The sequence below is a fragment of the Paenibacillus glycanilyticus genome, assembly GCF_051200795.1.
GTDB classification, from domain to species: domain Bacteria; phylum Bacillota; class Bacilli; order Paenibacillales; family Paenibacillaceae; genus Pristimantibacillus; species Pristimantibacillus glycanilyticus.
The window spans coordinates 3926323-3983993 of sequence record NZ_CP195155.1; the positions used below are offsets into that span (position 1 = coordinate 3926323).

The following is a 57671-nucleotide window of genomic DNA, read 5'->3' on the forward strand; positions in this document are numbered from 1 at the left end:
TCGAACAGCACCTGCGTCTTTAGGCCATTCCGTGCAAATTGAACGCCGGAGTCCGATGCGCCGGTTAAATCATCTGCAATAATCGATATCTGTTTCACGTTGCATCCTCCGTCGTTTTATTTGCTTCTAGCTTCCAGACGCTTAGCCCACCATGCGGTCACAATCGGCGTAAGGATGGCCGTCACAATAACGCTCGAAGCAACAAGCGCGGTTGCCGAAGGAACGAGCGGTACATAAATCGAGTTTGCGGCGGCAACGGCCGCCGGTACGCCTGCGGCATTGCCCGCGGTAGTAGCTGCGGCCAAGCCGGCTACGCCATTACCGCCCGTAAGCCGGTCGGTCCCCATCAGCGCCAAGCCTGTAATGATAACAACCGCAACGCCTAGCAGCACGCCAAGCGCGCCTGCTTTCCACACATTGCCCAGATTCAGCCCGGCACCAAGCGCAAAGGCAAAGAACGGAACGAGGACAGGCACCCCTTTAGAGAGGAACTCGCGGAGCTCTTTATCCAAATTGCCGAGAATCATGCCGACTACCAGCGGAAGGATTGCGCCTACAAGCGTTTGCCACGGGAACGCGGCGAGGCCGGCTGCGCCAAGCGTAATCATGGTCAGGAACGGGCCGGACTCGAGGCTCATGATCGAATATGCGCCTACATCTTCCTTGCGTCCGAACTGCCCCATCAGCGCCATGTACAGACCGCCGTTTGTATCATTCATGGCCGCGACGATAGCCAGAACGGAAAGCCCGGCGAAGAAACCGTTATCAATCATGCCATTGCCAAGAAATTTACCGGCGATAAAACCAACCAGCATCGCAATGCCGATTTTGGTGATCAATAAGGTACCGCCTTTTTTCACGATATAAGGCGTTGCTTTAAAGTCGATGGTCGATCCCATACAGACGTAAAAGACAGCCAGCATGGGAAGCGAGCCGGTCATCAATGCGCCGGTAAAGGAACCAAAGTAAGTCGAAATCGTTGGAAAAGCCGTATTTATGATAGCTCCAATCAATAATGGGACGATCATCATACCGCCTGGGATTTTTTCAATGCTCGCTTTAATCTTCACAAGTAGTCCCCCTAAGATGCATTTTTGTTTCATATTGAAACATTAAGATCAATTTGTAAGCGCTACATTGCTAATTATAAAGCGAGCTATTGGGATGGACAACCTTAATTACGTTTCATTATTAAACGTTTTGTTCATTTTTCTCCAAAAGGTTGTCCGGTTCATTCCGAGTCTCTTGCAGGTTCTGGATTGATTCATTCCTTCCTCTTGAAGGACGTAAGTAATGATCCGGCGCTCGATTTCCTCCAGCGTTCCCCGCAGGTCTATCGTGGTAGACACCGTATCCGCATCGGCAATCAAGGACTCTTTATATTGTTCAATAACAGTCACCGCATCCTTCTTCTCTACATGATTGCCCTGGGTCAGGACAAGCATTTCGTGAATGGCGCGCTCCAGCTCGCGTAAATTTCCCGGCCAATCGTATTGCAACAGCTCATCGAGAGCGGCTTCGCGGAAACCGACGATCTGCTTGCCGGATTGAAAATTATAATTCGCAATCATGACCCTGATGATCTCATCAATGTCCTCCATCCGTTCCTTTAACGGAGGAACTGCTAATTGAAGCTCGCCTAAAGCGGCGATTAGCTCATGATTGTAGTCCGCCTTCCCTTTCAGGCGGGTTAGGCTTGTTGAGGAAGAGGCAATAAACCGGATTTGCGGGTACCGGCGTATGGCCTGCAGCCATTGATCCTGCGCTTCGCGGTCCAGCCTGTCCACATTGTTCAGATAGATCGTTCCGCCGAAACCGGTCTCGGGCAAGCCAAGCTCCTCCGCCGTTCCTTTCAGCAGAAGATCGGTTTCCTGCCCCGTCATCCCTTCGCACGGAATCATATAGAAGCCTTGCGCATGGCGCCTGCTCGCCGAATGGATCGCTTGGGCGAACAGCGATTTGCCGGTTCCCCTCTCCCCGGAAATCCAAAGATTTCGGTCGCTTAGTGCATACTTTTGCGCCTTGGCAATCGTTTTATTCAACATTACGCTGGAGCCTACCATTTGATTAAACGTAGTGAGCCTTGGCGGAATATAAGCGGCGAATCTCCGCTCGTTGCGCCAATTCTCGATCGAGTCCAGGGAAACCAGATAACGGAAGCTCCCTTCCTTGCGGCCCTCGCTTACGCCGACCTTATATTGCTGCTCGTTCAAATAGAGAAACTGCTTTGTCCATTTGGCAATACTGTCCGCCTCCTCCACTCCGCTTATCAGCTTATAAAGCGCGGGTAACGAGTATTGGATGCTGCTTCCTGACAAAGCGTCCGCATCCCCGCTGCCGCTGCTGGCGAGCAGTTCTCCCGCCGTCTGGTTCATGAACAGAATCCGATGACGATCGTCAAGCGCGATAATCGCTCTTGTATCCTGGTCCAGGATATCCCGGTAGAACATCGTCTGCTCCCGGCCTTGCCGGTACACATCGTATACGCGCCTAACCTCCCGGAACATATCGCCGACCGATTCTTTGCCGGAGGTAATAAGAATGCCGTGATAGCCCATCTCCTGCGCGGCCCGGACCGTAACGGCATCCCCCAGCACGATCTGAACCTTGTCGCCAAATGCCTGCCGCAGAGCGCCGCGCACTTCGGTCTGGTCGCTGATCTGGATAATCGGAATTTCAAAATCCAGCAGGCTGGACACCTCCGCAACCGCCTTGCATATATTCGGGAAGCCGATTATGGCTACCTTGGAATTCGTTCGGCGGATAAGCGTCAGCACCCGCAAAATATCGTAGCCGGATACCGGAATGTCCACGACAGGCAGCGAGGAATGCTTGCGGATCAGGTTTGCCGTACCGCCGCGGCTGATAATAATGTCATAGCCCTTTTCCTCGGCTTGCTGAATAAGCGGGAGAGCTTCTTCCAAATCCGCTACTTCCACATCCATCCGAATCATTGTTTCTTCCTGCACCATTTCCAACAGCAAATCCCGCAAACCTACATACGGAGCTATAGCCAGCACTTTTATTTTCATGATGACACCTCGTTTTTCGTTTCAGTTTGAAACACCATGACAGCATTATAATATACGAGCGGCCAAAACGGAAAAACGGAGCCCGCTTGCCGCGCGGCTCCGTTTCTGTCGGTTATTTTTCCTAAATAGGATCCTCGAATTCCGCCCCGCCCGATGCTTTGCGAAGAGTCTTGATATCCTGAAGGGGAGGCTGGCCGAACAGTCTTCGGTATTCCCGGTTGAACTGTGACGGGCTTTCGTAGCCTACCGTCAGCGCGGCTGTAGTTGCCCCTACCGGACCGCTAAGCATCAGGCGCCTCGCTTCCTGCAGGCGCAGCTGCTTCTGATATTGCAAAGGCCCCATTGTAGTGATGGCTTTAAATTTATGATGAAGCCCGGACGTGCTCATATTGCATGATTTCGCCAGCTCCTCCACCGTAAAGGAGTGGGTGTAGTTCTCCTGGATCCAGTGAATCGCCTTCGCTACCCCATCCGCCCGTTGGTCGAACAGTACCTTCTGCATAAACAAATGTCCAAAATCGCCCGACAGCAGGTTGAATATCATTTCCTTCTTCAACAGCTCGGACAGAAACCGGACTTCCTTCGGCTTGTCGATTAACTTCAGCAGCCGGTAAAAGATGTCCAGCAGATTGGCATCCGATTTGCCGATAAAGGCCGCGGAAGTTAAATCTTTTTCTTTTGGCTCCGCAAGGATCTCAGCCTCCACGACGACGGAAGCAATCTCCTGCGTCGTGAAATCAATGCGCAGTCCGATATAAGGCTGCTCTTCGGTTGCTCCGACAACCTGGCCAAATGCAGGGATATCCAGCAGCGACGCAACGTAATCCCCCGCGCTGTAATGAAAGATATCCTGGCCGAGATACAGCTTCTTCTCCCCTTGGAGAATCAGACAAAAAGAAGGTGTCAGCACGCCTGGACACCTCACCGTATCATGACTGCGTTTGACGATGGACAGGAAAGGTACGATCGTTGTATTCCGCCCTTCTTCGAGCGTCATCCTCTCCGTCATTCCAATAAGCTGATCCAGCGTTTTCTTATAAATCGAAATGCTTTTCCCTCCCGCTGACCGGGAATCCATGGTTTGCTCCGGCATATCCGCTATCCCTCCCGCCTTGATCCTGATTATATAAGCATTCTTGACGATTGGAAAGCAAAAGAACGATCGAATTGCAGCTTTAGGCAACTTTTAAGCAGGAACGATCTACTTCGAATCGCCGATTCCATTCATAATAGCTTTCAGGAACACTAACACGGGAACAAGAAAGGAACGTGAACATGCATCAATCCAAATGGATTATTCTCACGATTATTATCGCGTGCCAGCTAATCGTTGTGCTTGACGCGTCCGTCATGGTAACGGCCATTCCGCAAATCGGAAGGACGCTTCACATGTCGACAACCAGCTTGACTTGGGTTCATAACAGCTACATTCTCGCCTTCGGCGGTTTCTTGCTGCTTGGTGCCCGGGCAGGAGATCTCCTGGGGCGAAGACGAATGCTAGGCATCGGAATCGGGTTGTTCTCCTTGACCTCATTCTTTGCAGGCATAGCGCCAACGGCTGAATTTCTGCTTATCTCGCGGGCTCTGCAAGGCTTTGCCGCCGCACTAGCCACGCCTGCCGCGCTTGCCTTGCTGTCGGCTACCTTTGTGGAAGCGAAGGAACGCTCCCGGGCGATTTCCATGTACAGCGCCGTATCTGCCGCAGGGGGAAGCATCGGCCTCATTCTTGGCGGATTCTTCACCGATTTTGTCTCCTGGCGCTTTGGTATGTTTATTAATGTACCCATCGGAATTGTTTTGCTGTACCTGGTTTACAAGTTTATTCAGCCAACAAGCATCAGATCCGGCCGCTTTGATATAGGCGGCGCCCTTACTTCCGTTATCGGCATGACCTCGTTGGTCTACGGTTTGGTTCAAGCGGCGGATTACGGCTGGAGTAACCCCGCAACTTGGATTCCGCTTGCGGCCGGAGCTGTCCTGCTTGCGGTATTTGTTCTTATTGAAACCCGGGCGGCTGAGCCGATTATCCCGCTGCGGTTATTTGCGAACCGCCAGCGTTCCGGGGCATACTTGGGAAGATTTCTGATGGTTGGCGGGAACTTCTCCCTCTTTTTCTTTATCCCGCAATATTTGCAAAATGCCCTGGGATTCAGCTCCTTTGAAGCAGGTCTGGCCTTCCTGCCGTTTACCGTTGCTCAGTTCGGAATGATGTACATTATCCCGGGACTGGTTCGGCGATATGGCAATATCAAAGTACTGTCTGCCGGGTTAATCATTGCGATTATCGGTACGCTTCTGTTAAGCCGGATGGTCTCCGCTCAGACGCCGTTCTTTCCGGATCTATTTATTCTTCTCGCTATCATGGGCATCGGTGCCGGAATGGTTTTTCAGCCGCTTACGGCAATGGGACTGACCGGTGTGCAGCCGCAAGACAGCGGCGCGGCTTCGGGTCTGGTCAATGTCGCCCATCAAAGCGGTGCTTCCTTGGGCCTTGCGGTTCTCATTACGGTGTTTAATACCTCGATCCGCGCGGAACACCCTTCCGTATCGGAGTTTGCGCATGCGGTCTCGAACTCCATATTGGGATCCGTCTTCTTTATCGTATCGGCCTTGCTGGTGACGTTTATCTGCTTTGCATCCGTTCGGCAGATGACCCGCAAACGGGCTCTGCAAGCCAATAAATAAGAACAGCAAAAAGGCTGCCTATCAAGTAGGCAGCCTTTTTGGCTTCGTATTTACTAACGACGGAAGTTAGTGGATGCACCGCCGAGGCTTTGCTCAGCGATTTCAACCAAACGGCGAGTAATCGATCCACCGATTTTTCCGGCATTATAAGTAGTAATATCACCGTTGTAACCATCACGCGATAAGGAAATACCGAGCTCTGAAGCCACTTCGAATTTGATTTGATCCAAAGCTTGCGCTGCTTGTGGTACCACTAAAGTATTGCTGTTGCTTCTAGACATTGAAAAGCCCTCCTAATGTGTTGGTTTGTGATGTAATTTTTGGTGCTGAAATTAATTTCTCCAGCTACCACCACATTATGCAAGGTAACGAAAAACTTTTTAATAACGGAGCCATACGTTCATTTCGCCAGGCTCACGGTTGCCCCACAGATAGTAAGGAATCGCTTTGAAACGGACGGATTCCCTATGCTTGGTTAGCGGCTGATAAGGCTGACCTTCCACCCAGCCGGAATTGTCAATAACAACTCCGTTGCCTTCCACTACGACGCAGCCTCCAAGCAGTTCCGAAGCTTTGCTTGCCGATAGTTCCGGCACTTCCGCAAGCGATAGAGATGCCAGCGGCTTGCCGTTGTCCGCTTCCTCTACGCAGTAGACAAGCGGCCCGCGTTGAATGGCGGCTTTACCGGCATCCGCGCGGATTAACGGATTCGCGGCAATCAGCAACGTCTCGATTGGCAGCAGCCATTCCACCTGATCACCGTCCTGCCATACGCGGTATACGGTGGCGTAACCTTTATCCACATGGTAACGGACTGATTCTCCGTTTATTTTCAATACCGGCTCTTTCGAAGAGAACCAGTTCGGAATACGAAGCGCAAGCATAAACGGAACATCGTCTTTATCTTCTTGCAGCGATATCTTAAATTCAACCTGGCCGTTCCAAGGGAGCTCCGATTTCTGGTTCATTACGATTTTCCGGCCTCCCGTCTCGAATGCTACTTCGCTTCCGATAAACAGATGGACACGCACGGTTGAGCCGTCTTCTGACATATCGTAAATGTACTCGTCGAGCGAACCTAGCAGACGGGCTACGTTAGGCGGGCAGCAGGAGCACCCGAACCATTTTTGCCTAACCGGCTTCACATGGAATTTATCCGGGCTCTTGGCGCTTGCTTCCGGCCATACCTCAAGCGGATTCACATAGAAGAAATGCTTGCCATCCTTCGCCATGCTTCCGAGCACGTTATTGTACAAGGCCCGCTCCATCACGTCCGCGTACTCGCTCTTGGCCTCCAGCTGAAGCATCCGCCGTGCCCAGAAGATAAGGCCGATCGACGCGCATGTCTCCGCGTAGACAATATCGTTCGGAAGATCGTGGTCGAAGGTAAAAGCTTCTCCTAGATGCGTCGCGCCAATCCCCCCGGTGATGTACATTTGCTTGCCGGTCGTATTCGCCCACAGCCGCTCGCATGCTTCGCGGAGCTTGACGTCACCGGTTAAGCGGGCAAGATCCGCCATGGCTGTATACAGGTATACCGCCCGAACGGCATGTCCGACGGCAACCGGCTGCTCCCGAACCGGAATATGGCTTTGGTACACCTCGAGATTAGGCTCCCCTTGCGCCCAGATCGTTGTCCGGCCGCGTCGTTCCCATTCCTCCAGGAAATAATTCGGCTTGCTGCCGCGTTCGTCGATAAAGTACAAGCTCAGGTTCAGATACCGTTCTTCTCCCGTAGCCTGATACAGCTTCACTAAGGCCAGTTCAACCTCCGGATGGCCGCAATAAGCCTGCATTTGTCCCGGTTCCTTACCAAACAAGCTTGAGATAAGGTCGGCAAAGCGGCAGGAAATGTCGAGCAGCTTGCGCTTGCCCGTTGCCCGATAATAAGCAACAGCCGCTTCGAACAAATGACCCGCGCAGTACAGCTCATGCGCTTCATACAGGTTGGACCACTCTTTGCCGGGCTCTTGAATCGTAAAATACGTATTTAGATATCCGTTCTCATGCTGGGCTTGTCCAATCAGCTCGATCGCTTCATCCGCAATCTTTTCCAGCTCCGGATCGGGTTGACGTTCTAGCGAATAAGCAACGGCCTCCAGCCATTTGTAGAGATCGCTGTCCTGAAAAATCCATCCGCCGAACTCGCCCTTCTCTAGGCCCGCCGCAATCCGGAAATTGCGGATCGAGTAGCTGGGCTCCGCGTCCTGGATGCGGTCGTTCAGAGCCTCCCATTGATAAGGGATGACCGTTGTTCGTACTAGCTCTGTATATTCATTCCAAAAATCATCCTTGATGCTGATCTGCGTATCCTTCATCATAATCCTCCTTCAGATGACTGCCTAGTCGTTAAAAACGATAAAAATTGACTCCATGTAAGTTCGAGTATATGCTTTATTCGTCTGCATCAATAGGAATGGATTGAACTTTTTCTTATACAAAATGACACAGTAAGGAGGTGAATCGCATTTGAGCTTCGTAGAACTGCAAACCCCGCCCCTCCCTTATTACTGGGAGTCCGGCCGCTCCGAGTTCCGTGCCGGAGACCGGCATCCCAATCGAAGAAACTTCGGCCTATTCGACTTGATTGTTGTGGCTGAAGGGGAGTTGTTTATCGGGGAGAACGGTCAGGAATGGTCGCTAGGCAAAGGGGATACCTTGCTTTTGCTGCCTGACGGGGAACACTATTCGGTGAAGCCATGCGAGCAGCATACCGTTTTTTACTGGGTGCATTTCGAGCATCTGATCTGGCAATCGCATGCCAAGGAAGGAGCCTCGGCGCAATCTTTCTTGAATCCCCACCTCATTTGGATTCCGAAGCATATTGCCCTGAATGATCCCGGGAACGCCTTCAAGCTGATGAGTCAGCTGCTGAATCTGAGCGTCGGGGATTCCTTCTGGGAGGAACAAAGCTTGCTGGCCCGGCTGCTCTCGCTGCTCGAGAGCGAAAGCTTAAACAAAACCATTACGCCGGCTACGCGTCTCGCGGAAAAAGCCGCCTTTTATCTGCAGCAGAATTTCCAAAAAGACATTACAAACGAGCTGCTTGCCGAAGAACTGCACTTTCATCCTAATTACATCGTCCGCTGCATGAAGAAGCGATACGGCATGACGCCTAGCCACTACTTGCTTGAATTCCGGCTGGACCGGGCGAAGAAGCTGCTCGTTTCCTCCGAGTGGTCGATTGAACGAATTGCCGAAGAGGTTGGCTTCCGGTATGCCCCTTATTTCACGGCCTGCTTCAAGCGCAGGGAAGGCATCTCTCCGCTTCGCTACCGTAAATCGGTTCAGCAATGAAAAAGCGGAACAAAAAAAGCCGATAAGTTATCGGCTTTCTCTGTGCTTGAGCAAATTGATTATTCGTTCATAGTCATAAATGTTATAGGTTTTAAAAGCTAATTTATGTATTCCGCCGCTCTCCGTAAATGAAAAGATAACATAATCTTCATCCCTCTCGAAATCGGCCGAAAGATTATTCTTGCTGATCTCCTTAATGAGCACGGCTTCAGACTCCGCCTGGAACAACGATTTTTTCATGACTCTAACTTCGGTATCCGTAAAAACAAAGAATCCTTTAAAACGCACATCGTCTATTAGAATCGTCAGATCCTTAATTTTGGTGTCGGATGCTTCAGCGATCTTCTCCTGTATGCTGCTGGAGGAAGTTGGCTGGAACAGCGATAAGATTCCGGATTGAACCGGTTGATTTGCATCAAATTTATTCACTAGCTTTTGCAGCAGATTAACGATTTCCGATAAGCCTATAAAGATAAAGCCTGCCGTAACACCCGACAACCACCAATATAGAGCAATGGTCATATGAAAGCCATCAGGAGCATCACCGAAAACTAAGCCTTCAATAAACCCAATGACAAGCAGCAGTATTCCGATTCCCATCAAGCATGTAGAAATATTGTTTCTCATTTGTCTATGACTCCTTGTTAGGTAAAAATTTTCCTATTGGCATCATAGCAAAATTTAGTAGATTGGACTAGTTATTTCTTCCTCAGCCTTCTAATCGACGATATTTCTTGCCTTTTCAATACACTCTTTTAACTTCTTTATTAAACCAATGAATATAACCGCAACGATCACAAATTAATATATTTGCTGAACGGTTAGCAAAATCGAGATTAAGGAAACTCATAAAAGCCGTGTTTAATTGCGCGTAACTTTTTTCGAATTTATTATAATGGCAATGTACGCAAAGGACTGTGATCCCATTAGCGCTATATTCGCCTGGACCCTTGACTTCCTTCAGATTTTTGGCAAACAACTTAAGAAAACTCTTCGCCCCAGCTATAATCGTTCATCCTCTCATGTGATCTTTAATTCTTCCGAGCTATTAATGCTCCTACAGTTCCAACTACTAACGTCACGACTATAAGGACGATATGGAATAACGTTTCTTCGAATTCATGGACACTATGTATTGTGCTTGAAAAACTAATCATTTCGATAATCAGAACCATAATCCATATCACAAAAACAAGAAAACGAATCACACTATATCACCTCAGCTTTCGTACTAATAGATTGAATTTTAACAGGGATAAGTTGAACCATTTAGCTGTCCTCCTGTTTTTCTATAAATAGAATAGGTCGCCATAAGGTTAAAAGAATTGTACCACATAATGAAATCTCCTCCCCATTTCGAGGTAATTATTTACATCGAATCTTGCTTGCAACAATTTTGAATGTACATGCGTCAAAGCTAATGCAACTTGAACGGGGAACTTATCCCGACATCCCGAGGAGGTAAATCAAATGAAATTTTATAAATCCATGAAAAATATCGCAGTGGCTTCAGTGCTCGCTGGAACGTTAGCATTGTCTGCCACAGGAGCTGTCCCATCGCATGCTGCCGCTGCTCAAAGTACCGCTGCTGTCGACGATCACGCAAAAGCTTATGAGACGCTGATGAGTTTCTATAAGCCGGCACTTAATGGTCAATTCCCTAATTTCCACGGTTTTACGATTGGTTCGACTACGCACCAGTCGGTTATCAAAGCTATTGGTGAAGCTGAATCTCCTGCTAAGGATTCCGACGACTTTGATGTATATCATGCCGAAATGGGCCATCCTGGATATGCGATCAGCTATAAGCTGGGCAAAATCAAAGAAATGCGTTACTTCGGAACAAATGTGGAACGGCAGACTAACCTCGGAGGAATCTCCGTTAAAATGCTGGTACAACACTGGGGCACTCCAAATGAGTCCGTCCTGATTAAGTCGGGCAAAACCGTGCAAAAGAAAATAACCTATGTTCGCGGTAAATACCAGCTCGAATTCATCTTTGACGGCACAAGCGGAACGGGCTTAAACCATATTAATCTTGTGAATAAAACGATTAAGTAAACAGCACTCTATTAAGAAATAAAGGGCAGATGGTCCGCTTAAGACCATCTGCCCTTTTACAACTGCCCTATTTGCGTTTTCCCAAAAAAAGTTGACTCACCCGTTTAGAGAAATCTTCTATCCCGAAACTTGCCGTATCAATCCGGTTATACCAATTCGTTATCGTTTCCAATATCCATAAAGGGATCTGCACTCCGCTAATCATAGGATAAAAATGTTTGTATGACCATACTAAGTGTTCCCACCGGTTATCGTTTCCGTCTTTGCTATATTCCGATACATCGAGAACTTTTCCTCTTCCGCCCTGCAAAAGTACATTTTTAAGATGAATATCTCTGGGGTTCATCCCTTGGCTGCGAATAAACTCCCGGGCATTTTCGACGTCCTGTATCACCTGCTCTGAAACAGGGATCCCCTGTAAAAGACAATCATAGAGAGTAACTCCTTGTTCAAAACTTAAGACCAGATAGTTGGAGCCGGCACCATAACAATGGGGAAAATAGGGGGAGCCTTGCAAGCGTTCATAGATGCCTGCTTCCACGTTTTTTTTCTCTAATGACTGAGCGGTATATACTTTATATGCGTAATTAGGGGTGTCAGAATGATAAAAGACCGCGGCATCCGTTCCTATGCCGATGCAACGCAAATCTTCCGAGAAGCCGATGACGGAAACCGGCTTGTTATTCTCATGTCCTACGACTTCAATGCTCTTTAATGCTTCCTCAACTTGGTTCCAGTCTTCACTCACAACGATCTTCTCCTTCTTGATTTGGCATTACATAAGACTGCTTACAATTCGGAGGAATAAATAATAGTGGGCTTCGATCTGATTAGGTTATCGAATAATAGTTTTACGTTTACCATACGGTAACTGTTTCAACTATTCTTCCACAACAAAAAACCGACTGTGCAACATGCACGGCCGGCTCTCTAAAAAATCTCCTCCATCCATCCACCAACTATAAAAACGTTCACTCCGTTATTAGCTTTCCTCTAAAGATAAACTTGTTCTCGGAAGATATTTCGATACCGGTACTTCCCAGCTTCGTATGACCGTTGTATGCCGTAAGCTTGATTATCGTTTTATATTGCAATTTATTCTCTTCCGTTAAAGGTGACCAGTATATCGTTTCACCAGGCTTAACTTCGGCCTTTTTCCCTTGGGAATTCACTTTTCCGTCTGAAGATTTCCATAATAGCAAATCCCCGTCTGAGGAGCGAACGATAATGCGCGTTGCTTCCTTATTTGCAATGGTTAACGGGAAACCCGGCACATTGCTCATTAACATCGTGTACGCAGCGAGCGGAAACTCAACCTCTGGCGGATGAATCTCTTTACCTTGAGACCCGCTTTGATTGATTAGTGTATTCCCCATAAAAAGGATAAAGCCAAGCACACAAACCGCAATAACCAGAGCTATCTTCCGAATAGATTTGTTACCTCTCGTTGATTGTAAAGCATCCATGTTATTTATATCTTCCATTTCCGTTCATACTCCTAATCGTTCTTGCCTTATTAATTTATAACGCCTATGATGCTAAAACCAATAAACAATAAAAGCATCCCTGCGCTGAAAAACAGCGGGTGGAAGCTCCTTTCGTCCGTAACCCTAAAAGCCCTCTTAATACTGCCACCGCCTAAAGTAACGATTACGGCAGTAAGCAGGACAGCAGCTAAATGGGATAAGTGAATCCTTCCTACTACGATAAATACAACTGCGCTGCTGCATACTCCGGCTAAAAACCAATATATATTCTGCCTGTTTGGTCTCAATTAATCAACGCTCCTTACACGAAAAAATTTCTTAGACTATTAGCTAAAATATATACGCTTCCAGCGATTGGAATGTTACGTTGAACAGCTTTAAAAGAAAAAAAGACAGCTGGTCATCATGACCAACTGTCTCATAATGAGATTATAGATCCGATGATCGTCCGCTTTTCACCGGCTTTGTCTGCTCTTCCAACGAATCAGCCTGCTCCACCTTTAACACGTCCAGCATAAACATAAAGATTGGAATACCAATCAACAGCCCCCAGATGCCCATGTAATGCTCGGACAAAATAAGAATAAAGAACGTGTAAAACATCGGCAGGTTTGTTTTGTGCGAATATAACCTTGGGTTCAAGAAGTACGTTTCAAGAGCATGAATGAGCAGTACCAGAACGATAACCCAAATGACGGTTTTAACTCCGCCAATCTGGTAGCCGATAATCCCGATCGGGACAAAGGAAACAACGACACCCGCAACCGGAATGAGGCTTAGCAAAAATACCATAATGGTCAGCGCGAACAGGTACGGGAAGCCCATGATCCATAGACCGGCAATCGTAAGGGCGGTATTAAATACGGCAATCATCAGCTGGACTTCAAGCACCTTACCGAAGGAAGCAATAAACTTGCCGCCAAAATAACGGAATTCAAGATACAGCCAGCCAATCGAGCTTTTGCTGAATTTTTCGGTAAAATTAACGATCTTACGCCTCTCCAGCAGGAAGAAATAGCTAAGCAGGATAACGAGCAAAATAATCTCGAGCCAGCCGCCAATCATCTTGGCATAAGCAAGCGCACTGTTCAGAAACGTTTTGTATTCGATTTTGTCGAGCGTATCCGCGACGACCTGAGCGATTTGATCGTTTTGCGCTGAACCTAGAAACTTTTGCACGTTGTTGACGATATCCACAATCTCGTTAATCAGCTTCGGCACGTAATTGACCAGACCGTAAACGAGGCCAAACACAAGCGCGACATATAAGACAGAGGTTACTACAACGGGCGACACCGGGATTACCCTGCGAATTTGCTTGGTTATAAAGCTCTGCAGCCGCATCATCACAAACGTGACCATAAACAGCAGCAGCAACAAATTCAGCATATCGCGGAGACTGTAGAGCAGAACTACGACTAGTAAAACAAACACAATTCTTTTGATAATCGGATGAGTGAAAAAGGTTCTGAGTGTTTCCAAAGATTTCCCCCGCAAAATTTGATTGATTTAATAAACGTTTATAATTAATAATACCTGTTTTATATATAAAACGCATCTTTTCTAATCTATATAAGGTGAAACGGTTATCTCCGTCATTGGCGAAACGAGTAAAAAAATAAAGCTGCCGCAGCCGGCAGCTTTATTCATATAAACGAAACAGGTTGCTATTATAAAGCTTTACACAAAGCACAAGCCCGCCGTATACGGAAACGGAACCGGGAATAATTCCCGGTAGGCATCGGCTTCAGCAGGCAGCTGTATAGCATCCGTTCCGACACGATCGAATAGCAATCGAATCAGTTCTTCATCGCTTAACGAGGCGGAAGGCCGGCCTGTAGAGTCGGACAATTGCCAGCTGCCGATGTCCTTCCGGTTCAAATGAAGGCCATTCGCGGTTTCTTGTTTCTCCAGCCATGGCGATAACTGGTCCATTAATGCCTCGCCGCTCAGAATTTGGACGGTACCCGGTTGACCTTCCTCCGCGGAAGGAATCGCCGACAACCGTTCATGAATGGCTTTTTCATGCCACGGAATAGGAATCTCCAAGGATTGCAGGCCAATTCGGTTTACGGCTTCGGCGAATAATCTGACAACCTGCGCCGAATCTCCGGCATAATCGAGAACCGACCCGTTTAATTGCGTATCCGACGTAACGCCAATCACCGCAAAACCGACAACCTTCCCATCCAACTCCTGCACAAATACCCGTTGACTCATCCGCATCACGCTTGCAATGGCTTCCGCCTTGAGCAGCGTGCCGAATTCATTAATGCCCAGCTGATAACGTATCTGCCGAGTTTCAGCAGCCTCCTGCACGGCAAACAAATCTTCCGGCCGCATCTCCCGGATCTCGCCTTTTTCTTCCGATCCACCGAGCAAGGATTCTGCTTGCAGCGCATTCATGCGATATTTGCTAATTCTCCCGAACAGCTTACAGCCCGCCCGCGTGTATAAAGAGCGGTCACCGGATACGAGCAGCAAGGAAGCCCCTGCATCCCGCGTGAATTGCTGAACTTGCTCCAATAGCTGACTCGCGTACCCTTTGCCTCTTGCCGACGGTTCCGTACAGACCGAACCAAGCGAGGCTACGCGCAGCGCTGCCTCGCCAATCCGGATCGTCCACAGGACAACGCCCATAAACGATACCAATTTGCCGTCTTCTTCAAATGCGCCGTAGGATAAGTGCAACGCCGCATCGGAGAAGAGAAACGGGAACAATTGGCCCATGGACGTCTGATTGCCGTCCCGGAATGTCGCATCCGACAAGCGGACAGCTTCTTGCATTTCAGCGCCTGTCAATCTTCGGATCTGCACCATTTCCATTCCTCCGATTTCTTCAACATCCTGTTTGTTTGCCATGCTTCTTTCTTAAATTCACTGTAACATTGGAAAGAACTTCCGCGTCAAACTTCTTCGCCGTTGCATCCAGCAATTCCTTCACTCGCAACTTCACAAATACGAGTAATTTCGATTAATCACCAGCAAATTTATCCGCCAAGGCAGACCTTCGCATGAACGGAAATGCAGCTGTAGGAAGCCATCCTTTTTTTGCGTAACCGGGATGATATCCGTTACGTATTCCCCCGCTTTAAGAGACTTCTCTGGTCTCCAGTGAAGCTGTCCAAGGATTATAAGCTCTGTGCAGGAGGGTGCTGCTTCGTCTCCCGAAACGATTAGGAGGTCATATCGGCCTTTGGGAAGCTCGATCCTAAAAACCGCATCGCCTGCTCCACCAATAAAGTCTCGCCGAAGCAAGTCGGGCGATCCGCGGTCGATAGCTGTTAATTGTTCCGTCCGCTCCCAGCCAATCCCGCTATATGGCGTAAAGATCAGATCCGGGGTTACTTTTCGGAATGCCTGACCAAGCACACCTGCAATGTGAATCTGACGGGGAAGAGCTTCCGCATAATTTTTGCCCTGCAGTTCTTCCTTAACGCCAAAGTCAAGCCGGTATGCCGCAAGCCTCGACACTCTGTTGTTTCCCGCGTAATAATCGAAGGTAAAATGATCGAGCAGCCGGTAATGCTCCGTGTCCCGGTTCTTCCCCAGAAATACGCGCCGACTTGTGTGCGCTTCATGAACATGCGGGCTGCTGATGGCATTGTTATCCCTTATCCCCCTTGCATGAACCGGCGGCCAATCCGACAATATAGTACCTTCCGCAAGATGAACATAGACGAGGTAATCACTGCCTTGAACCGTATCAAAAACCAGACAGCCTTGATCACGCGCATCTTCCTCCAGCGTCAAGGCACATCCGGACAAATTCACAACCTTGACGTTCTCCCCATCGTCAAACGGATTCCTCAACACAACTCTTCCGCCGGCAAGGCTTCGTATATGTACCCATTCCGTAAGTCCTGCCTGACGTCTGGCGCTGACTTCAAAGCCGCCAACCGCAAGCAATCCCCTGAAATCGCATGCTTCCCACTTGCCATAAGCCCGCTCCTCTAACTGATGGTTATACATGCCATTTGTCCGTTTCCGCTCCAAGGTTCCTTCCGGAACGGCAGGAAACACCTCGATTACGCCGTCATAGCTTTGCAGCAGCATCTCGTTAACGGCAGCGACAAGCTCACCGGAAGCTTCCATCATAAACGGATGGTACAAGGGTTCATTGGTTATGTTACAGTAATTCATCCATCTTTCCGTCTCCTCCGCGAACAAACCGTTGCAACGAAGCGACAGGTCGATGCCCTGCTCATACAGCAGCCGCAGCGCATCGTCTCCCCTGCCTAACCGCGAAGCCGCGCAGGACAGCCAGCCGAATTGGAACATGCCGAATTCCGTATTTTCCGCCGCGTAACGAAGCGTATTTTCTGCCTGCTGTCGCAGTGGCAACTCCGCATTCCTATCGATCTCGCCAATCGGATAAATGGGCATTAATAATGACGGATGCCGCAGAGGAAGATCCGGCGGCGCCCATTCGGAATCGAGCCATATTTTCCCGTAACGCGTAGAATCCGCTTCAGGATAAGGAGCCAGCTTCCCCGCAATGTCCTCCCATTTACTCCGCTCTTCCTCCGGCTCGCCGAGCAATCTGCTGGCTTCTATCGCCATGCGGAATAAATAGTTGACGGATGCCAGCGTACAAGTCGAGTTACGCGTAAGCGGTCCTTGCTCCGGCGAAATATCCGGGAAGACGTAATACAAACCGCTGTCGGCATCAAATTGCAATAACTCTTCAAAAAATTGAGCGAGCTTTCGAATTAGCGGATAAGCCTTCTCGCGCAAAAACGTCTCGTCCATGCCGTACCTGTAATAATCCCATAAAAACTGCGCGCACCACGGCCAAATGCTGTAATACAAGGCATGCGGGTAATCCCCGGCAATTCCGTCCAATCCGTAGAACTGTTTCGCCATTCGTTCGGCGGTGCCGGCATAGGAGAGTAAGCCTTCATTAAACAAGCTGGCCAGCTCCAGGTGATTGGACGCATACAGCGGCCAAAAGGCGGCTTGAATATTCACATCCCAGTACCACATGCTGCCCCACTTGGTCGGCTGCTTGATATCCCATAGACCGTTTAGTCCACAAGCCTGTTCAGGCATGGTACCTCCGCGTCCGCTGCTGCAGGACAGAGCATAAAGGTTAATCCGGTATAAATCCTCGAGCAGCTTATCCGGAAGCGTAACGGACGAACGCCTCCAGAAGCCCTGCCAATAGGATTGATGGCGTTCTCTCGCCGCGGTTAGTCCGGGAATATATTGACGCAGACGCTCGAATGCAGTCTGCACCGGGTCCTCCGCCTGCACTTCCGTAACGACCGACGTAAGCAAAGTTAGGCTATTTTCGGCTTCATCTAACCGAATTCGAATAGCTCCGTCGCTATTCACGGCTGTTCCTTTCGCGCCAAGCAGCTTTGTTATGGCAACAAAGGAAAAGGGACGATGGCGTTCCTTGTCTTCCCCGTCCGGGTAGAAGGAGCCTGTATAATAAATGGTTGTATCATCATGCCAATGGTAGGAAGCATGACTATAGGCATATCTTCTTAACGGCAGCGCAAGCTCGATTTCGCTTAGCAGAGTGCCTTCCGTTTGTTTAATATCCATGACAATGAAATCCCCGTCTTCGGCTGCCATCGTTGTAACCTCGAGCTTCTTGCCCTCTTTCTCGATCCGCAGCCGGACTTCCGCCTTGATTACTTCAAGCTGCAGCTCGTAATGATCCGGATCCTTCAGCTCCGCAGACGGATAGAGCTTTATCTCTCCGGTCGGATAATGGGAGCTCCCCCCGGGCGGCTTGCCGTATTGCCGATACATGCTGCTGTCGCTCAGGGCATCTCCGTATAGAAATAACGGTTCTTCTGCAGGGCTGCGGTACATCGCCTGGGCATGCTTCCGAAGCTCGTCATAGGTTCGGCCATACTGGAAACCGAAGTGCTGTCCCTCTCCTTGCCGAAAGGCTGTACTGTAACGGTGCAGCTTGCGATAGTACACCTCGTAGTGGTTAAGCGCCATGGTCATCGTCTCATCTTCGTAATAGACCATTCCGCCGAAATGCCCATTGCCTAGCGGCAAGGCTTCGTTCCAGCTGCTTGGCGCATTGTCGTACGTCACCGTTGTCATGGCCATCCTCCTACCCTTTGATCGCCCCGATCATAACGCCTTTAACGAAATACTTCTGCAGGAACGGATACAAGCAAATAATCGGCAAAGTCGACACGATAATCGTCGAGTATTTGATCGTTTCGCCAATGGCGTATTTATCATCGCTGGCCGCACCGGTCATCATCGAATCCGTGCTGTTGGCGATCAGAATGTCGCGGAGCACGAGCTGAAGCGGATACTTCTCCGTGTCGCGCAAATAGACGAGCGCGCTGAAATACGAGTTCCAATGGCCTACCGCATACCATAGAATCATGACGGCAATAACGGGCATCGACAGCGGAAGCACGATCCGGAATAAAATCGTCCATTCCCCCGCTCCATCCATCCTTGCCGATTCCTCCAGGCTCGCCGGAATGGTCTGGAACGAGGTACGCATAATAATCAGGTTATACGTATTGATAGCGACTGGAATAAGCAGCGCCCACATCGTATTCATCATGCCAAGCTTGTTAACGAGCAGATAGCTTGGAATCAATCCGCCGTGAAAGACCATCGTGAGCACAATGAGGAACATCAGTAAATGCCGGAAATACAAATTCGGCCGGGAAAGCACGTAAGCGCCGATAGCGGTCATGACGAGGTTAATGGCTGTTCCGAGCAGCACATAGAGCAGTGTGTTCTCATACCCTTTCATGATCATCGGGTTTCGGAATACCGCCTTATAAGCGCTTAGATCAAATCCGGCTGGCGCCAGCAGCAGCCCGCGGTTCTGCAGGAAAGCCGTTGCATCGCTAAACGACGCGAATAGTACATACAGGAACGGATAGAGCGTCACCACGCATAGGCCAATCATTAGAATGACGTTTATCCCGCCGAATACCCTCTCTCCCATCGTTCTTTTCATAGCAAGTCTCCTCTATCACCACAATTTGGTCTCGCTGAACCGCTTGCTGATTTTATTGGCTGCCACAATCAGGATAAAGCTGATTATCGAGTTAAATAAACCAACTGCGGCGGTAAAGCTGTAACTGGCCTCCAATACCCCTTTACGGTACACGTAGGTTGAAATAACATCTGCCGTTGAATAGGTAAGCGGGTTGTAGAGCAAGAGTACTTTTTCGCTGCCAACGGACATCATATTGCCCATTTGCAGGATCAGCAAAATGATAATCGTCGGCATAATCCCGGGCAGCGTCACGTTTAGCGTTTGTCTCCACCGCCCCGCTCCGTCTATTCGCGCAGCTTCATACAACGTTGGATCAATCCCTGATATCGCAGCCAGGTAAATAATCGATCCCCAGCCCACGCCTTGCCAGACTCCCGAGGAGACGTACAAGAACCGGAACCAGCCCTCCTCCATCAGAAAATCGATTGGCTGGATGCCGAAGGAGCCAAGAAGCTGGTTCACTAGACCGGTGCGGCTAAGAAAATCGACCATCATCCCCGCCACTACGACAATGGAGATGAAATGAGGCAAATACGAGATGGACTGCACAATGCGTTTGAATGAGCTCTTCCGGATCTCATTCAGCAGAAGCGCCAGAATAATCGCAGCCGGAAAGCCAAACAGCAGCTCGTAAAGATTGAGCAGGACCGTATTCGTAATTAAGCGCCAGAAATAGATACCGTTAAAAAAGCTTTCAAAATGCTTGAAACCCACCCATGTACTTCCCCATATGCCATCGGACGGCTGAAAGTCCTTAAACGCAATCTGCAAGCCGTACATGGGACCGTAATGGAAAATAATATAATAAGCAAGAACGGGAAGCGCCATTAAATAAACGCCCCAATGCCGCTTCATATCCGTTTTTATCGTGTGCCGCAAAGCTGGATTCCCGACGTTTTTGGACATCGATCCTTCCTTCCTCTCTGTTCAAGGTGACGCACTCGCGCCGGTGGAGACGAGCCCGCTCGCCCCCACCAAGCCGATTCCGGGGTTAGCGCTTGGAGAAGCGTTCGAGCGCAGCCTGCTGGATTTGGACAGCATCGTCGATTCCCATGCTCTTAATCTTCTTCACGTAGTTGTCGAATTGGTCGATAGGCTCTACGCCCATAATGAATTTCAACAGCATTTCGTCTTTGTAGGTATTGATATCCGTCATAATCGAAGCGAATTTGCTGCTCTCGTCCTGCGTTGGCGTCACAAGCGGCATCTTGCGCTCAACCGTTGGCTTGGACCAGATTTCGAGAGCTTCCTTCTGCTGCGGGAGAGCGAGATATTGCAATTGGAAGTTGTCACTGAGCACGAACGGCGCGCTCCATGTGGCACGGTTATACTTGGCAATGGCTTGCTGGCTGCTGATTCCGTTGGACGGAGTCAATAATTCCGGCTTCAGGACCGCTTTTCCGTCCTGCATGGTATAGCTTTCGCCCTCAATGCCGTAGTTGAACAGCAGCTCGCCTTGCTCGCCGTACGCGTAATCGAGCCATTTAACGGTTTCGATCGGATTTTTATCGCTTGTCGTAATGGCCGCGCCAATCCCGTTAAAGGCAAAATCCTTTTGCCCCCAAATCGGCGTATCGCCGGCGTTTAACACCGGATAAGGAGCCGCAACAAGCTTGAAGCCAGGATCTTTATCCTTCATAAGACCGGCGTATTTGCCGATTCCGCCGCCGTTATAGGTAGCCGTTGCGCCCAGCAGGTTCGTTGTCATTTTATTGTCCAGCAGCTTGGCATTAGGCGCGGCGAAATCTTTGTCCAGCAGTCCTTCCTTATACCACTTGTTCATCGTCTCCAGGAAAGACTTGAATTCCGGCTGAATCGGGCCATACTTCACGGTACCGTTATCCTGGTAGAAGCTGTTGTTAATTCCCCATGCCCCAAGGAATGGAGCGTCTACATTTAACAGGTCTTTGTCCAAATAAAGAGGAATTTCATCCGCCTGACCATTGCCGTTAGGATCCTTTTCCTTAAACGCTTTCAATACGTTGTACCAGTCATCAATGGTTTCCGGCTTGCTTAAGCCCAGCTTGTCGAGCCAATCCTGGCGGATCGCAGGTCCGAAGAACACCCTTACTTTATCGGCGCCGCGGAGGAACGGGAAGGCATAGATACTGCCGTTGTCCGTCGTGATTTGCTTCTTCCAGTCCGGATGCTCGTCGAGCAGCTTCTTCAGATTAGGCGCGTACTGATCAATGAGATCGTTAAGCTTGATGATTTTGTTATCCTGAATCGCTTTCTCGGGACCGCCCAAGTAATCATTCCAGTTGTATTCAATGACATCCGGAAGCTTGCTGGACACGATCATGAGGTTAAACTGCTCCTTCGCTTGCGCAGGGTCAAGCGGCGGATGCTGGAATTCAACCTTGACGCCCGATTCCTTCTCCCTCTCTTGATACATGCCCATTTCCGCATAGGTTTTCATTTGCGCTGCGGCTGCGGCGTGATTCGCCACCCAATAAGAAAGCTGGCTAAGCTTTGGCGGCTGCGTTTCCTTGCTTCCTGCAGATTCGGTTCCGCTTGTCTGCTGCTCGGCGTTTCCCTTGCTCCCGTTATTCCCGCTGCTGCATGCCGCAAGCGACACAGCAAGAGCCGATACGGTCAAAATACTGCCGGACCATTTTAAAGTTTTGTTCATACGCGTGAACACTCCCCCTGAATTAGTGGCCATCGTCTTACAAGCGCTTACGATTCCAAGTTTACGTTCGGAGGCCGAGGTGCGCCTATGCTCTACTTTTCATCTGCGTTGTCTTTTCATAAGATTTCGGCGCAAGCAAAAAACAAATCAGTTGGATCTTAAAACCGATCAGTACTCGATTTATAAAGGAAAAGACAGTCTCATGGAGACTGTCTTGCTATTCATTCAAGCTGATGGCATCCGGTACAATGGTCTCCCGGTACTTCCCAGGCGTAATTCCCTCAAGCTTCTTGAATCCCCGGATAAAAACAACATCATTGTTATAGCCGACCAGCTGCGCGATTTGCGCGATCGTCAGATCTTTATTGTCCATCAGCTGCTTTGCGGCTTTCATCCGCTTCTGGGTAATGTAGTCGATCAGGTTTTGCCCCTGATTTTTCTTAAAGAATGTAGAAATATACGGCGGGGTCATTCGGAAATGCTCGGCAATCATCGCAAGCCCCAGATTGGAATCGCCCAGCATCTGCTCCACATAGGCTAGTATGTCATGAAGCAGCTGGGTGCGATGATCGGAGCGCTCCACGTTGAAGGATCTCGTAAGCGTATCGTACAGCTCCTTTGTCTTCCGCTGCATCCCCTCTGCCGTTGTATAGGAAAACACGGCTTTTATCGGATCAAAGTCCTCGCCAAGCTCTTCCAGCTGATTCATATTCGTCGAATTCATGATTTTCAGGAAGGTACTGATAATATTGAAGAACAGACATTTCCCCATCTCCGGCGTAAAGTGGCTGGACGAGAAATTCATGTTGTAGATTTTGTCCAGCAGCTTGCCGGCATTGTCGGTATCGCCGCTTCTTACGAAGTTCGTCAGCTGAATCTCGATTTCAAGCGGATAATAGTAATGCTGTTTCGTGCTGGCAAGGTCCTGAAAATAAATAATCGCGTTTTTGCCCAAAATCAGCCTGTATTCCAACGCGGCCAGCGCTTCCGGATACGAGTTCCGGATCGCTTTCGGACCTTCGTGGACGCCTCCTGCCGCGATCGTGATTCCAATTTTGAATTTCTTCGATAGAATCTCGTAGAGGGATTGCACGATATCGTGGATGACGGCTTCCTCGTTCCTCCGCTCCTTATCCAGATTAATCAGGAACGCAAGCCGGTCCCGTTCGAGCTCCACGACATATCCCTTCTGTGGAGGGCCGATCAGATCAATGCCAATGTTGGTCACGACAAACCTGGCTCTTGCCCACTTCTCTTCATCCTCGTCGGAGAAGAGATGCACATCCTCGATTTTCACCAGAAATACGGCAAACCGGTCACTAATAAAGTTCAAATTCATGAAATGCAGCGATTCTTCACTCTCGGAGGACAGATCCACATCCATATAGCCGTGCAGCAGGCGGGATAAATAGTTCGCGCGTATGAACGGTGTCTGCCTGGTCAACGTGTTCCGCAAATGCTTTTCTTCATGAATAGAGCCCTCAAACGTCTGCCTTATGAACTCGTATTCATTGTAGAAGGAGCGCCCGTGAATGGCTTTGCCGCGCATGATCGCATGTATGGTAGCGTGCAGCGGCTTATAGCTGCGGTATACCCCCGCTACAACCGCAAGCAGACCGGCAATTAGGCATAAAAGAAATAATCCGAGCGACCAGCTTTGAATCTGGTTCACCTGCTTCATGAACACGTTATTCGGGGTAATCGATACATAGCGGAAGCCCGCTTTCTGGGAGCTTACGAACGATACCATCTGATCCACTCCGCCCATCTTGTAAGCAAAAGGGGCATTGGTCTGATCCATTCGCTTCAGCAGATCCGCCGGGAACAACGCGGAGCCGGTGCTCATAATCGTCTGTCCGTTGTTATCTAGAATATAAATGTCGCTGTTACTTGCCGATTCGAGCTGGGCGAACATCGCCTTGATCTCATTTACGTCGATCAGAACGATAAAATTCCCCAGATGATCCGACGGTGAGCTGACGGGCAGCGTTTGCTCGTACACGATGACGTCGCCCGGAATAACCTCAAGACTTGCGAGCGGATTTAGTCCTCGGGAGAGGGAAGTAACCGGCAGATACGCCGATTGATGCGTGCTTTCCAGCATACCGGTTTTCCACTGCTCGTAGGACTGATCTTTAAAGGTATAATTTGTTTCGTAAAACGTATGGGAATCGGTCAGCTGATCGGATTTGATAATCGTATCGCTTCGCGAGAAATAGACGAAATAATCAAAAATGAAGCTGCTGGTCATATTCCGGTAACGAGCCAGCTTGTCCCTCATAAATTCGACGAACTGATACCGGTCCGCGCTGCTTGGATGTCCTTGTATCTTCAGCATGTAATCCAGCTTGGGATCAAATACAACCTGACGGGCCAATAGATCGACCTCCGACAGTTTATTGTCGAGCGTCAGCCTAAGCTGCTCCAGCATCGCTTCATTGGACCGGTTCGTGCTTTTCTCGAGGCTGTTCTCAACCTTGGCATACAGAAATACACCCATGGCAAGGGGGATTAGAAGAATAAATAGATTGGAAATAATCATCGTTTGGAGCGCATGGCTTCGGTTGCGGAATAATCTCTTATGAATCGGCAGATGCAAGCTAATCACGTCCCATCCTGAAGTGATCTTACGGATGCTATACTTCCGAAGCTGATATGCGTGAGGAATAATTATTTACATATTCGCCTAATTTCCAAAAAGCTCCTTTAAGCCGGGCAAGAAATTAGCCAGCTCGCACAAAAGAAGCCGGCCCCTAAATAGGGGACCGGCTTCTTTTGGCTTTAATAGACGGATTTTTTGTTACAGCTCGAATGTTGACGTATGGACGTCTGCCGCGTATGCGCTCTTTTGCATCCGTTATGCTGCACGCCATCACCATATCAAAATATGTTACTCCGAACCGGTCTTCATGTTCCACGGTATACTCATGCCTTACATACGGAATAAGGGTCATATCTTCAACTCCGATCAGCAATTTTCAACCATCTACCCGATACTTCTGCTCCAGAAAAGAATATTCGTTATTTAAAGTCAACCTTTTAGGACGGATTCCGATTACCTCAATCTCATCTAATTCATTAGAGGCTTGTTTAATGGCCAGTTGCGTAACGCGATTAACAACCTCATCATCAATCTCGACGGTTTCCATTTCATCTGCCAATACTACCCTTATAGGAATAGAAACAGATTGCATGCAGCGATGTTTTTGCCAATCCATAAATACGATATCAACGGTTATTGCATGATCACCGCAAGCGATTTGGTTCGTCGTATAGATTTCCAACATAAGATCATCCGTTTTTGCAAGTACGATTGTACCTGCCTCATCTTCGTTGTGATGATTTAGGTTTGGCAAACGAAATATACCATCTGGCATACCAACATTTATTTGAATATCTGTGATCACAGACTGATCAACTTCAGCCAATCGAATCCAAAGATGATTCAGTCCCTCCTCATTCTCCATCATCGATTTTGCAAGCCTGTATTCAATATTCAATCGCGATCTCCCCTTAAAAGCATGGAAACGGATTTAATGACTTTTTGTTTTACCTCCTCCGATAAACGCGGACTCAAGGTAATCGCAACATCTTCCGTGATTTGATGCGTTTCGCTTTCCAAAACACGTTCAGGATTAAAAAGATTAATCTGGTCACCGATTTTTTCAATTTCCTCCATGGAGAGATTTCTTAACTTTTCTTGAATGGCCGCTAGTGTTTCACCCGTTCTACTTAAGGTGATGATCGCTCTAAGGTATTGTACATGCTTTTTCGAGTATACTCTTTTATTCCCCACTAACTCAAGAGGCGGGAGTATCCCGATTTGCGTGTAATAACGCACCGTTCTAAGATTCATTTTTGCATCGTCCAGCTGAATGATCTCAGTAACTTGTTTCGCGGTAAAAGTATCCATCGTCCCCTCCTGCACATGAAAGTGTTATATTGTCACCAAAGTGTGTCAGTTACAGTTTACTGTAACTGACAACTTGCTGTCAAAGGTCAACTCGCAGAAAAAAATCCGCTATGATAGAGGATTTAAAAGGACAAATAAAATTCCTAGTTATGAACGCAAGCTGCTATTAAAAGTTGCGAAGCTTATTCATATGCACGATGCTAAGCAGTTCTTATTTGTTGCCCGCAAAAAAACATGACTATAGCCCTATATTATTCGTATATTATACTTACATTTAGAAAGTACTCATGCTATACTACCACTATTAACTATAAAAATTTACCAATATAGGAGGATATTTTTGAATAATAACAGCATCATGTTAAACTACACAAGGTATACGTTACATCTGGATAACGAACTGACCAACACGGCCGCAGGCATTTTATACTCCATTAAAGGTTGCGAGGTTCTGCAAGTCAGCTACGAAGCAATTGAGGTGGGGCAGACCCCTGAGGACAACGCAAAAACGTTTTTTGGTTTAATCGATTTCCGTATCGTAGATAACAAAATAAGTTTAGAAAGGATTCTGAACATTTTAAACCAAGAGCTCTTAACCTCATTTGAATTAAAGGATCAATAAAATAAAAGATGCCGTTCGCCTTCCCTAGGGAAAGCAAACGGCATTTTTAATATTATCCCTCTTATCACGTTCACTCATGTCATTTAATTGTAAGTCATCCACACCGTGCTTCCTACCACTTCAAACTGCTGTTTGTACCAAAAATTCTGTGATTTATCGAGCGAATAGACATACATCTTTTTATCCGGATATTTCGCTTTCAGCCAATTCACGAAATACGCCGCATACCCATTTCCCTCATGTTCCTTCAGCACATCCAACGCTTCTATAAAAATAAAGTTCGTCTCGTTCTTGATATCAATATAGAAATCTTTCTCCAAGTACCTTTCATCCGGGTGAAAATAATCCTTTTCCGCCTTCTGAATGAGCTGGTTGCCTTGCGCGTATTCCCGCACGACTCCGTATCCAACCATTTCGTCATTATGCTCAATCGTATAAATCACTTCCGGCAATTCCGAAGGATCCTTCCGGCTTAATTCCCCGGCATGATAACCCGAGCTTAACTCGCCTAACAGGCTTTGCATTTCTTTGTCGAACGGCTTAGTTATAATCGAAGGCATTTGTATCTCCCTTTTACTGTTTCATCGTTATATCAGAGTATAGCACGAGACGGCTGTAGTCAAATCCTATCTGATTTTCATGACAAAAATCCCGATCAATCATGATCGGGATTTTGTGAGGCTCTTATACGGCTTTTTGCCCTACCGTGTTTAATTTAGGCGCACTCGTGCCTCTTCTTACGAGCAGGAAGTAGGCGAGCATGGCCGCAATACTTGTAATTAAAATAATGATTCCAAGCGGAACAGCCGTATCTTCCCCGGCAATGCCAACGAGCGGAGCCACAACCGCGCCAAGCAGGAACGGAATAACGCCAAGCAGTGCAGCCGCGCTGCCCGCCTGATTAGCCTGGCTTTCCATCGCAAGCGGGAATGCTGCCGTTGAGGTTATGCCAATCGAGGCTACAAAGACAAAGAGCGGAATAACAAGCGTAAATAACGGTCCTTGAACAAGCGTTACCACTACAACGATGATGCTTGCCAATAAGGCAAGGCAAAGTCCAAATAGCAACAAGCTTCGTTCAGAAACGCGATGCGCCAGCCGTCCAACGATCTGGGAGCCGATGATCAGGCTGACTCCGTTCGAACCGAACAGAAGAGCAAATACGGTTGGCGATACTCCGTAAATATTTTGATAAATAAACGGTGTTCCCGATACGTAAGCAAATACCCCGGCGATCATAATGCCTTGTGCCAGCATGTAGCCGACAAACTGGCGATCACGTAACAGCGAACCGTAATTGCGCAGCTGCTGACCGAAGTTCGAAGGGCTGCGGCGGTCGACCGGCAGCGTTTCCTTGAGGCTCCATTTCGTCACGGAGAGCAGGTAGATGCCAAGCACCGCCAGGAAGATAAAGACGCCAATCCAGGAGGTAACCGACAACACCCCGCTGCCGGCAACAGGCGCCACGAGAGGTCCCAAATTACCTACGAGCAGAAGCAGCGAGAAGAATCGGGTAAGCTCGTGACCGCTGTACAAATCGCGTACGATCGCGCGGGAAATAACAATACCGGCCGAAGCGGCAACGCCTTGAATAAAGCGGAACAGGATCAAGAGAACGATATTCGGCGAGAATGCGCATGCCAATGAGGACGCCACATAAAAGGCCATCGAGATAAGCAGCGGAATACGTCGGCCATAGACATCGCTGAGCGAGCCCATCACAAGCTGGCCGATGCCAAGTCCGAGCAAGCAGGCTGTGAGACTGAATTGAACAAGCGAAGCTGACGAGCCAAGCTGTTCCACGATTTCCGGGAACGCCGGCAGATACATATCAATCGTAAACGGGCCTAGCGTCGAAAATAATCCGAGCAGCAAGGCTTGGCGAATAAAATTCGATTTTTTGTTTGCATTCATTGCGAATAAGAATCTCCTATCTCCCTAGTCTGTTTTCTCTATCTGTATCAAATGTGATTATACAACCCGGAGTTCACTCCAAGTCAAGAAAAATAAAAAGTAAAGTAATCAGCTTGCACGCAAAGAAACTCCCCGCCTGAGGAGTTTCTCCACTGAAATGTCCTATGCCTGATAAGTTATGTGGTAAGGCTTACCTGCTTTTACGGCTACTTCATAGGTGTTACTCCCGATGCTTCTAACTTCGGCGTCCGGGCATTTGGGAAGACTACTGCTCACAAAGATCAGCACTCCAGAGCCGCTTGTGCTTTTCACTTGAATGCTGGACAGATCCATCTTGACCGTGATCTGCCCTTCGCCAATTGGAACGGTCCCTTGCATATGCTGCAGCCCGCCCAAGTTTGGCCGAATGATGTAGGTTTCATAACCAGGTGAAGCCGGGGTGATGCCCAGATAATATTTTCCAATCAAGTAGATCGGACCTGCCCCCCAGGCATGGCATAGGCTTTTGCCAAATGGCATGCCATACATGCCGTAATGCTGATCGTCGGCAAGCGAAGGGTCGTACTCCTCCCAAAAAGACGTTGCTCCCAGATCCATCATGCCGCCCCAATAGGACAGCATTTCCTTGCGCACGACATCATGCTCGCCGCTGTCGCATAACACGGCTAGTTCATGGAATCGCATATAAGGAGTCCGAATCTGCGGAACCTCGGGATTCAGCATCACCTGACGAATGACGCTCGAACGTTGTTCTTCCGACAAATAACCGTAGGTCATCGCAAACATATTGGCATGCTTCGTGAGTATCGGCTTGGTCTCCCCATCCACCCGGTGATGCAGCAGTCCGCCTCTTTCGTTATCCCAGAATAAGGCCATCGTCTTTTCTTTAAGCTCCGCCGCCAAGCGACCGTAATTAGAGGATGCCTTTTCATCGCCAATCTGACCGGAGAACGCGCTCATCGCTTCCAGACTCCGGGCTAACAAAATTTGCAGGGTACTTACCGCGCCCGTATTGGTCAAATCCGCCCAATCCACAAATACCCAATCCTGCGGACGCCCTTCAATAAATCCTTCTTCATTACGCTGGTTTAGGCAAAATTCCATCAAGGTTACGGCACGATCGTAGTTTTGGCGGATGAAGGAGAAATCTCCAGTATACAAATAATAGTCGTAAAGAGAAATGAACCAATAGAGCGAGTAATCCACGATGGTATTAAGGTGCATGGCAAGAGGATCTTTCCCTCTCAAAGCCACAAGCGTCCTGCGCGTGACATCCAGATCAAAAAAGCTGTAGTAGTTCATCAGGAATGCTTGATAAGCATCTCCGGACCAAACCCAGCGATCCCGCTTGATTCCGTCCAGGAAAAATTCGCGCGTATTCAAATGCAGCGTATACAGCGACATTTTATAAATGTCGTTCAGTTTAGGTTCCGAGCATTCGAACGAGCTTCTGTACTGAACCGGCACATACTCGTAGAGCATCGATACCCGTTCCCACGTTACACCGGGATCGGCGTGAATCCACGCATACCGGAATGCTTTTGGCTCCTCCAGCGTGAATACGCCATTCACTTCCTTCCCTCTCGCTTCTTCCGCCTCGAAAGCATCCAAGGTCACGCATTCTTCCGGCGAAAGCGCCTCGGCGATTGATTCTCCGAAATAGACGTTTACGGAACCGTTGCCCCTCAAGTTATGAAAACGAAGATAGCCGAAGGTTTCTTTGCCAAAATCAAGAAGCGGATAGCCTTCTTTGTCCATAACCGAGACGGGGTCTTGAGGCGTAACCGCCAGTCGGAAGGCGGACGGTCTATTCTCCGGGGTATCAAACTTCCAGAAGCCCGCCGGCAGCCAGTCATTCTGATAGGAAGTCACTTCCCAGGAGGAATCAGATTGAATGGAGTGTCCCTTAACATAAAGTGCCGGCATTTCCGTATCGTTAAACACGCTTACCAAAATTTCATGGCGCCCTGCAGGAAGCGTTATCGTTGTATGGTTGGAGCGGTAATTATCTTTGCCATCCAAATAGAGAGAAAAGACGCCCTCTGCCGCAATCGTAATTTCTTCTTCATGCTCCAGCTCATAGGTGTAACGGAATTTGATATTGGAATAATGCCGGTCAAGCCGCCAATAAGCGGGATAAGCAACCCCTCGCGCGGTACGCTTTGCTGACATTTTCTCATGCAGCCTTATCTCGAAATCTCCGGGATACCAGATCCAGGTAGCCTTCTTCTTATCTTGTACAACCATCGGTAAGCTTGCCCCTTTCGATTCGTTTACGTAAATTGTATAATAAGCAAAACATCCGCGAAGCAGGAACAAATGACATGATGCATAGGGGAAAATGACATGTATTTAAACGACCCAAAAAAGGCGGGGAAAGCTCCCGCCTACCACTCTTCCATCGAGGAGCATTTCCATAATAAATTCCCTGTTTTTATTAACCGCTGGGAAGAGGGCTTTGAGCTTAGAGAGCATGATCATGCCTATCTTGAAATTGTGTATGTCATTTCTGGTGAGGGCTATCATTATGCGGCTGACGAAGTCAACAAAACAAGCAAAGGCAGCTTGTATATCATTCCGATCGGCACTTCCCATATTTTCCGGCCCACCGGTACGTCGAACCGTCTACTCGTCTATAACCTCTGCATCCGCCCCGATTGGATCGGAGAGCTTAGCGCATGGTTATCTCCATACTGCCGGGATACCGACGTATTGCATGTTCTTGACGGTACTCCGGGGACGTATCTATTTCTCCGGGATACCTCGCTCGAGCTTGCGCCATCGTTCGAGCAGCTGCATCGGGAATTTACGGAGGAATCTTGGGGCTTCGAAACAACTATACTTGCAGGCTTGCTTCAACTGCTGACGCGCATTTCCAGGAAACTGAAGATGCAGGATATCACCGGCAACCAAACAATCCACAGCACGAGACATAGCGAGTTAGCAAGCATACTGGACCATATGAATCAGCATATTGCTAAACCCTTAAAGGTGGAGCAGTTAGTGGTACAAGCCGGCATTAGCCAGCGGCATTTCATCCGATTGTTCCGGCAGCAGACCGGGATGGGGTTCTCCGAATACGTGCAGAACAAGCGAATGGAGCTGGCCTGCCGGCTGTTGACCGCTAACTCTCAATCGGTAGCCGATATCGCCAAGCAGGTTGGTTATCAGGATCCTGCGCATTTCCGCGAGGTATTTCGCAAGGTTATGGGCATGACTCCAAGCCAATACAGGCCTAAGACCTCCCATTAAGCTTCATGTCGAAATAGGAATCGCCACTCCCTCACCTTCACCTTCTATTAGGCGAAATTGTCGTTTATAATAAGTATAGCGTTTACATTGTTTTTAGGAGGGTTCATGGATGGCTGACATCGGAATGCCCGGCTTTATCCTTCTTATTATTGTTGCATTGGTGCTATTCGGCCCCAAAAAGCTTCCCGAGCTTGGTCGTGCGCTTGGCCGCACCGTTCGGGAATTTAAAACCGGCATGCATGGGCTGATGAATGAGGATGAGCCAATTGCGAAAAAGAACACAGCCGAAATCGAAATAGACCGCCCCAATTCAAAACAGCAGCTTCCGGAATAACGGAAGCTGCTGTTTTCTTATCGAATATAAAAAGGCCTTCGGCCTCAAATGATAATCTCGTAAATGCCAATGCAAATTAAAATAATTCCCCCTATAGCATTGGAATACTTTCCAACTACCGTATTAGATATTTGGTGTCCGAGACTTGACCCCAATGCAATGGTAATAATCGAGAACGCTCCTACCGAAATCGTGGTTCCCCAAGCCGATACACCGGTAACACCCGCCCCTAATCCGCTGGCAATGCAATTTAACGAAAGCGCAATTCCAAGCGCCCATGTTTCTTTCCAAGTAATAATGACCTCTCCGACTTGGTCCGCCCTATGTGATTTTTGAGCATTTGATGCTTTCCTTCTGCTTGTCGCCATCAGGGACTTGATTATCGCCCATAGGCCAATGGCCATAATCATACTGCCGCCAATGGCATTCGCAAAGGATGGTGACGTATAAGTTGCAATCAGATGTCCGCATCTTATTGCGATATAAGCGGATAGCGTTGATAAGGCGGCAATAAGCAGGTTAGAACGAATAGGAATTTTTATACGCCGGGTGCCAAAGGAAAAGCCGATTCCCAAATTGTCTAAATTAGATGCAAGACCGATCCCCAAAATACTAAGCCAATGCAATTTCCTTCCCGTCTCCCCTCTTGCTGACAATAGTTCATGTTATGCCGGCTTTTCTTTATGGGTTCCTGCCTAGAGTTTCTGCGGTTTAAACATACAGAGGCATGTCTCCGACATGTACCGCAAGCCAAAAAATAAAGAAGCATGAACGAAATACGTCCATACTTCTTTATTTTGCGGTCCAGCCTTTGATCAGTTGAATTGTTTGGCTTGGTTAGAAGAGGGGCTTCTCAGCAATACGGAAACGGAGCTTAACAGCAAAAATAGAAATCCGCCAAACACAACGTACGACGTACCCATTCCGGTAATAAATAGTCCGCATACCGTCGCTCCAAAGGTTGTTCCTAAATTGGCTGATGTCAGAAATAATCCGTTGGCGAACTCTGGCGCCTCCGGAGCAGCGGACGTTATCCAGTATTGGTTAATATTCGCTCCGATACCTGCTACTACTCCCCAAATTACTATAATGAAGAGCATGGAAATGTGGAGCTGTCCCGCAGAAAACATAACGATGTAAACCGCGCCCAGCGCAAAAGGAAAAATAACAGCGCATTTATGGGCGTATGTGGCGAGAAGCTTTCCTGCCAGGAAGTTTCCGACGATATTGGCCGCTCCGTAAAGGAACAACGCGAAGCTGACCGTATTCCACGCCATATTCGCAACGGTTTCCAGATACTCGGCAAGATAACTATACACGCCGTATACGGCTCCATTCATAAAAATAACGGCGGCGATGGAGAGCCAAATGGCTGATCTTTTCAGTACGCTTACTTGCGCCCCATAGGATACTTTTTCGCTAACGGGCATGGCCGGCACAAAAAGAAGAGTTGCCAAAAACACGAGCGCATTCACAAGAGCAAGGAATATCATCGCCATGCTTAAGGAGGTAGCTTCGGCAATTAGACTAGTGACAGGCACACCTAGAACCATGCCAGCCGATACTCCGATAAATATTTTCGAGACTGCTTTTGGAGCCTCTTCCTTGCTGACCGACGAAGCAGCTGTCGTAAAGGCCAGTGACACATATACCGGATGAAAAAGAGCCGGAATCACCCGCGCAATTAATAACAAGGTAAAATTGGACGTTGCCGCGGAGACCACATTGCCGAGAATAAAAATAGCGAGCACAAGCAGCATCGTTGTCTTGCGATTCTTGCGCGAGAACAATAAAGGCATAATTGGACCGGATACGGCAATGGCCAGTGCAAAAAGACTAACCGCCAGCCCGGCGGTGGCTATGCTGACTGCATAGTGCTCGGCTATTAGCGGCAATATTCCAATAACGCCCATCTCCGTATTAAGTATCCCAAAGACGCCTAATGCCAAAATAATAATCAGCCATTTATTCGGGTTTACGGTCAATAGAAATCATCCTCATGTTGCACCCGATCAGCCTTGATACTGATCGTCGCTTACTTTCTCTAGCCATTCGACCGCCTTGCCGTCCAGACGTTCCTGTATGGCAATATGAGTCATTGCGGTCGTTGGAGAAGCGCCATGCCAATGCTTCTCTCCCGGCGGGAACCAGACCACGTCTCCGGGGAATATGTCCTCAATTGGTCCTCCCCAGCGTTGTATCCGTCCGCTGCCCGCGGTTACAATCAACGTCTGGCCAAGCGGATGCGTATGCCATGCGGTCCTTGCTCCCGGCTCGAACGTAACGTTTGCTCCGGCAACGCGTGCAGGGTCCGGCGCTTCAAACAGAGGATCAATGCGAACCGTTCCCGTAAAATAATCAAACGGTCCTTTGCCGGAAGGCACAGAGCCAATTCTTCTAATCGTCATTTTTATAATTCCTCCATTTCGTATTCGTTCTAGATAAGATCCTTACTCATTCATCATCGTGCCAACGTCAATGACAAATCGGTACCGGACATCCGAAGCCAATACGCGCTCCCAAGCTTCATCGATCCGATTGGCTGAAATGACTTCGATTTCGGGAGTTATCCGGTGTTCAGCGCAAAAGTCCAGCATCTCCTGCGTTTCGCGAATTCCGCCGATAGACGACCCGGCAAACGAACGGCGCTGAGGAATCAACGAGAATACTTGAACCGGCAGCGGCTCAGATGGAGCACCAACGTTGACCAATGTACCGTCCACGGCCAAGAGCGAGAGGTACGCATTAATATCGATCTTCGCGCTTACCGTATTTACGATAAGATCAAAGGAACTAGCCAGTTGCTTGAACGTCTCCGGATCGCTTGTCGCATAATAATGGTCCGCGCCAAGCTGCAGGCCGTCTTCTTTCTTTTTCAGGGATTGCGATAAGACCGTTACCTCTGCTCCCATGGCGTGGGCGAGCTTCACGGCCATATGTCCAAGGCCGCCAAGTCCCACAACGGCAACCTTTTTGCCTGGAGCGGCTCCCCAATGCCGCAGCGGTGAATACGTAGTAATGCCGGCGCACAAAAGCGGGGCGGCAGCGTCCAGCGCCAATGCGTCGGGAATTTTAACCACGAACTCTTCTTTTACGACGATATGGGTGGAATAACCGCCTTGCGTATATTGCCCGTAGCGGTCGATAGAGCCATAAGTACCGGTCATTCCTTCGAGGCAATACTGTTCTTCCCCCTTATGGCAGTTTGCGCACTTCCCGCAGGAATCAACCATGCAGCCTACTCCAACCCGGTCGCCAACGTTATACTTGGTTACTTCCGAACCAACCTTAGTGACAATTCCGGCAATCTCGTGACCCGGAACAAAAGGATATTGCACAGGCCCCCATTCCCCCCTGGCGGAATGGATATCGGAGTGGCAAATTCCGGCAAACTTAATCTCTATAAGGATATCGCTAGGCTGCAGTTCCCTGCGCTCGATCGCCGTAAGCTCGAAAGTCCCTTCTTGACTAAATGTTGCGCGTGCATGAGCTGTAATCATGAAATAACCTCCCGGTTGATTTATTGATAATAAACATCAACATGAACTGGATAAACAAAACGCATTGTTTAATCAACTCATGTTCATTATTATATAACTTAGCAGATTGCATTCAATGGTTAAAAAGTCGGGAAATGTTGATATATCAACAGCGAAGACAAAAATGTTAATTATCTTGCGAAGGCCAGGTGACTATTTCATGCCCAAAGTAGATCGAAGAATTGTTAAAACGCAGGAATCATTAAAACACGCGGTTATCGAACTCATGTCGGAAAAAAGCTTCGACGAAATTACGATTCAGGATATCGCGGACCGGGCAAATTTAAACCGCGGAACGATTTATCTGCATTATCAGGACAAATACGACTTACTGGATAAACTCATCGAAACGCACTTAAACGAATTGGGGGAAATGGATAAATGGGCATGCGAAATGGATTGGGTTGACGCGCTGGTTCCTTATTTCAAATATTTCGAAGAGAATTATCTCTTTTTCTCCACGATGCTTGCCAGCAAAGAAGCGAAAGGTGCCCCGTCCTCTTTCCGAACGCGGCTGCTGAATTCTTTTATGGAAGGCTTCAAAGGGGAGATTGACAGGGAAAGCGACCGAAATACCGATTTGAGCGAAGATGTTATGCTGCAGTATGCAGGGACTGCTTATGTAGGGGTAATTGAGTGGTGGATCAGGAACGGAATGCCCCATCCACCGGAAGTTATGGCGAAGCAAGTTGGGGTTTTATTGGAACGAAGTCTTTAATTAAGAAAGCTGCCGGTCAACAAAAATAAGCACTGAGACCCTAAGGCGTCAGTGCTTATCCATTACCTTTGCATGTTCATCGCATGTACTTCCATAGAACCCAGCAGATCAGGGCGGAGATCCAAGATACGAATCCGAAAATAATGACGATCTTATTCTCGCTCCAGCCATATTTCAAACTGAAATGGTAGTGAATCGGAGCCATCCGGAACAATCTCTTTTTCGTTCGCTTGTAATACCAGACCTGCAGAATGACCGATAGTTGTTCCGCTATATAGACTGAAAATAAAATCGGAATAAGAATTTCAACCTTTTCAATAACAGCTAGAAAGGTTAGCGAACCGCCAATCGCAAGCGACCCGGTATCTCCCATAAAAGCTTTCGCCGGATAAATATTGTATAGAAATAACCCCAGCAGGCAGCCAATCATCACTAACGAAAAAGTCTTAATTTCTGTTTTGTCCGAGATCATAAAAAAGAAAAAATAAGTTGGGATCGAGACGTTAATCAGCAGCCCGTCGAGCCCATCCGTAAAGTTAATCGCATTCGCGGAGCCGACGATAAACAGCATCATGAGAGTCAAATATACCCACACTGGCAGGTGAATCGCTAAATGATGAAGCAGCAGAATATCGGAGCTCAAATGAAATTGAGTCAACAGAATATAGAGCAATAGAATCGTAAACGCAAACTGGAATACCAGCTTTGTCTTCCCCGAAATGCCCGAAGGATCCTGAAAGGCTGCCTTCTTCATATCATCCATAAAGCCTACCAGGCTGAATAGAACAAACGTTGCTCCCAGAAAAAGCACAAGCGGGCTGGGATGGAAATAAACCGAGGTAAACACGCCGGTAAGCAAAATGAGTCCGGCCATCAGCGGCGTGCCGCGCTTGGCCTGATGATCCGCCGGCAGCTCAACACGAATAGGCTGAAGCAGCTTCAAGCTGCGCAGCCCCCATATCAAGACAGGAGTAAACAAGGTCACAATAACAAATGAAATACTTAACGCAACAAGTAACGAAGTATCCACCTCAGCCTCTCTCCCCCAACCGCTAACCTGCACTTCTCCTACTATGCTTATCCAATATTTTACTGCGTTATGATTCCATCTACAATGACTCGTCAATGATAATTGCATTATAAATCTTCAAGAAAAGGAAAAAGGGAAGTACAGGACGCGCCTGTTGCTTCCCTTTTCATTCGCTTGCATCAGCCAAGATCCAAAGCGCTGTTCAGCAGCTGGACATCGTCGACGAATAAATCTACCGAATTGGCCAGCGAACCGTTCATAATGAAGATTTGAGCTATAGTTCCTCCAGAAAAGGCCGGTTCCACGTGAAAGTAGGCGGTCTTCCAGTTGTTCGCCGTGCCATCCGGCAGACGGGAAGGTATCGTAGCCAAAAGACCCGTATTCTGAAAGACAAGCCCGGTCGTAAAGTAAAAGACTCCGATAATGACCGACGGTCCAAGCCCGGAGCCGTTCTTCGACAACGAAACCATCAGCTCGAAGCTGTTGCCGTCAGGTACGCTCACGAGCTTATAGATATAGGAGCCGGACGTCCCTCCTGCAACTTGGGCGGAATTCGAGCCAGTCTGGCTGTAAGTCGAGTTGAGAGTGACTGTCCCGGAGGTTACCCATCCCGTGAGCCCCGATTCGAATCCGCTATTGGTGACATAATTAACGATACTCATCGCATGTTTCCCCCTCATAAATGGATTGTGAAGCTATCTCATTTTATGAAGGCTTGTACTGCTTGGTTCTTCCAATGGCCTGTCTTGAAGCCCATTTCATAGAGTCGCTTATTCGTTAACAAACTGGCTTCCTGCTATGTTTTTGCCGCGTGCGAGCCAGACCTTGAATCCGGGATTCTTCTCAGGAATAACTCTCGCTTCGGTAGAGAAGTACCGCATGGTATAGCCGCATCTGCGAAAGGGACTGGTGTTCGCTGCTGCTCCATGAATAATTCTCGAATCATGCAAGGAGCACTCTCCAGGCTTCAGTTCGAAATATACAGCCTCCGAATCATTCACTTTCTTAATCTGACTGTTGAAAATATTGCTGTCTTCGCTTACTGACTCATATTCAGAAAAGCCGTTGTTGTGAGTCCCCGGAATGACTCTCATGCAGCCGTTTTCCTTATTGCTTCGATCGATTGCCAGCCAGACGGTTACAATCTTGTCCATTCTGTCGATTCTGCCTTTCCAATAGGCCGAATCTTCATGCCACGGAGTCTGTTTACCCACAAACGGCTCCTTGGCTATAAAATGGCTGGACCAAAGTCCGATATTAGGGCCAATTAACGGCTCCACCAGGTCCAGCACCTCATCGCTGAGCAAAAACTTTAACAAGCGCTCATCGCGGAAGTGCGGAGTGTCCAACTCGCTATTCAGCTTTTTTCCTACCGCAGCCCATTGCTCTTCGAATATTTCAGAAAGCTCTTGCATTTTTTCAGGTGAAAACAAAGGCTTTTTGTGAAGAAGGTACCCATTCTTCGCATAATTGGATACATCGTCATTCGTAAGCAATAAATTTGACATCATTTTTTCACTCCTTCAACTGATTCTCTGCATTCTCATCATAAATTTCTTCGTGTTTATTCAGCTACTTATCCATTCGGAGAAACGATGCATATTTTAGGATTCAGCAAATTCAACTTTATATCTACCAGGAATTCCGATATAGTCATATCAAAAAAGGTGAGATTTCATGACTGTCGAGTGGACTCCCGAAAGGTTATTGAATGAAAATTACTTAGACGCTTCCTCGCCATTTCGCATATATGAGCATTCGATTACCAACAAAATTGAGACGCATTGGCATGAATTTTTCGAAATTGCCTTTGTTCTTTCGGGCAGTGGCGTACATACGCTTAATGGCGTATCGAGAAGATTGGAGCGCGGCTTGCTGTTTCTGCTGACTCCGGCTGATTTCCATGAAATTGTACCTGACCCCGGGGAGACCATCCGCTTATACGATTTAATTTTTCTGGAATCCTTTATTAAGTACGACCTCTTAGAGCTCATCTACGCAAACTCTCCCTATTCGTATCCATTCGAGCCGAAGGAAGCCGATCAATTGGAGGAACTTTGCCGAAGAATATGGGATGAAACCAAGAACGCCGACATCGGTCACTCCATCCTTATTCAAGGAGCGCTTGAACGATTATTAATAGACTTGGCAAGGGCTTGCAGAAAATCTACTCCGGGAGTTCGTGAGGGTTCTTCCGCCCCCCATCTCCTTCATCCTTCGCTTCGCCGAGGCTTGGTCTATATGCATCATCATTTTAGGGAGCCGCTCACTCTTGCCAAGGTAGCTAATTATGCAGGTCTATCCGCCACTTATTTCAGCGAATGCTTCAGCAAGCAAGTCGGCCTGTCTTATCAGAATTACCTGCAGCAATTAAGACTGAAGTTCGCCAAATCGCTTCTGGCCTCCACAGATCTGACGATTACCGAGGTATGCTTTGCAGCAGGCTTTAACACCGTTCCGCATTTCGAGAGAGTCTTTAAACAAACGTATCATCAAACGCCAAGCGGTTATCGCAAAACGCAAGCTTAACTAGCCCTGATTATGGGAGAAATAATCGTTCCTCATTCCAGCCAGCCACAATAAAAAGCCTCGCTTCGGCTATCCCGAAGCGAGGCTTTCAGCTTTGCCTAGTAGCCCAAAGCTGTTTTTGCGTCTTTCCATTTTTTATTTAATTTATCGAATGCAGCTTTGAGATCATCGGCTACAATATACTCTTGAACGTAATCGCCTGTTCCGATGCCGATTTGCGCTTTGTTCGCGATTTCATTGTATTTAGGATCCGTTGCTTCGCTTTCGATTAACGTCGGGTTCAGCGCTTGGAACTCCGCCAACTGCGGAATAGAGGATTGCGCCGACTTGTCGATTGGCATAAAGCCGGAATCTTCAACGTAGCCGGATTCTTTTACGAAGAACTCTACCCATGCTTTAGCGAGATCCTTGTTTTTGCTGTCTTTGCTTACGGCTACGAAATAGTCGGAACCAAGCGGTGCGTTGTATTTGCCGCTGTTATCGTATGGAAGAGGGAAGAAGCCGATATCCTCCGATGCTGCGCCAGCACCGATAATTTGAGGGATTACCCAGTTGCCAAGGAAATACATGGCCGCTTTGCCGCTTGCTACTTCGCCTTTGGACATTTCCCAGTTGTTCGTGTACAAGTCTTTCTCTACATAACCTTTTTCAACGAATGTACGGCCGATGGTTGCGAGCGTGCCCCAGGCGTTATCCAATTGGAACGGCGCATCCTCGGATACTTGCTTCGTAGCGAATTGCGGGTCGCCGTTTACGTACCAAGCGGAGCCATCTCCCCAGTTGCCCATCGGCCATTGCGCGCCATAGTTCATGTACAGCGGCGTGATCTTCGCAGCTTTCAGCTTTTCGGCATCGGCATAAAGCTCATCGAGCGTTGTTGGCACTTTATCAATGCCCGCAGCCGCAAATGCTTTCTTGTTGTACACGATACCTTGCGTGTTAACGCCGGTCGAGAGACCGTAACGTTTGCCGTCAAACAACGTGTTATCCGCGAAATAAACGTTATTGAACCATTCATCCGGAAGCGGTTCGAAATATTTGCTGTACTCCGATGTAGCCAGGCCTGCCGGAATCATCAGAACGTCGCCGGCTTCCCCAGTTGTCAATCGGACTTGAATGTCCGTAGCATAGTTCGTAAGACCTTCGAATTCGATCTTCGCGTTTGGATATTTTTCCTTGAATTTTGCCGCATACCGGTCGAAGGTTCCATCGTTTACGTAGTCCGTTCTTTGCGTAAGTACTTTAATCGTACCGCTCAGATCGCTTGGAGCATCCGTCGTTTCAGCATCTTTCGAACCGGCGTCGTTAGAAGCTGCAGCATTGTTAGTGCCGGAGTTCGTAGCCGTTCCCGCATTGTTATTCCCTGCATTGTTGCCTCCGCAAGCTGTTGTGAGGACTACCGTTAAAGCAAGAACCAATGAGACCGCAAATCTTTTTTCCATCGTTGTTACCCCCTGCAATTAGTATTTAACAACTTCCATTTGCTTTGTTCCACATTTTGGTATCGCTTACATCAACATCATATCTTCTGGAAAAACAAATTCATATGAAGTTTTTTTGTTTTTATTGTCATTAATTATGCTAACATTTTTTGTTTTGTTAGGTTGGAAGGCAGTAAAGGACTATACGGTTCCAGCATAATGCTCGCTTATGACTGCAGCCGCGATTTTGCCATACATGCAGTAATCGTCATTGTTTGCAGCTTCCTCACTCTCATACAATCGTGCCGGCCAATCCCACAGCATATAACCTTGCATCCATTCGCGTTTCGAGCAGGCTGCGAACATGGCTTCGTAATACCGCTTCTGCTCGAGCTCGGAAGGACCTCCGGGAAGCGACCAATCATTGGGCCTTGCAGGCGAACCCTCACGGCTTGGACAACCGGCCTCCATGAAGAAGAACGGTTTGTCCCAAGACTTCACGGCCGCTTCGATCCGATCGAGCTGAGCTTCCCATTGATCAATGGGATAATAGCCGCTGGAGGAAATAATATCGACGGCATCCCACCAGGTAACCCGCTCCTCCTGATACTTGTCGCAATTATAGGTAATAAGCCCGCTGTAGATTTCTCGAACCTCCGCAATTAAAGCGCGCCATTCCTTATCGCGTTTGTCTGTCTGCACCATTTCGCAGCCGATACAGAGCATCTCGCAGCCTTCCGCTTCGGCAATAGCGGCATAATGCTTAATGAAAGAACGATAAGAACGGAACCACTCCGCCCAGCTCGGTTCGCCGGGCACCTCATCATCGAAGAAATTAATGTGAGCCCGCCAAGTCCCGTTTGCACAGTTAACGACCGGCTTCAAGCATACTTTTAATCCATGCCGCTTAGCTTCCCGGATCGCCCACAACACTTCATCGTCCGTCACGGTTGGTTCATTCCAATAAGGAATCACGGTGGACTGCGGAGTTTCTTGATTGGCAGCAAGAGCGATCGCCACCCAGTTTACATTCAGCTTCGTCATCTCAGACATGGAGTGAGCAGCTTCGGGACTTGCCCAAGTACCGCGCACGCCGGTCCACCCCCACGTCATTCCGTTCACATATTCATTCCATGGTTTCAACGTTGATGCACTCCCTCATGAATTCCTTTAGTTAAGTCCATTAGTCCATCCAGCTGCTTCGTCCATCCAACTACTTAACCGCGCCATTCGTAACTCCCGCAAAAATATAACGCTGGAGGAACAGGAACAGCAGCAGCGTCGGAATGAAAATAATAAGAATGCCGGCAGATATCACGTTTAATTGAGCAGCATTTGGTCCGACAAAGGAATAAATGGCTGTCGATACGACCTTCAGCTTCTGGCTCGGCATGTATAAGTACGGGGTATAGAAATCGTTGTAAATCGAAATGGTTTTCAGAATAACAAGCGTTGCCGTGGCAGGTCCCAGCAGCGGGAAAATAATAGAGCGGTAAATCCGGAATAGAGAAGCCCCTTCCATCATCGCGCTTTCGTCCAAGTCCTTCGGAATGCTATTCACAAACTGCAAATAAATAACGATCTGAAGCACGTCTGCGCCCAAATACAAAATGATCGGACCGCCCATCGTATTGTACAGATGCAGCGATTTAATAACGCTGAACGTAGCAACCTGGGTCGTTACCATCGGAATAACTTGGGCAATCAGATACATCCCCATAATCGGTTTTTTCAGCTTGAAATCGAATCTTCCGACCGCATAAGCGACCATCGTTCCGAACAAAACATTGCCGGCAACCGCAATAACGAGAATGATTAGAATATTTTTAAAGCCCAGCCCAAGCTTGCCGATCTCGATAACCTTGCTGAAGTTCTCAAAGTTGAATAAATCAGCTGGCATTCGGAGCCCGGATTGGTAATATTCCCGCTGCGTCTTGAAGGCGCCGATAAATACGGAATACAAGGGAAAGAACACGACGAACAAGGCCATGGCCAGCGTCACGTATTTGAATATCGTAAAGGAGAATGACTCTTCTCGTTTCATCCCGTTACCCCTCCTCTCTGAACAGCAGCTTGCGTTGAATAACGATGAAGACAAGCACCATGATGAGCAGTATCACTGCCATTGCGGAAGCTAGACCGAAGTTCTGGTACTTGAACGCCGTGTCCACGGTCTTAATGACGAAGGTCGATGTATCGTTCGCGCCTAGCAGCATGACATAAGGAATATCGAAAGCTTCGAGCGCTCCGGTCAAGGTCAGGATTAGCATCAGCTCTGTTACTTTGCGGATGCTCGGCAGCGTAATGAACCGGAACTTCTGTCTGCCGTTAGCCCCGTCGATGGATGCTGCTTCGTACAAGTCGCTCGGAATGGATTGAAGCGCTCCGATAAAAATAACCATGTTAAGCCCCATGTACTTCCACATCGAGATAAAAGCAAGCGAGAAATTGACGAGATGCTTGTTGCCAAGCCAGCTCTGCTGCCAGGATTCCAATCCGATCGAGCCAAGCAGCACGTTAAGCGACCCGTATTCCATGTGATACAGGTTTTTGAACATGATCACGGTTGCAACGCTATGCAGGACGTAAGGGATGAACAACATGGCCCGGAATCCGTTACGGCCGCGCAGCTTGCCCGTTAGGATAACGGCAAAATAGAGCGATAACGCAACCTGGACAAGTCCTCCAATAAAATAATAGAGGTTGTTCTTCAGCGCGCCGAACACTTCCGGCTTCGTGAAAATTTCCTTGTAATTGTCGAGGCCGATGAAATTCATATCCCAGCCTAGTCCACTCCAATCGGTCAAGCTGTAATAGACCAAGGAGATGGCTGGATAATAAGAGAAGGTCAGCGACAGCAGAACGGGAATCGTTAAAAACCCGAATAAAATAAGATAACGCTGTGTTTTATAACTGAAATTAAACAATAGGCTCCCTCGCTTTCTGTTTGATGACTGCAGGCTGAGTTGTTAACGCTTACATCATATTATAGGAGAAAGGCTCTATTAATTTAATGGACTCCGTTATTTTTTATTGTCTTCAATTTTGCTAACTTTCACCTAACTACAATCACCTAACTATGTCACGGTATTCCTTGGGTGTTTTACCGGTCATTTTTTTGAACACTTTCGTAAAATACGCCGGATCCGCATAACCTACCATCTCCCCGATCATGTAGGTTTTCAGGCCATACTCGTCGCGAAGCAGACGCTTGGCCTGTTCGATTCTCTCCGAAGTCAAATAGTCGGTTATCGTCTCGCCCGTCTCGGTTTTAAACAGCTTGCTCAGATAGCTTGGCGTCAAATAGACAAGATCAGCCAGACGCTGCAGCTCGATTTCTTCCGTATAGTGCTTCTGAAGATAAGCTTTAATGGTTTCAACCGCTTTATTCTCGGAACGCCCCTGCTCAAGCGTATGGAAACGGTCGCTCATATCCGAGCGCAGCTGAGCGGCAAAGGCTCGCCAATCCTCGAAGCTCTCGGGAGCAATGTTCTTGCCGGGCTCTCCGCCAACCGACAGCTGCCGGTCAAGCCTTTGCTTTATTTCCTCGCTTATAAGCACATGCATGTCCGAGCATACTTCCCTCAGCTCATCCCAATGGAAACGGTATTGGGCACACTCCGTCAGCCAGTTCTCGAAAGCGCGGCTTGCCAGAGCAACGTCGCATACCTGAAGGGCTGGCAAAACCTCCTTATCGATAATGCGGAGCAAGCGATATCTCTCTTCCTTATGCGCCGTTTGGTTACTTACTCCCGAGCACCCGCGAAGCTCATTATTATACCAAGCCTGTTGAAAAGCGGCCGAAGCCTCGCGATAAGCCTGCCCAAGGCGGCTGCTGCCGCTAAAAACACTGCTATATCCGATCTTTGCTTTCGTAAAGCCAGGCACTCGTTGCAAAAGCGTTACCGCCAGATCCCGCACCGTATTGGCGTGATCATTCTGTCCGATTGCGATAATGAGAGCCTGTCGCAAACTCTCGTTCCTTACGATTTTGCGTTCACGCTGCCAATCGCTAGTCCATTTCTCAAGATGCTCATCAGTTATAGCCGGATCACCGCCTATAAGCAATACGGCATAATGCTCAGCAAACAACCGGCTGCGGTCAAGCTCGCCGCTTACTTCCTCTTTTAATAAAGCAGGCAGTTGCCTGTCGTCAGCAAACAGCAGCAGACTGACCAAATCTTCCGATTCCAGCCGTCTGCGGTTATTCTCCTGCCTGACTTCCGCCTCCACCTTTGCAAGCATACGGTTCAGTTCGTCTAAATTAACGGGCTTAAGCAAATAATCCTTAACCTCATAGCGCAGCGCCTCGCGCACGTATTCGAAATCATTGAAGCCGCTCAGGACGGCGAATTTCGCCTTTTTCCGCATGCCGGTCACTTTTGAAATAAGCTGAATTCCGGTCATTTGCGGCATTTTAATATCCGTAATAATTAAATCCGGCTCCAGATGCTCGATTTCGTCCAGAAGCTCCTGACCGCTGCCGTAAGAGCCGATAATGACGTAGTTCTCTCCTGCCTGTTCGATCAGCTTGCACAATCCGAGTCTAATTCGTTCTTCGTCATCGACTACGATAATGTTCATAAGGTCATTCCCCCCTGCTTGGATTGAATCGGAAGTTTAATGGACACCGTTGTTCCTTCGCCTGGCACGCTGTCCACCGTAATGCCGTAAGCAGCGCCATAGCGTAATTTGAGCCGCTCGTTCACATTTCTCAGACCGATGCCGCGGCCTTCCCATACCGGCATTTGCTCCGCATCGAGCATGCTTCGCAGCCGCTGCAGCGCTTTCTCATCCATGCCGCTGCCCTCGTCTTTGACGATAAAATATTGATCTCCGCCAGCTTGCCTATAACCGATTGAAATAACTAAGTCTCCCGTCTGTTCGTCGTACGCATGATTAATCGCATTCTCAACGATTGGCTGGAAAAGCAGCTTCATCACTTCGATTTTCCCAACCGCGGGATCCTCCGGCAGCTTTAAGGAATACCGCGTTCCGTAACGATAGCTTAAAAGCTGCATATACATTCTTAAATGCTCCCATTCCTGCTCGGCCTGTACGGTCTCGCTTCCGGCATGAATGCTGTAGCGGAGCTGTTGCCCGAGCAGCTGCACCATCTGCCCTACTTCCGGATCATCATTAATGACCGCAGTCATACGAATCGATTCAAGCGTGTTATAAATGAAATGAGGATTGATCTGACGCTGCAGACTCTCCAGCTCGATTTGTTTCTTGCGCTGCTCGATCCGGTAAATATCGTCAATTAAAGAGACGATGCGCGCCATCATCCGGTTAAACGCGTTTCCCACCATGCCTACTTCATCGCGCCGCTTGATGGGGAACATCACATCCAGCTTCCCGGATTGAACCTGCTTCATCAGCTTAACGAGCGAGCGCAGCGGTTTGGTTAACGCGAAAATAGTGATAAGAGAGATGACAAGTGCCAGACACATCGTGGAAATGGCAGCCGCCGTCGTATAATTGCGTGTTCGCAATGCCTCGGACTTGAGCTGCTTCTCCGGGATTGAGATCAGCATCAGCCAACCGGATACCTCCGATTTGCGGTATATGACCAGCTGCGAATGATCCTTGTCTCCGATATGGAAGCTGCCTTCTTTGCCGGTCACCTGCTTAAGCAGCTCATTATCCGATAGATTTTGCAGCAAGTATTTTTGCTCACTGTCATAAATGACGTTCTTCTGCTCATCCAGGATGAGCGTTGTTCCATGCGTCGTCGCATCCAAATCTTGCACAATATTCGTAATGACCGAAATGTTCGCATCAACGGCAATGAGTCCGATAGGGTTATAGGATTTATCAATGATTTCGCGGACAACCGTAAATACATACTGCTTGCGGTTAACCGTGGTCACTTCCTGCGTGCTGACCAGCACAGGCTTGCCATGCGCTTCATCCGCAATTTGCTGCCAGTTCCCATAATAGTCGCTTAGATTCGATCGTACGCCCCCGCTCTTTATCACATAATAGGGATTGCCGTAACGGTCGAACAAATAGATGTTGCTTGTACCCTCTTTAATATTGTTCATGAAATAGATGCTGCTCTCGATCTTGCGCTGAATCTTAAGCCTGACCGTATCATCCGCTGCCGTTTTGTCCGTTAATGTCCCTTTCGCTTCAAGCTCCTTCGCGTAATAGTCGTTGGACTGTTTCAACCCGGCTTGGATCTCGTCCAAATAAGACGGGATTATCGAAATTTTTTTCATATCCACCGTGTAATCGTCCAGCTTGCCGATCATCTTATCGGTGAGCTCCGATGCATAAGATACCGTGTTCCTTTCAATCGTTTGCGTGTATCGCTGCGCGGACAATAAAGTAAGCAAAGCTATGGGAACCAGAATAAGCAGGACAAAAACGATTAAGAGCTTCGCTTCCATCCGCGTTGACGGCCACTCGGTCCATATTCGCAAACGGGAACTCCATTTACTCAAATTGTCATCTCCTTTAACCGGCTGACCGGTTAGCCGCCCACCGGAAGCGCTGTCGACTCGCGTATGATGAATTCTCCTGCAAGCAATATTTTTTCCTGAAGACTATCCGGATGCTCCAATCTTCTAAGAAGCATCTCCACGGCCCGGCGGCCGATTGCTTCCTTCTGGACATTAACGGTGCTCAGCGTAGGCTTGGCCAATGCGGCATCCTCGATGTTATCAAAGCCCGTAACGGAGCATTGTCCGGGAACCTGTACCGACAGCTTGCCCAGCACGGTCATCATGCAAATGGCTATGGAATCGTTCGCGCAGACAAAGGCGGTTGGGAGCCGATGCTCGTTAACCAGCTCTTTCACAATGACTTCCAGAGCCTCGGTGATCTCACTCCGATTCCCGCCTTCAAAGGTAAGAAGTCCTTCCTCCTGATTAAGAGGCAGCCCATGCTCCTCCATCATTGTACGGTAACCGATATAGCGGTCAACGAAGCTGCGCGAATAGCGGGTATTGCCGACAAATTGCAGCTTGGTGTGACCGCAGCCAATCAAATAATTGGTGACGCGTCTCGTGCATTCCATATTATTCATGAATAGAACATCCGAAGGAATAAGCGGGTCCTCGTGATCGACGAGAACAAACGGAATGCCGAGATTCCGAATTTCGAGCAGCATTTTGGAAGCAATATAACCGACGCCGATGATGCCCAGAACGCCATTCGGATTAATGAGATTCGAGAAGTTGTCCTTGAAATTCTCTGTAACGACCAGGGCGCTTATATCGCGGTCGGCGAGCTCCTCCGTAACGCCGTCAATAATCCGTCCCCAGAAATAGGAATCCCGCGTCTGGAACCTAACTTTCGGTACGAGTAAAATGACCGTATCCCGAGTATTGGTTATGAAGGATGCCGGTTTATTCCGTTTCGCGGCGGTATTCGTTTGTTTATTGACAAAATAACCAAGCTGGGTGGCAACGCTTACAATTTTGTCCCTCGTTTCCGCGCTAACGCCCGGCTTCCCCGAAAGCGCTTTGGATACCGCGAATTTCGAAACGCCAAGATGATCGGCAATTTGCTGCATCGTAACTTTAATGACCATGGGTTTGAGCACATCCTTTTGGTTGAATTAGCTGTATAAGCGTTATCATAACACAACTTTTGTTAGGTAAAAATGAATTTGTTTGTGCTAACATACAAGAAAAATGCACGTACAGATGTACGTGCCGGGTTTTAGTTCACTATAGTAATTTCGTAAGCACCGATAAGATGGTCGCTCAAAAATCGAGTCCACACTTCTATTTCCTGCCCATTTGTTAAATCATCAACGGAGGCAATTTGTCTTTTCCCATCGCTTTTCTTTTTGAAAACAATCATATCTTTTGTAACGACGAACCCTTTGGGTGCTTCTAAGGCCTTGTCCACGGACTCCCCTTGAAAAGTGATTGCTCCTTCAAAATCGACAAAGTCCATTTCTTTTTTAGACATCTGCAATTCGCTTATCGATCCTACTGACAACCAATGTTCGTCATCAGGCACTGGGGTCCTCTTATCTTGGTAATAGAGAAAACCAAATACGGACAACCCCGCTGCCAACACAATGATGATTAGTGTTATTTTAGTTTTTGAATTTAATCCTCTCTGAGGATAACCCATTTACCGTCCTCCCATACCATGGCATAGTTTGGATCAATTATGGAACCGTCCTTCATAAAGTAGAACACTTTTATCAATTTCATATTAGAATTGTTGATTTGTAACCACTCTTTTACGGCTTCGGCTCTATTGTCAGGATCGTTTTGTATCCATAATATTTTTTCAACCCTATCCCGCTGCTTATAAAAAGAGGTTAGAACACCCTTCTTGTCCAACTCAGCGAATTTTGCCTCATCGTTCTTCTGCATAGCCTCAAACAAGCCCGTAATAGTCGATGCTATTTCTAATGGAACGGAACTATCAACAACAGGCGTTTGATCTCCAAACAACTGCGTTACATTAGCGGAAACCATTGCGTCTGCATGTTGTAATTGTTCGTTTAACAGCTTATTTTTTTCTTCATAAGCCTTTCTTTCCAATTCTAAATGGTAAGTTGCCTTCAGAATCTCTTTCTTCTTAGTATCCATTTCGCTTTTGGTTGAGCTGATTTCTTCTTCTTTCTCTTTTAATTCCCGATTCGATTCATTTAATTGTAATCGGAGGATTTCGATTTTTTTGTTCTGTGCCAAGAAAATGGAGATTAGCACGGCAGCAAGCGAAACAGTGATTATCCAAGCTCTTTTAGTTATTTCCATCACACCCTTTGGTTGACGAATATCTATTATCCATTACCCTTCCGAGATTGCCCGAATAGGAACGTATTCGCTGCCATTTATCAATTTGGGCTGGGACTTTTATATATAGTTTCACTCTACCCCTCCTAATCATTTTGTTGTAGATAGACGCAAAGTAAACGAAATATGTTTCCATAAATGTTTAAAAATACATGATATATAGTTACTGTTATAGCCAAAGAATTGCGATATGTTTCCTAATGAAAAAAACCGTAGACAGTCATAAAAACTGCCTACGGTTTTCTTTTTTAGGAGGTAAATCAAACTCACCAATGTATGCTTAGTTATTCTTGCTCGTATTCTTATCTCTAAAAGAACCAACAATTCCAGTAATAAGTCCAGCAATGCCAATAGTAAGTCCATACCCGGCAGCTTCATTATAAGCTAGTAAAATAACTGCTCCGAACACGGTTAGTTGAATGCCGAGCAGTTGAATTTGAAGAACAGTGGGACTGATGAGAGTTAAGAATATTCCTGATAAATAGACAAGCATTAGTAAAATAATTATTGAGGTTAGAATCATTAAACCAAGATGCAAGCTATTCACCCCTTTACGATTTTTTTGGAATCAGGACGAGGGAATTAACTTTTCTAATCTGGCCATGAATCCCCTTCTCTTCGGCATACCCAATCATAAGGCATACTGGAATCAAATGGTTCAGTTGCCAATTTAACGCCATTCTTAACGATTTCGAGACCTTCTAGATTAATCTGATCTGTGAGGTAGACAAGTACATCATGTATACCGCCGTCTCGGGCCGATTGGGCGATCATTGTAATTACTTCTTTTTGTTCTGTCGTCAACCCACTCAAGACTCTATTGATACGTTCATTCTCTACCTTATCCGGCCAGCCGTTTTCCATAATCCAACGAGGATACACACTTGGGCGAAGCACAACCAAATCATCAATGAATTCCTTATATCGTTCTATAGCTTGCTTTTCCATCTGTGCGCCCCATTTCATTTCACTATTCAACTATCGTTCCTCTCTAACCCAGCCAACCAAAGAATTTCTTATTTTTCCCTAACTTAATTTCTTCAATTGTAATGAATTTCTCACCATATGTACTTTGAATGGCATACATACCTAACCTGAGCGATTTAAATAATATAATGGCTTCTTTACTAACTCGGCCCTTAATTATGCATTTAGCAAAATTCTTCTTTGTTTCAATTTCGGCAGCATCCTCAGTAAACTGCTTTATGGAATGAATGGTATTCATCGATAAAGAAGATACGCCAGCTGCGATAATATCATAACCGTATTGAGTAAAACCAGTAGTCCCCTTAGCTATAAAACCATAAATGCTGTCTTGATCTTGTGCATTAAAATAAAATGTAATAATGAATGGATCACGAACTTCTTCATCTAGAATAGCTCTTTGTCTTTCAATATCTTTCTGCTCATCATAATCTTGAAAAATTGGATCAATACTATTATTAATTCGATTATCCATAATATTTTTACTCCTTATGAGAGCGTAAATTCAGCTATATGCTTGAATCCATCGGTAGCTTAATCATTAGTTACTTTTGCGTTTATTGCAATGCGCTTTAGATGATTTAATAACCGATCACTATAAGAGTAGAGTATTATATTTTCATTTCCTTTATATACGTAGATAGTTGTTCGGTCCCATCGTTTAGTTCTTGTAATTAGAGATATCTCTTCAATTCTCCATCTTTTAGTCCTTTTAAAATAGGTATGATAGATCAAGTAATCATTAGTTAACTCTACATATGATAGTTTGCCTAACCCAAATAGTATAAATGCAATGCCACCGATAATTGATGAAATGCCGGCTATGACCCCAACGATTGTATGCTCGGTTATAGGTAATATTGCTAAGCAAATGAATAGAAATCCCAAAAGGACATTTTTTTTACTTGGAGTATAAATTTCCACAGCCTTCTCCTTATCTCTTTGTCGGATTAATTTTATCATGAATTATTGAGCTGAATCCGGTATATCCAAATGATCGGAGTTGGTCAAATCCTAATTCCTCTTAGATCTCATTGTAACATTTATCCATTACAACTGCCCAGTATCGAAAGAAAAGCTGCCGATCTTATACCGGCAGCTTCATCGTTGAATCTATTAAATTATCGTTCTCCATTCCATATCATTATTACAGCACTTAATGATTTAATCGTTGAAGCACAGAAGCACCCTCCACGATTTTGCTTGCGATGATGATATGGTTCGGGTAATCGCCTTCGATGCTGCCAAGCTTATGCATGAGCAGCTTGACGGACTGCGCTCCCAACTCAGACGGCTGTAAATCCATTCCGGTCAAAGGAGGTACGGTCTGATGCATCATCGAAAGATCGACGCAAATGACGAATAGGGAAATATCTTCAGGAATCCTCAAGCCCAAATCCTGGATTGCGTTCATGGCGTTAAACGCCGCACGGTCGTCGTCCGCAATAATCGCTGTGACCTTCTCTTCGCTCGCCCGCAATACGCGGATTGTCTCTGCATAGCCATAACGCAAATATTGTTCCGATTGAATTCTTGGCTTGTAATGGTGCATAACATCCCGAACCGCTATTCGATGTTTTGCCAGTGCCTCGATAAACGCCGCTTTTCTCTCGACTGAAACGGTCATCCCTTCCGTCGCGTTCAGAAACATCAAATTCACATGCCCTCTTGCGATTAAGTAATCGCAAATATCATGTACAATCTGAATGTTATCGTTGTTTACTGTTGGCGCTTCCTTTACTTGCCCATTCAAAATTTTTCCAACCGTAACAAAGGGCATGCCGTTCATATGGAGTAAGCGAATACGCTCATCCTCTTCCGTGGGTCCGAGCACGATCGCGCCGTCTATGGGATAACTGGTCAAAGAAGGTGTCTTCACCTCCAGTACCGGAAGCATATCGAGCAGCACTCTGTAGCCGTACCTTGAGGCCTCCAGCACGACACCGTTGATGAATTGGTTATGAAAGGCGCTGAAAAAGAAATTGCCATGAGGGATGGTCAGCCCAATTGCCATCGTCTTTTTCGTCACCAAGCTTCTCGCAATGTGATTCGGTACGTAATTCAGTTCCTTGGATGCTTTGAGAACTCTTTCCGTTACTTTCTTGCTAGTCGGCCGTTTTTGACTGAACACGTTGGAGACGGTTCCTTTGGATACGCCGGCAAGACGCGCCACATCGTCGATTTTCGCCATAGACAGCTTTCGCTCCTGTTCAAGCCTTAATCCGCTTGTTCGAGAGAAGTTGTTCATTCAAGCGTTCCGCCAGCTCCACAAGCGCAAGCGGCTCTTCAATTATGTAATCCGGCCGTTCCGCGGGATCGAGCGATGTTTTCGGATAGCGCGAGGTCCAGTTTAAATGTACGCTTGTAATCCCTTCCTGATTAGCTCCCCTGACGTCCCGCGACAGATTATTGCCAACCATAATGATCCTCTCCTTGTCCTGCTCGCCAAGCTCCATCGCGCCCATAGCCGCTCTAAACATGCGCGGACTCGGCTTCTCTACCTTCAACTGCTCGGAGTAGATCAGTACTTCGAAGTAATCGTATAGGCCGTTTACCGAGAGCAAATTTTTGAACGATTGGGCTAAACCGTCAGCTACGATCGCCAGTCGATAACCACGCTCTGCCAATAATCTAACCATCTCATCGGCACCGGGAATAACTTTTCCCTCTATGACCGTGCCATTCTCATCGCGTACCTCCGTACCTTCATCGATAATCGTATCCCCGCAGTCTAGAAAAATAATAAGTTCCTTCACTTCATTGTTTTTCGTCTGTTCCCCGTTCATGCCCTTGCTCCCCTCAATGTCAATTGTTCCGCGTAATGGCAAGCTGCCATATGGTTGTCTCCAATTTCCCGCAATGCGGGCACTTCTTTCATGCATCTTTCCGTCTTGTATGCGCAGCGAGGATGAAAGTGGCAGCCGCTTGGCGGATTCGCCGGATTCGGCACCTCCCCTTCCAGGACAATCCTCTCCTTCTTCCTATCCGGATCCGGCTGCGGCACGGCGGAGAGAAGCGCTTCGGTATACGGGTGTCTGGGCTGCTTGAACATGGCTTCAACGCCCGCCATCTCCACCACCTTGCCCAAGTGCATGACGGCCACGCGGTCAGAAATATTCTCCACGATCGACAGATCGTGGGAGATGAATATATAAGTGATTTTATATTGCTCCTGCAGATCCTTCAACAGATTAATGATTTGGGCTTGAATCGACACGTCAAGCGCAGATACGGCTTCATCGCATACGATCAGCCTCGGCTGGGTAATAAGCGCCCGTGCAATAGCGATCCGCTGCCGCTGCCCGCCGGAAAAAGCATGCGGATAACGTTTAAGATAGCTGACGTTTAAGCCCGTTTTCTCCGCGATTTCCGACACTTTCCGTTCCACCTCCGACTTAGGCAGTTTAAAGTTGGCGATCAGCGGCTCGGATATAATATCGAATACACTCATCCGCGGACTTAGCGAAGAGTACGGATCCTGGAATATCATCTGAATGTCTTTTCTGAACTTCTTCGCTTCGGCACCCTTCAGCTTCAGGAAATCAACAGAATCTCCATTTTCCGTTCGGTAGACGACTTCCCCGGAAGAGGCATTCATCCCCCTCACGATGCATCGGCCAAGCGTAGTCTTGCCGCAGCCCGACTCGCCTACGATGCTTAGCGTCTCGCCTTCCTGCAGCTTGAATGAAATATCCTGCAGCACGCGCACGGGTATCGGTCTGCCAAACAGCGCTTTCCTGGACTTTACTTTGAATTCTTTATTGAGATTTTTAATTTCCAATAGGGGTTTGGCCATCGTCATTTCCCTCCCTGCTGCTCCGAATACAGGAAGCACCTAACCGTATGACTGTCGGATATTTGCGTGCTTGGCACGGACTGCTTATTGCACACGCCTTCGATTCGGTCTTTGCAGCGATCGTAGAAGCCGCACATTGGCGGCATATTGACTGGAACAGGTACCGAGCCTTCAATGGATTCCAGCCGTTTGGCCTTATTGCCGCCTAGTCTCGGCATGGAGCGCATAAGCCCTTTTGTATACGGATGCTTCGGATTTCGGAAAATCTCCCTCATTGGAGCCTGCTCGACGATTTTGCCGAGATACATGACAGCTACTTCGTCACACATTTCCGCGATAATTCCCAAATCATGCGTCACCAATAGAATCGCCATCCCGAATTCCTGCTGCAGCCGCTTCATTAACTCCAGTACCTGGGCTTGAATCGTCACGTCCAGCGCTGTCGTCGGCTCGTCAGCAATCAGAATTTCCGGATTGCATGACAAAGCCATGGAAATCATAGCCCGCTGGCGCATCCCCCCAGAGAATTCATGCGGATATTGATCAAACCTCTTTTCCTGGTCCGATATACCGACCTTGCTCAACATCTCAAGAGCGATTCTCTTCGCTTCCTTCTTGTTCTTGGTTCGGTGGATTAGGATCGCTTCCATAATTTGATTCCCGATCGTATACATCGGCGAGAAAGCCGTCATCGGTTCTTGAAAGATCATGGCGATCTTGCGGCCGCGAATGGAGCGGATCTTGCGACCGTTTGGATCCAGCGAGAGCAAATCCAACGCACCATCCTTCGTATCTTCCGAAGAAAGGTAATCAATTGTCCCCGAAGTCTCGCACTCCTTCGGATTAATGCCGATTAACGCCCGGCTCGTCAAGCTTTTCCCGCAGCCGGACTCGCCTACGAGACCTAACGTCCTGCCCTTTCGGATTTCGAAATCTACCCCGTCAACAGCATTCATCACTCCGTTATCCATTTTAATTCGAATCTTCAAATCTTGAACACGGAGAAGCGGATGCTGCGGTTGAGCGGTCTCTGCCGTCATAAATATCCCCTCGCTATAATTTTGTTTTTGAGCTTACCGTTTGTATGGATCCGCAGCGTCGCGCAAGCCGTCGCCAAGAAAGTTGAACGTTAAGACGGTGAGAATAACCGTTCCGAGCGGAATGATCTTCCACGGATACAAAGCGATATTATCAATCTTCTGCGCTTCCTGAAGCAGTACGCCCCAGCTGGTGGCAGGAGAACGAATGCCAAGCCCAAGGAAACTCATGGCCGTCTCGGCTAGAATCATGCCGGGAATCGCCAGCGTTGTTGCTACGACCAGATAGCTGATGAAGCCGGGCAACAAATGCCTGGCGATAATTTTCGCGTCGCTGACGCCCGCGATTTTGGCGGCAACGACGTAGTCTTCGTTCCTAAGGGATATAAATTTGCCTCGTACGACCCTCGCCAGTCCCGTCCATTCAATAAACGCAAAGATGATAACGATATAGAAGTACATCCTGACGACCGGAATACGCGGAGGAATAGCCGCCGACAACGCCATCCATAACGGCAGCGTCGGGAAAGAACGTATAATCTCAATAACTCGCTGAATAACGGCATCCAGCCAGCCTCCGAAATAACCGGACGCCCCGCCGATAATCAACCCCAAGACAAAGCTGATACCGACTCCCACTAAAGGAATGCTTAATGAAACTTGACTGCCTAGCAAAATGCGGGAAAATAAGTCTCTTCCAAGAGAGTCCGTACCCAGCAGGAAAAGGCGGCCGGGCTCCTTGACACCGATAAGATGCGTGGAAGAAGGAATCAGACCTAAAAACTTATAGCGCTCGCCCTTCACGAAAAATTGAAGCGGATACTTCTTCGTATCGTTCGTAAACATTTTGCGCATAGTCTCCGGATCGCGCCCAGATTTCAACCCGTAAACGAAAGGCCGGATATGAAACTTTCCTTCCGTATCAACGAACCGCAACTTCATCGGAGGGGCATTCACGTATTTACTGTCGTAGTTTTCCAGTCCGTAAGGAGCTAGAAATTGAGCGAATAACGCCCCTGCATAGAGAAGCGCAAGCACGATCAGGCTGACCCGTGCGAGCTTATGCTTCTTGAACCTGACGTACATTAGCTGCCATTGCGAACTATAGTTTGCATCCTTATCCTTGGCAGGCTCAGCACTAGACTCATGTCGTCTTCTAAATAGCGATAGTCGTCTCATCGTCTACGATCCCCTGAATTCTGTACGGATTTTTGGATCCAGCCACGCGAGCAAGATGTCCGAAATCAAAGTTCCGAGCACCGTAAGCAGCGCCATGAACAATAACCAGGTCCCCGCCAGGTACATGTCCTGACCAAGCAAGGCATTAAACATAACCGGCCCTTGAATCGGCAAATTGAGAACAATCGCCGTAATCGTAGAACCGGTAAAAATCGACGTAAGCGACCACCCGAACGTGCTGACGATTGGGTTCAGCGCGGCCCTTGTCGGGTACTTAAACAAAATTTTCCGTTCCGACAAGCCCTTTGCTCTTGCCGTAACGACGTTTGGTTTATTCAGCTCATCCAGCATTTGGCCCCGCATAACGCGAATCAAATCCGCCGTCCCGGATAGCCCGATGACAATGACGGGAATGACCATATGCTTCGCCAGATCTATCGCCTT

The 57671-nt window shown here is 47.8% G+C and carries 54 protein-coding genes (2 of these 54 only partly in view); 8 read left to right on the forward strand and 46 right to left on the reverse strand.

The genetic code is table 11. From position 1 onward, the window contains the following. The 4 genes from ACR9FF_RS17965 to ACR9FF_RS17980 all read right to left on the reverse strand — a co-directional run. Window positions 1–98, reverse strand: partial view of a four-carbon acid sugar kinase family protein gene (locus ACR9FF_RS17965; RefSeq protein WP_435163460.1) — the 5' end (the start) only. It extends 1204 nt beyond the left edge of the window; only the first 98 of its 1302 coding nucleotides appear in the window; the start codon lies at window positions 96–98; its stop codon lies beyond the left edge, outside the window. 18 nt (window positions 99–116) lie between these two features. Then, window positions 117–1070 carry a 2-keto-3-deoxygluconate permease gene (locus ACR9FF_RS17970; RefSeq protein WP_127493232.1) on the reverse strand — a complete coding sequence of 318 codons (954 nt, stop codon included), beginning with the start codon at window positions 1068–1070 and terminating at the stop codon, window positions 117–119. 108 nt (window positions 1071–1178) lie between these two features. After that, entirely contained in the window at window positions 1179–3032 is a 1854-nt protein-coding gene (locus ACR9FF_RS17975; RefSeq protein WP_435163463.1) for a PrpR N-terminal domain-containing protein, read from the reverse strand. 121 nt (window positions 3033–3153) lie between these two features. Beyond that, window positions 3154–4125 carry an AraC family transcriptional regulator gene (locus ACR9FF_RS17980; RefSeq protein ID WP_127493236.1) on the reverse strand — a complete coding sequence of 324 codons (972 nt, stop codon included), beginning with the start codon at window positions 4123–4125 and terminating at the stop codon, window positions 3154–3156. A 182-nt stretch (window positions 4126–4307) separates the two neighbouring features. Here ACR9FF_RS17980 and ACR9FF_RS17985 point away from each other — a divergent pair, with 182 nt between their 5' ends. Then, window positions 4308–5717 carry an MFS transporter gene (locus ACR9FF_RS17985; protein ID WP_435163465.1) on the forward strand — a complete coding sequence of 470 codons (1410 nt, stop codon included), beginning with the start codon at window positions 4308–4310 and terminating at the stop codon, window positions 5715–5717. Between the two features lie 53 nt (window positions 5718–5770). Here ACR9FF_RS17985 and ACR9FF_RS17990 read toward each other — a convergent pair whose 3' ends face one another. Beyond that, window positions 5771–5998 (reverse strand): alpha/beta-type small acid-soluble spore protein, encoded by a 228-nt coding sequence (locus ACR9FF_RS17990; protein ID WP_127493240.1) that lies wholly within the window; start codon window positions 5996–5998, stop codon window positions 5771–5773. 99 nt (window positions 5999–6097) lie between these two features. Then, a complete protein-coding gene (locus ACR9FF_RS17995; RefSeq protein WP_435172155.1) occupies window positions 6098–8035 on the reverse strand; it encodes a glycoside hydrolase family 127 protein in 1938 nt (645 codons plus the stop codon). 151 nt (window positions 8036–8186) lie between these two features. Here ACR9FF_RS17995 and ACR9FF_RS18000 point away from each other — a divergent pair, with 151 nt between their 5' ends. Further along, window positions 8187–9014 (forward strand): AraC family transcriptional regulator, encoded by an 828-nt coding sequence (locus tag ACR9FF_RS18000; RefSeq protein WP_435163468.1) that lies wholly within the window; start codon window positions 8187–8189, stop codon window positions 9012–9014. Window positions 9015–9041: 27 nt separating this feature from the next. Here ACR9FF_RS18000 and ACR9FF_RS18005 read toward each other — a convergent pair whose 3' ends face one another. Next, window positions 9042–9641, reverse strand: coding sequence for a hypothetical protein (locus ACR9FF_RS18005; RefSeq protein WP_435163470.1), 600 nt, complete (start codon window positions 9639–9641; stop codon window positions 9042–9044). An 843-nt stretch (window positions 9642–10484) separates the two neighbouring features. Between ACR9FF_RS18005 and ACR9FF_RS18010 the strand changes: the two genes are divergently transcribed. Beyond that, window positions 10485–11075 carry a YjgB family protein gene (locus tag ACR9FF_RS18010; RefSeq protein ID WP_201000927.1) on the forward strand — a complete coding sequence of 197 codons (591 nt, stop codon included), beginning with the start codon at window positions 10485–10487 and terminating at the stop codon, window positions 11073–11075. 67 nt (window positions 11076–11142) lie between these two features. Here ACR9FF_RS18010 and ACR9FF_RS18015 read toward each other — a convergent pair whose 3' ends face one another. From ACR9FF_RS18015 to ACR9FF_RS18065, 11 genes are all read right to left on the reverse strand, one after another. Continuing rightward, complete coding sequence (locus ACR9FF_RS18015) at window positions 11143–11823, reverse strand: serine/threonine protein kinase (protein WP_435163472.1); 681 nt, start codon at window positions 11821–11823, stop codon at window positions 11143–11145. 223 nt (window positions 11824–12046) lie between these two features. Further along, on the reverse strand, window positions 12047–12559 hold the full coding sequence (locus ACR9FF_RS18020) for a hypothetical protein (protein WP_435163474.1): 513 nt from the start codon (window positions 12557–12559) through the stop codon (window positions 12047–12049). Window positions 12560–12991: 432 nt separating this feature from the next. Then, window positions 12992–14044: an AI-2E family transporter gene (locus ACR9FF_RS18025; RefSeq protein WP_435163476.1), complete on the reverse strand. Its 1053-nt coding sequence runs from the start codon at window positions 14042–14044 to the stop codon at window positions 12992–12994. A 198-nt stretch (window positions 14045–14242) separates the two neighbouring features. Beyond that, on the reverse strand, window positions 14243–15424 hold the full coding sequence (locus ACR9FF_RS18030; protein ID WP_435163478.1) for a GNAT family N-acetyltransferase: 1182 nt from the start codon (window positions 15422–15424) through the stop codon (window positions 14243–14245). Between the two features lie 90 nt (window positions 15425–15514). Then, on the reverse strand, window positions 15515–18631 hold the full coding sequence (locus ACR9FF_RS18035) for a glycosyl hydrolase family 95 catalytic domain-containing protein (RefSeq protein ID WP_435163480.1): 3117 nt from the start codon (window positions 18629–18631) through the stop codon (window positions 15515–15517). 10 nt (window positions 18632–18641) lie between these two features. Beyond that, the gene (locus tag ACR9FF_RS18040) at window positions 18642–19517 is read right to left on the reverse strand and encodes a carbohydrate ABC transporter permease (RefSeq protein WP_435163482.1); all 876 of its coding nucleotides are present in this window, start codon (window positions 19515–19517) and stop codon (window positions 18642–18644) included. Window positions 19518–19532: 15 nt separating this feature from the next. Further along, window positions 19533–20414 carry an ABC transporter permease gene (locus tag ACR9FF_RS18045; protein WP_373312716.1) on the reverse strand — a complete coding sequence of 294 codons (882 nt, stop codon included), beginning with the start codon at window positions 20412–20414 and terminating at the stop codon, window positions 19533–19535. A 136-nt stretch (window positions 20415–20550) separates the two neighbouring features. Then, window positions 20551–22191 carry an extracellular solute-binding protein gene (locus tag ACR9FF_RS18050; protein ID WP_435163484.1) on the reverse strand — a complete coding sequence of 547 codons (1641 nt, stop codon included), beginning with the start codon at window positions 22189–22191 and terminating at the stop codon, window positions 20551–20553. A 217-nt stretch (window positions 22192–22408) separates the two neighbouring features. Then, entirely contained in the window at window positions 22409–24799 is a 2391-nt protein-coding gene (locus tag ACR9FF_RS18055) for a helix-turn-helix domain-containing protein (RefSeq protein ID WP_435163486.1), read from the reverse strand. A gap of 370 nt (window positions 24800–25169) precedes the next feature. Continuing rightward, a complete protein-coding gene (locus tag ACR9FF_RS18060; protein ID WP_435163488.1) occupies window positions 25170–25691 on the reverse strand; it encodes a hypothetical protein in 522 nt (173 codons plus the stop codon). Beyond that, window positions 25688–26104, reverse strand: coding sequence for a MerR family transcriptional regulator (locus ACR9FF_RS18065; RefSeq protein ID WP_435163490.1), 417 nt, complete (start codon window positions 26102–26104; stop codon window positions 25688–25690). The genes ACR9FF_RS18060 and ACR9FF_RS18065 overlap by 4 nt, the downstream gene beginning before the upstream one ends. A 340-nt stretch (window positions 26105–26444) precedes the next feature. On the opposite strand from ACR9FF_RS18065, the gene ACR9FF_RS18070 reads away from it, so the two are divergent. Beyond that, on the forward strand, window positions 26445–26726 hold the full coding sequence (locus ACR9FF_RS18070; RefSeq protein WP_127493271.1) for a hypothetical protein: 282 nt from the start codon (window positions 26445–26447) through the stop codon (window positions 26724–26726). An 83-nt stretch (window positions 26727–26809) separates the two neighbouring features. Here ACR9FF_RS18070 and ACR9FF_RS18075 read toward each other — a convergent pair whose 3' ends face one another. From ACR9FF_RS18075 to ACR9FF_RS18085, 3 genes are all read right to left on the reverse strand, one after another. Further along, window positions 26810–27286: a GNAT family N-acetyltransferase gene (locus tag ACR9FF_RS18075; RefSeq protein ID WP_435163492.1), complete on the reverse strand. Its 477-nt coding sequence runs from the start codon at window positions 27284–27286 to the stop codon at window positions 26810–26812. A 124-nt stretch (window positions 27287–27410) separates the two neighbouring features. Further along, entirely contained in the window at window positions 27411–28640 is a 1230-nt protein-coding gene (locus ACR9FF_RS18080; protein ID WP_127493275.1) for a multidrug effflux MFS transporter, read from the reverse strand. A 162-nt stretch (window positions 28641–28802) separates the two neighbouring features. Further along, entirely contained in the window at window positions 28803–30887 is a 2085-nt protein-coding gene (locus tag ACR9FF_RS18085; RefSeq protein ID WP_127493277.1) for an amylo-alpha-1,6-glucosidase, read from the reverse strand. Window positions 30888–30986: 99 nt separating this feature from the next. Between ACR9FF_RS18085 and ACR9FF_RS18090 the strand changes: the two genes are divergently transcribed. Together ACR9FF_RS18090 and ACR9FF_RS18095 are read left to right on the forward strand one after the other, a co-directional pair. Then, window positions 30987–31892, forward strand: a complete 906-nt coding sequence (locus tag ACR9FF_RS18090; protein WP_435163495.1) for an AraC family transcriptional regulator — start codon at window positions 30987–30989, stop codon at window positions 31890–31892. Between the two features lie 109 nt (window positions 31893–32001). Further along, window positions 32002–32226 (forward strand): twin-arginine translocase TatA/TatE family subunit, encoded by a 225-nt coding sequence (locus ACR9FF_RS18095; protein WP_127493335.1) that lies wholly within the window; start codon window positions 32002–32004, stop codon window positions 32224–32226. 44 nt (window positions 32227–32270) lie between these two features. Here the strand turns inward: ACR9FF_RS18095 and ACR9FF_RS18100 are convergent, their stop codons facing one another. The 4 genes from ACR9FF_RS18100 to ACR9FF_RS18115 all read right to left on the reverse strand — a co-directional run bounded on the left by ACR9FF_RS18100 (window position 32271) and on the right by ACR9FF_RS18115 (window position 35726). After that, window positions 32271–32852 (reverse strand): manganese efflux pump, encoded by a 582-nt coding sequence (locus ACR9FF_RS18100; protein WP_435163497.1) that lies wholly within the window; start codon window positions 32850–32852, stop codon window positions 32271–32273. Between the two features lie 189 nt (window positions 32853–33041). Next, on the reverse strand, window positions 33042–34211 hold the full coding sequence (locus tag ACR9FF_RS18105) for an MFS transporter (protein ID WP_435163499.1): 1170 nt from the start codon (window positions 34209–34211) through the stop codon (window positions 33042–33044). A gap of 27 nt (window positions 34212–34238) precedes the next feature. Then, window positions 34239–34634, reverse strand: coding sequence for a (R)-mandelonitrile lyase (locus ACR9FF_RS18110; RefSeq protein WP_127493342.1), 396 nt, complete (start codon window positions 34632–34634; stop codon window positions 34239–34241). Between the two features lie 42 nt (window positions 34635–34676). Continuing rightward, a complete protein-coding gene (locus ACR9FF_RS18115) occupies window positions 34677–35726 on the reverse strand; it encodes an NAD(P)-dependent alcohol dehydrogenase (RefSeq protein ID WP_435163502.1) in 1050 nt (349 codons plus the stop codon). Between the two features lie 199 nt (window positions 35727–35925). On the opposite strand from ACR9FF_RS18115, the gene ACR9FF_RS18120 reads away from it, so the two are divergent. Further along, the gene (locus ACR9FF_RS18120; RefSeq protein ID WP_127493592.1) at window positions 35926–36483 is read left to right on the forward strand and encodes a TetR/AcrR family transcriptional regulator; all 558 of its coding nucleotides are present in this window, start codon (window positions 35926–35928) and stop codon (window positions 36481–36483) included. Between the two features lie 76 nt (window positions 36484–36559). On the opposite strand, the gene mraY is transcribed toward ACR9FF_RS18120, so the two are convergent. The 3 genes from mraY to ACR9FF_RS18135 form a co-directional block, all read right to left on the reverse strand. Continuing rightward, the gene (gene mraY / locus ACR9FF_RS18125) at window positions 36560–37513 is read right to left on the reverse strand and encodes a phospho-N-acetylmuramoyl-pentapeptide-transferase (protein ID WP_435163504.1); all 954 of its coding nucleotides are present in this window, start codon (window positions 37511–37513) and stop codon (window positions 36560–36562) included. A 179-nt stretch (window positions 37514–37692) separates the two neighbouring features. Next, a complete protein-coding gene (locus ACR9FF_RS18130; RefSeq protein ID WP_164775411.1) occupies window positions 37693–38175 on the reverse strand; it encodes an NTTRR-F1 domain in 483 nt (160 codons plus the stop codon). 108 nt (window positions 38176–38283) lie between these two features. After that, window positions 38284–39024: a phytanoyl-CoA dioxygenase family protein gene (locus tag ACR9FF_RS18135; RefSeq protein WP_435163507.1), complete on the reverse strand. Its 741-nt coding sequence runs from the start codon at window positions 39022–39024 to the stop codon at window positions 38284–38286. A gap of 166 nt (window positions 39025–39190) precedes the next feature. On the opposite strand from ACR9FF_RS18135, the gene ACR9FF_RS18140 reads away from it, so the two are divergent. Continuing rightward, window positions 39191–40042: a helix-turn-helix domain-containing protein gene (locus ACR9FF_RS18140; protein ID WP_435163509.1), complete on the forward strand. Its 852-nt coding sequence runs from the start codon at window positions 39191–39193 to the stop codon at window positions 40040–40042. A 98-nt stretch (window positions 40043–40140) separates the two neighbouring features. On the opposite strand, the gene ACR9FF_RS18145 is transcribed toward ACR9FF_RS18140, so the two are convergent. The 18 genes from ACR9FF_RS18145 to ACR9FF_RS18230 all read right to left on the reverse strand — a co-directional run. Then, window positions 40141–41484 (reverse strand): ABC transporter substrate-binding protein, encoded by a 1344-nt coding sequence (locus tag ACR9FF_RS18145; RefSeq protein ID WP_435163511.1) that lies wholly within the window; start codon window positions 41482–41484, stop codon window positions 40141–40143. Between the two features lie 180 nt (window positions 41485–41664). After that, a complete protein-coding gene (locus ACR9FF_RS18150; protein ID WP_435172158.1) occupies window positions 41665–42576 on the reverse strand; it encodes a glycoside hydrolase family 113 in 912 nt (303 codons plus the stop codon). 100 nt (window positions 42577–42676) lie between these two features. Then, the gene (locus ACR9FF_RS18155) at window positions 42677–43507 is read right to left on the reverse strand and encodes a carbohydrate ABC transporter permease (protein ID WP_127493357.1); all 831 of its coding nucleotides are present in this window, start codon (window positions 43505–43507) and stop codon (window positions 42677–42679) included. Between the two features lie 4 nt (window positions 43508–43511). Further along, window positions 43512–44390, reverse strand: a complete 879-nt coding sequence (locus tag ACR9FF_RS18160; protein WP_435163513.1) for a carbohydrate ABC transporter permease — start codon at window positions 44388–44390, stop codon at window positions 43512–43514. A gap of 142 nt (window positions 44391–44532) precedes the next feature. Further along, the gene (locus ACR9FF_RS18165) at window positions 44533–46047 is read right to left on the reverse strand and encodes a response regulator transcription factor (RefSeq protein WP_435163515.1); all 1515 of its coding nucleotides are present in this window, start codon (window positions 46045–46047) and stop codon (window positions 44533–44535) included. Further along, entirely contained in the window at window positions 46044–47912 is a 1869-nt protein-coding gene (locus tag ACR9FF_RS18170; RefSeq protein ID WP_435163517.1) for a sensor histidine kinase, read from the reverse strand. Before ACR9FF_RS18170 ends, ACR9FF_RS18165 begins: the two co-directional genes overlap by 4 nt. Window positions 47913–47941: 29 nt before the next feature. Next, window positions 47942–49003, reverse strand: a complete 1062-nt coding sequence (locus tag ACR9FF_RS18175; protein ID WP_435163519.1) for a LacI family DNA-binding transcriptional regulator — start codon at window positions 49001–49003, stop codon at window positions 47942–47944. A 131-nt stretch (window positions 49004–49134) separates the two neighbouring features. Then, window positions 49135–49557: a hypothetical protein gene (locus ACR9FF_RS18180; protein ID WP_435163521.1), complete on the reverse strand. Its 423-nt coding sequence runs from the start codon at window positions 49555–49557 to the stop codon at window positions 49135–49137. Beyond that, complete coding sequence (locus tag ACR9FF_RS18185) at window positions 49533–50192, reverse strand: hypothetical protein (protein ID WP_435163523.1); 660 nt, start codon at window positions 50190–50192, stop codon at window positions 49533–49535. Before ACR9FF_RS18185 ends, ACR9FF_RS18180 begins: the two co-directional genes overlap by 25 nt. A 319-nt stretch (window positions 50193–50511) precedes the next feature. Next, window positions 50512–50769, reverse strand: coding sequence for a hypothetical protein (locus ACR9FF_RS18190; protein WP_435163525.1), 258 nt, complete (start codon window positions 50767–50769; stop codon window positions 50512–50514). 53 nt (window positions 50770–50822) lie between these two features. Further along, window positions 50823–51209: a DUF6547 family protein gene (locus ACR9FF_RS18195; protein WP_435163527.1), complete on the reverse strand. Its 387-nt coding sequence runs from the start codon at window positions 51207–51209 to the stop codon at window positions 50823–50825. A 13-nt stretch (window positions 51210–51222) separates the two neighbouring features. Then, complete coding sequence (locus ACR9FF_RS18200; protein WP_435163528.1) at window positions 51223–51690, reverse strand: ribosomal-processing cysteine protease Prp; 468 nt, start codon at window positions 51688–51690, stop codon at window positions 51223–51225. 681 nt (window positions 51691–52371) lie between these two features. Beyond that, window positions 52372–53463, reverse strand: a complete 1092-nt coding sequence (locus ACR9FF_RS18205; RefSeq protein WP_435163529.1) for a LacI family DNA-binding transcriptional regulator — start codon at window positions 53461–53463, stop codon at window positions 52372–52374. Next, window positions 53426–54001: an HAD family hydrolase gene (locus ACR9FF_RS18210; protein ID WP_435163531.1), complete on the reverse strand. Its 576-nt coding sequence runs from the start codon at window positions 53999–54001 to the stop codon at window positions 53426–53428. Before ACR9FF_RS18210 ends, ACR9FF_RS18205 begins: the two co-directional genes overlap by 38 nt. Beyond that, window positions 53998–55011 (reverse strand): ABC transporter ATP-binding protein, encoded by a 1014-nt coding sequence (locus ACR9FF_RS18215; protein ID WP_435163533.1) that lies wholly within the window; start codon window positions 55009–55011, stop codon window positions 53998–54000. Before ACR9FF_RS18215 ends, ACR9FF_RS18210 begins: the two co-directional genes overlap by 4 nt. Before the next feature lie 2 nt (window positions 55012–55013). Further along, a complete protein-coding gene (locus ACR9FF_RS18220) occupies window positions 55014–56051 on the reverse strand; it encodes an ABC transporter ATP-binding protein (protein ID WP_283094520.1) in 1038 nt (345 codons plus the stop codon). A 33-nt stretch (window positions 56052–56084) separates the two neighbouring features. Further along, window positions 56085–57227, reverse strand: coding sequence for an ABC transporter permease (locus tag ACR9FF_RS18225; RefSeq protein ID WP_435163535.1), 1143 nt, complete (start codon window positions 57225–57227; stop codon window positions 56085–56087). Window positions 57228–57230: 3 nt separating this feature from the next. Further along, window positions 57231–57671, reverse strand: the final stretch of a protein-coding gene (locus tag ACR9FF_RS18230) for an ABC transporter permease (RefSeq protein ID WP_435163537.1). The gene runs 558 nt beyond the window's last position; 441 of the gene's 999 nt are visible here — the last part of the coding sequence; its start codon lies off the right edge, out of view — the gene reads right to left on this strand; it ends in the stop codon at window positions 57231–57233.

Coding starts and splice junctions, on each gene's coding strand:
- ACR9FF_RS17985 (WP_435163465.1), top strand. CDS start 4,308: ATGCATCAATCCAAATGGATTATTCTCACGATTATTATCGCGTGCCAG.
- ACR9FF_RS18180 (WP_435163521.1), bottom strand. CDS start 49,557: ATGGGTTATCCTCAGAGAGGATTAAATTCAAAAACTAAAATAACACTA.
- ACR9FF_RS18205 (WP_435163529.1), bottom strand. CDS start 53,463: ATGAACAACTTCTCTCGAACAAGCGGATTAAGGCTTGAACAGGAGCGA.
- ACR9FF_RS18120 (WP_127493592.1), top strand. CDS start 35,926: ATGCCCAAAGTAGATCGAAGAATTGTTAAAACGCAGGAATCATTAAAA.
- ACR9FF_RS18215 (WP_435163533.1), bottom strand. CDS start 55,011: ATGGCCAAACCCCTATTGGAAATTAAAAATCTCAATAAAGAATTCAAA.
- ACR9FF_RS18090 (WP_435163495.1), top strand. CDS start 30,987: ATGTATTTAAACGACCCAAAAAAGGCGGGGAAAGCTCCCGCCTACCAC.
- ACR9FF_RS18110 (WP_127493342.1), bottom strand. CDS start 34,634: ATGACGATTAGAAGAATTGGCTCTGTGCCTTCCGGCAAAGGACCGTTT.
- ACR9FF_RS18010 (WP_201000927.1), top strand. CDS start 10,485: ATGAAATTTTATAAATCCATGAAAAATATCGCAGTGGCTTCAGTGCTC.
- ACR9FF_RS18020 (WP_435163474.1), bottom strand. CDS start 12,559: ATGGAAGATATAAATAACATGGATGCTTTACAATCAACGAGAGGTAAC.
- ACR9FF_RS18085 (WP_127493277.1), bottom strand. CDS start 30,887: ATGGTTGTACAAGATAAGAAGAAGGCTACCTGGATCTGGTATCCCGGA.
- ACR9FF_RS18200 (WP_435163528.1), bottom strand. CDS start 51,690: ATGGATAATCGAATTAATAATAGTATTGATCCAATTTTTCAAGATTAT.
- ACR9FF_RS18080 (WP_127493275.1), bottom strand. CDS start 28,640: ATGAATGCAAACAAAAAATCGAATTTTATTCGCCAAGCCTTGCTGCTC.
- ACR9FF_RS17990 (WP_127493240.1), bottom strand. CDS start 5,998: ATGTCTAGAAGCAACAGCAATACTTTAGTGGTACCACAAGCAGCGCAA.
- ACR9FF_RS18165 (WP_435163515.1), bottom strand. CDS start 46,047: ATGAACATTATCGTAGTCGATGACGAAGAACGAATTAGACTCGGATTG.
- ACR9FF_RS18220 (WP_283094520.1), bottom strand. CDS start 56,051: ATGACGGCAGAGACCGCTCAACCGCAGCATCCGCTTCTCCGTGTTCAA.
- ACR9FF_RS18050 (WP_435163484.1), bottom strand. CDS start 22,191: ATGAACAAAACTTTAAAATGGTCCGGCAGTATTTTGACCGTATCGGCT.
- ACR9FF_RS18045 (WP_373312716.1), bottom strand. CDS start 20,414: ATGAAGCGGCATTGGGGCGTTTATTTAATGGCGCTTCCCGTTCTTGCT.
- ACR9FF_RS18075 (WP_435163492.1), bottom strand. CDS start 27,286: ATGCCTTCGATTATAACTAAGCCGTTCGACAAAGAAATGCAAAGCCTG.
- ACR9FF_RS18040 (WP_435163482.1), bottom strand. CDS start 19,517: ATGAAAAGAACGATGGGAGAGAGGGTATTCGGCGGGATAAACGTCATT.
- ACR9FF_RS18145 (WP_435163511.1), bottom strand. CDS start 41,484: ATGGAAAAAAGATTTGCGGTCTCATTGGTTCTTGCTTTAACGGTAGTC.
- ACR9FF_RS18140 (WP_435163509.1), top strand. CDS start 39,191: ATGACTGTCGAGTGGACTCCCGAAAGGTTATTGAATGAAAATTACTTA.
- ACR9FF_RS18095 (WP_127493335.1), top strand. CDS start 32,002: ATGGCTGACATCGGAATGCCCGGCTTTATCCTTCTTATTATTGTTGCA.
- ACR9FF_RS17980 (WP_127493236.1), bottom strand. CDS start 4,125: ATGCCGGAGCAAACCATGGATTCCCGGTCAGCGGGAGGGAAAAGCATT.
- ACR9FF_RS18155 (WP_127493357.1), bottom strand. CDS start 43,507: ATGAAACGAGAAGAGTCATTCTCCTTTACGATATTCAAATACGTGACG.
- ACR9FF_RS18030 (WP_435163478.1), bottom strand. CDS start 15,424: ATGGCAAACAAACAGGATGTTGAAGAAATCGGAGGAATGGAAATGGTG.
- ACR9FF_RS18115 (WP_435163502.1), bottom strand. CDS start 35,726: ATGATTACAGCTCATGCACGCGCAACATTTAGTCAAGAAGGGACTTTC.
- ACR9FF_RS17995 (WP_435172155.1), bottom strand. CDS start 8,035: ATGAAGGATACGCAGATCAGCATCAAGGATGATTTTTGGAATGAATAT.
- ACR9FF_RS18175 (WP_435163519.1), bottom strand. CDS start 49,003: ATGGTCATTAAAGTTACGATGCAGCAAATTGCCGATCATCTTGGCGTT.
- ACR9FF_RS18135 (WP_435163507.1), bottom strand. CDS start 39,024: ATGATGTCAAATTTATTGCTTACGAATGACGATGTATCCAATTATGCG.
- ACR9FF_RS17975 (WP_435163463.1), bottom strand. CDS start 3,032: ATGAAAATAAAAGTGCTGGCTATAGCTCCGTATGTAGGTTTGCGGGAT.
- ACR9FF_RS18185 (WP_435163523.1), bottom strand. CDS start 50,192: ATGGAAATAACTAAAAGAGCTTGGATAATCACTGTTTCGCTTGCTGCC.
- ACR9FF_RS18005 (WP_435163470.1), bottom strand. CDS start 9,641: ATGAGAAACAATATTTCTACATGCTTGATGGGAATCGGAATACTGCTG.
- ACR9FF_RS18130 (WP_164775411.1), bottom strand. CDS start 38,175: ATGAGTATCGTTAATTATGTCACCAATAGCGGATTCGAATCGGGGCTC.
- ACR9FF_RS18065 (WP_435163490.1), bottom strand. CDS start 26,104: ATGGATACTTTTACCGCGAAACAAGTTACTGAGATCATTCAGCTGGAC.
- ACR9FF_RS18035 (WP_435163480.1), bottom strand. CDS start 18,631: ATGACAACGGTGACGTACGACAATGCGCCAAGCAGCTGGAACGAAGCC.
- ACR9FF_RS18225 (WP_435163535.1), bottom strand. CDS start 57,227: ATGAGACGACTATCGCTATTTAGAAGACGACATGAGTCTAGTGCTGAG.
- ACR9FF_RS18150 (WP_435172158.1), bottom strand. CDS start 42,576: ATGACGTGGGGGTGGACCGGCGTGCGCGGTACTTGGGCAAGTCCCGAA.
- ACR9FF_RS18210 (WP_435163531.1), bottom strand. CDS start 54,001: ATGAACGGGGAACAGACGAAAAACAATGAAGTGAAGGAACTTATTATT.